This window comes from Acetobacterium sp. K1/6 (assembly GCF_034438075.1).
In the GTDB taxonomy this organism is placed as follows: domain Bacteria; phylum Bacillota; class Clostridia; order Eubacteriales; family Eubacteriaceae; genus Acetobacterium; species Acetobacterium carbinolicum.
Genome location: NZ_JAXQGA010000013.1, coordinates 1 through 57,671 on the forward strand (window position 1 = coordinate 1; position 57,671 = coordinate 57,671).

Here is a 57,671-nt window from a genome sequence, read left to right on the forward strand (position 1 = left end):
GAAATCATGAAAATGCCCGGGTTACCAAAAGTACCTGCCGCAGAAAAAATTGATGTTGATGAAAACGGCGTAATTGCAGGTTTATTCTAGAGATAACTGGAATCAGAAAAATTGAGGGATCCTTCGGGATTCCTCTTAATTGATTACTTAAAACAGTCAAGTGTGAACGATTAATCAATCGTAGTAAAAATTTAAGAATAAAAACTTGAAAGAGGAGAAAAACATGAATAACTTTTTTAGTCCTGTCGAAATCTGTGATAACATGGTTAAAGGTTGTAATAATAAAGCCAAATTGCCAATCGGAAAAATGATTGTTCTTGGTATTTTTGCTGGCGTTTTTATTGGATTTGGGGCTTATGGCTTTACTATAATTCTTGCCGGAGCGGGCACCGGTTTTGAAGCTACCATTGCCAAACTCATCGGAGCCGGCGTATTCCCGGTTGGGCTGATGCTGGTGGTCATCTGTGGGGCTGAGTTATTTACCGGAAACAACCTGATGACCTTATCGGTTTTCAAAAAAGAAATTACTCTGGGCGCGATGTTACGTAATTGGGGTGTCGTTTGGGCGGCCAACCTGGTTGGATCGGTTTTGCTGGCTTTTTTATTATCACAAAGTGGTCTCTATGGTGAAGCCATGAGCGCTAAAGCTATTGGTATTGCTGAAGCAAAGGTAGCGATTCCCTTTATGCCGGTAATTATCCGAGCAATTTTTTGTAACATGCTGGTATGTCTGGCAGTCTGGATGCAATCCGGCGCTAAAGATATCATTGGTAAGATTTTTGCCATCTGGTTTCCTATTATGCTTTTTGTACTATCTGGATTCGAACATAGTGTTGCCAACATGTTTTTTATTCCAATGGGAATTTTTTGTGGTGCGGATGTAACCTGGGCACAAGCTTTTCTGAATAATATTATTCCGGTCACTTTTGGTAACATTATCGGTGGCGCAATTATCATTCCTGTTAGTTATCATTTTACTTATGCTAAAAAAGCACAATAGCCAATAAAGATATCTGCAATGAAAAACAAACCCCAGTTAACTGGGGTTTGTTTTTTTGCCTTAGTATTGCTTTTCTTTGATGAGTCCTTTGCGATAGGCAGTGATTAGCATCTCCAAGTCGTTAACCTGAGACATAATAGCTTTTCCGGTATCCGTATCGCGAACCCGTTTTCGCTCGGTGGTTTTTTCCACGACCATCAAGGTGGATTTGATGTCGACCCCATCTGAAATCGCCTTTTCCACGGATTCAAAGGGATCGTGGCTGATCAGAATCAACCCATAGGAATTGTAGGTCAAGGTGTATCCGGCAATACCAGTGGTTTTCTGATAAGCTCGGGCAAAGCCGCCGTCAATGACCAACTGCTTGCCTTTGGCCCGGATCGGGCTTTCCCCGGAGGTGGCCTTTACTGGAATATGACCGTTGATCAGGTGTCCCTGATCGGGGTCAACTCCGAATTCCACCAGAATTTTTCGGGCCAGTTCCTCATTATCATCGATCAGCAGGTAGAAGGGGGCGTGGTATTCTTTGTGGGGCACCTTGTCGTCAATAAAATAACGCTCGAAGGTGGCCATCTTGTCTTTTCCGAATAGTGGGGAATCTTGATGGCACCACAAAAACCAGAGAAAATCAGTTCGGGTCGGGTTTTCGTCTTTATCAGTTTTGCCAAAGTAAGCCTCCCGGGCCATCTGATCGAATTTATCCATCAGACTTTTGCCGGAGTAGAGCTTTCCATCAATTTCTTTTTCTTTGAAACTGCCATCTTCGTTTAACAACACACAGGCATGAAAGAGCAGGTTGTCATTAAAAACCTTGTACATGTTGCCTTTGGCATACATAAAACGGATATGTTTTTGGAGCTTTTCACTATGGAGAAAAGCGTAAACCAGGCGATCCATCACCAGGGTTTCTTCTTCTGACAGGACACAAGGATCAGCCGGATTGAGGGTGGGGAAGTTGATGTCATTAAGAGGGTAAACAGTTCCCTCGACATTCACGGTGCCATTGTCAAAATCAATGTGGCGGAGCAGTTGTCGCTTTTCCATATGGTACTCGGGGTGATTATCGATCATACATTCTTCCAACTTGAACTGGATCATGGCAATGGCTTTGTGCATCTTGGCCATCAACGCCGTTTCCTGGTCGGAGACGGTGTGATTGTCGGAAATTTTAGGCGCGAATTTGGCACAGGGGTCGTCATTATAGACCCGGTTAGCAAAGGAAGCCAGGGGCAATAAATTGATACCATAGCCGTTTTCCAGTACATCCATGTTGGCATAACGTAGGGCGATTCGCACTGCATTAGCAATACAGGCGGCATTGCCAGCAGCAGCACCCATCCAGAGAATATCATGGTTGCCCCACTGCATGTCCAGGGAGTGATGACGCATTAGCGTGTCCATGACCTCATCGGGACCGGCGCCCCGGTCATAAATATCACCGATAATATGCAGGTGATCAATGGTCAACCGTTTGATAACCCCGGAAATCTCGACAATAAAGTGCTGGGCGCGTTCCAGTTTAACCAGGCTTTCAATGATCTCCTGATAATATTCCCGTTTGTTAAACCGGTGTTCATCTTCTTGAAGCAGTTCTTCCATAATATAGGCAAAATCTTTAGGCAGAGCTTTTCGTACCTTGGAACGGGTGTATTTTGAGGCCGCTGCCCGGCAGACCTTAACCAGTCGGTAAATAGTCAGCTTATACCAGTTATCCAGGGATTCCCGGCTTCGTTCCTTCTTAATCAGATCAATTTTTTCTTCAGGATAATAAATAAGGGTGGATAATTCTTCCAATTCTTCAAAGGCTATGGTGTTCCCCAGTTCCTGGTGGACCTTGCGTTTGATGGCACCAGAAGCATTTTGCATCACATGGTTAAAGGCTTCATGTTCACCGTGAATATCGGTTAGAAAATGCTCGGTTCCTTTAGGGAGATTTAGAATCGCTTTTAAATTGACCACCTCACCCACGGCGCTGGTTATGTTGGGAAAGCTTTGGGAAAGGAGTTCCAGATATTTTTGATTTTCTTGGAGTTGTGTTTTTGTATAACTGTTCATCTCGACCTCTATTTCTAAATTCGAATTAAAAATGTAAATGTTTTCGTCCTGATTATACACTTGAAAGCATTAAAAAGCCATTAAAAAATATCTTTTGCAGGTAAAGACAAAAGACCAATTAAGTGATAAAATAAAAGAATAGACAAACATACCTGATCTGGTTAAAAGACCGGGCAAATGACTAAAAATATTAGTTTTAAACGAGCAGGTGAAATAGATGGAGACAAAAATTATTGCTGCAGTTGAGGCAATTGACGAAAAACGGGCAATCACATTGGTGGCAGCCGAGCTTGAAATCGGAAAAGACAAGAAAGACATTGCAACTCAGTTGAATTTTGCCCTGCAACGGGTGGCAGTCCGTTACGAAGAAGGGGAATATTATATTGCCGACCTGATTATGGCTGGTGAGTTAGTGTCTAACTTGCTCAGTATGATGGGCATGGACAGCACCCAATTAATCGATGGCAAAAGCCTGGGGAAAATTGTAGTGGGAACGGTTTTTGACGATATCCATGATGTCGGCAAGAACATTTTTATCAGTATGTTACGGGCCGAGGGGTTTGAGGTTATTGATATAGGGACAGATGTCTCCACTGAACGGTTTATCGCAGTCATTAAAAAAGAAAAACCAGCCATTCTGGGAATCAGTGGGATTCTTACCTCGGTGGTGGAGAACATCAAAGAAGTCATTGACGAAATTGTTGCCCAGGGGCTTCGTGATGAAGTGAAAATTATTCTGGGAGGGGCATTGGCAGGAACGGACTATGCGAAATATGTAGGCGCCGACGATTACTCCAGCGATGCCATCGAAGGAGTAAACATCTGCAAGCAATGGCTTTTGAAATGAATGGTGATGGGCAATGAGAAAAATTCTGTATCTTGATATCGTTAATGACATCAAAGGGAAAATTGAAAAAGGCATCCTGAAACCTGGAGATTTGCTGCCATCTGAAAATGAGATGTCTGAGCAGTTTGATGTCAGTCGGACTACTTTGCGTAAAAGTCTGGCGTTGCTGGTCAACGAAAAATATATTTACACCATCCCTGGTAAAGGCAACTATGTGTGTGAACCAACGGCCAATCAGTACCAGTTTTATTTTGACGAAATTGATAGCTTAAAAGGGGAAGTCGAAGAGGTCAAGCTGGTGAGCGTGGGGGTTATCACCCCCGGCCGTAAACTGATGCGGGAGCTTAAAATCGGCTCGTTTGAAAAGGTTATTAAAATTCAAAAGGCAGTAAAAATAAAAAATGAAACGATTCAGTATTCAACCATCTTTTTGCCTTATCAGAAAGGGAATCCAATTGTTGAAGACGTTATTAATTTTGCCAATTTTCATGGTTTTATGGAAAAGGGAAAGCTCCAGTTTCAGCATAAGAAGATTTTAAACATCGATATCGTCCATCCGCCGCTGGAAGTAAGAGAAAATCTGCAGATTGATCATGACGACTGTTGCTTTTTAGTATCTCAGAATATTATTTCGATGGAAGACAATATGCCCATCAGCTACAATGAATTTTATATCAAACGAAATTACTTTAACCTCACTGCGGAAACAACTTTTTAAAAAAGGCTTTACTTTTTGAAAAGATTCATGTAAAATGATCAAGCAGCAAAAGTGATCTCGTAGCTCAGCTGGCAGAGCACTACCTTGACATGGTAGGGGTCGATGGTTCAAGTCCATTCGGGATCACCATTTATTAAGTATTGAAGCCTCTTTCGGAGGCTTTTTATTTTACTCTTTTTTAAGAATTCACGCACGTTTCCCGCAATCATTTTTACACTGTCTACAAATATCAGCAGATGATGTCGGTATATCAGGAACACATTAATAAGAACCGGTATTAGGTTTAATAGGGGGATTAAGAGTTAAGTCTTTTGACTGCCCTGTTTTTGTAACATTTTATATTGAATTTTGATTGACTTCCTGATATATGTACGTTATAATGTACATAAAATCGGGGGTGAGGAGAGATGACAACGATCAACGCTACAAATTTACGTAAGAATTTGTTTGAGTATTTAAATGCGGCTGTTGAGTATAATGATGTGATCAACGTCAATACGAAAAACGGGAATGCTATTATTCTGAGCGAAGAAGACTATAACAGTATGCAGGAAACACTCTATTTGCTTAGTGTTCCGGGCATGAAAGGGCGTTTGGATGAAGGGATTAAGTTGACAGTCGAGGATTGTGAGGATTTTGAGTGGTAGCGAGTTACAAGATAATGATTTCAAAAACAGCAAAAAAAGATAAAGACAAAATTAAAGAAGAGCCTGCGATCAAGAAGAAAGTCGAACAGTTGCTGAGGGTTTTAGAGAGCAACCCCTACCAAAACCCACCATCCTATGAAAAATTAAGTGGTGAGTATAGACATCTTTATTCTCGGCGAATTAATCGGCAGCATCGGCTGGTCTATAAGGTGGATGAAGAGCAAAAGGTTGTGATTGTCAGCATGTGGACACATTATGAGTTTTAATTATTTAGTCACCGTCCGTTTATTGGTATCAACGATAAAGAAAATATGATAAGAATCATAAGGTTTTAGCCTGATTTCATAACCTCTATATTCAAAACTGATTCCTCGATAGCCAAAGGGGAAGGTTTCCAGACGCTCCGTCATTTGATAATATCGGTTCAAAAAATCATTGCAGCTTTATGTTTTTTTAGCGTGTTAACCATATAGTCTGCCAATTGTAAAATATCATTTTCGGCTTCAGGCGTTTGTAATATCCTATACTTCATGGATTTTCAGTTTTTCCCTGATCCGTGCGATTGATTCATTCAAAGAAATGGCCTGTCCTTGTTCCATTTGATCAATACTTATATCAAGTTCTTTGAATAAGTGTTTTTCCTGTTCAATTAAATTAATTTCCAGTTCTTTTGCCAATGGTGACATTTGAAACATCTCCTTTCCATCGGTTAATATTATTATATCCATATTGGTGAGGATATACAATCACTTTATACGATTGCTAAGAATGACTAAAATAAGATCAATAAGACATGATTTTTCCCGCGGATTTCCCGCAAATTAGATAGCTTCCGAACTTTTTGAATGTATGCAAATGGCTTTTATTTAGTTATAATCTAAATTTAACCGATTGTCATAATCGATTCTAATTAAGTCAGCTTTTTACCACATTGATTGCAGTACTGGGAATCCTTGGCATGTTTTGAATTGCCGCAGATTGGACATTTTTGATCTGTCAGAGGTTCTTTCTTGTTTGAAGCATTAGAAAGCTCACTGGTAATAATACCGGTGGGTACAGCGATGATGCCATAACCCACCAGCATCAGGGCACTGGCAAGAAATTTGCCCATCTCGGTTTGAGGAGAAATATCCCCGTACCCAACGGTTGAGATGGTTACAATGGCCCAATACATGGATTCAGGAATGCTGACAAAGCCATGCTCAGGGCCTTCGATGATATACATCAATGCTCCTACAATAATGACAATAAACAAAAGGGTAAAGAGAAAGACGCTAATCTTTGTTTTGCTGGCACGAAGAGCTTTTAACAAGGCACCCGATTCATCAACATAGCGACCCATTTTAAAGACGCTAAAGAGTCTAAATAGACGAAGGATGCGAACAATAGGGAGAAAACTGCCAAACGAAACAAAAAAACTGAGATAAATAGGCGCAATGGCAATAAAATCCACAATGCCATAAAAACTTAAAAGATAGTCCCGTTTTTTTGGTGTTACAATCAGTCGCAGGACATATTCAAGGGTAAAAATAAGCAGAAAAAAATTCAGCAACAGTGAAATGACAGTCCCCATAACAACGTGGATGGGTGCGACACTGTCAATGATAATTAAAAAACAACTGATCGAAATGGAGCCGATCAAGGCGATATCAAAGGCACGGCCCAGGGGTGTATCAATGCCGTTGATGATCTGATTCAGCTTTTGCTTCCAGTCTTTAGGGTATGTTACCATTAGAGCCTCCCATATAATCGTTTCCAATGAATCTGCTTCAGGTGATATGATTTAATTATAGCATATGTGTTCCAAGAGTGTACGCCAGCGTATTGCAAGGCAGCAAGTTGCGTCAGCAAAAAAATATTATAGAAAACCAAAATCCCCAGTGGGAGCTGGGGATTTTAATCAGGTATTGTAAGGGATAAATGAGGTAAGATCAACTTCACTTAAATCATGGGCTGGGGATATTTGTCAGATCATCCATATTCATGGATGAAAAATCGGTAAACACAACATCCGCTGGTGGGGTAAACTGGCTGTCTGAAATATTATCGGCCGAAATGTCGGTAACTACAGAACTCATGGTGACAGTGCCATTGCTAATAATCTCAGTTTTCAACGGTACTCCAAAGTGGGTGGAAAACCACATGCGCATATCGATCGTGCCATTCTGACCGTCATTTTCGGTGGTTTCGATATAGATCACTTTCTCGCCATCCAGGGTTTCTACCCGGGCGATCATGTTGTCAGGAAAAACATCGGTAAGTTCATCAATACTGGTAATTCCTTCATCCATGTTTAAATTTCCTAAATCGGAGGTCATCTCCTGATCCTTGAAAGAGAACCCGGTGGTTTGGCCTTCGGTATACTGGTAGGTTATCCCTTGAGCGGCATTATAGATGGTAATCTGATTGCCGACTTCTGGTAATTCCATTTCCATCCGGTAGTTATCTCCTTTGGTATAGGTGGTAGAGGAGGTATCTAGGCTGTCAGTAACGGTAGTTTTAGTAGTTATTTTAAGGGAATCCGGATAAGTGAAATTCAAACTTTTCAGGAGTTCCGCACCACTGAGAGCTTCATTCAAGGTAGTTGTTTCTTCTCCGTTTGTTTGGCTTTCATCGGTTTTAGCAGCATCATTATTGCCACAGCCTGCGAGCATGAATATCGCCAGCACTACAAAAAACATCAGTAAGCACTTGCTTTTTTTCATTTGACTAACCCATCCTTTCGTTTAATTCGACTAGAATATTAGAAATTAGTGAGGTCCTGCTGTGTCGCTCGAAGCGACAACCAAATCCTAATATTTCTACTCTTTTGTTTACCCTGGAAAGAGCGGGATAATCACATAAACAGATAATTACGAAGAACAACAGCTAGGTATCTGTTTGATGAAATTTATACCATTTTGCTGGGACAGGTAAACTCGGTCTTAACCAGGTACAATTACTAGCAAGAACCTTTTTTAATTAGTCTGATTAGCAGAATTCATTATAACGCGGTCGATTCCCACCATCGCGATTCTTGTTTTAAAAAAGGCCGGACAGAAAAAATTTCTGTCCGGCCTTTTAAGACATAATCGCTAATATAGTGAGGGAAGAGAGCGTCAAAAGAGGAGCACCTGGCTCTTATTCAGGGGTTGGTTCAGGGGATTCAACGGTGGTTTCGCCAAGGTCTTCTTCAAGAACGACATCGTCTTCATCCACTAGAATCTCAGAAAGTATTTCGAAAAAGAATCCTTTTGCCGAGGCAAGGGACTCATTATGGGCGAACATAGCTAATTTGTGGTAATCGACAAAGCCATCTTCATCCGCATAAGGTTGCAGACGTTGAAGAAAAAATTCTTCGGTAACGGCATCTTCAAATTTTTCCTGTACCGTGTTAAAGACTGTAATTAATTCGCTTTTCTTCATGGTATTACCTTCTTTTGCGTTATTTCAGCCACATTGAGCTGATAAATTAATTATAAAAGCGCAAGCTGAAATAAACAAGGTTTATTTGTAAAATCAGCAAGAAACTTCAAGATGAAGGGTATTAAAAAGAATGGATTTTTCATGCCTATTTATAGTATACTGATAAATAAATAAGAATGATTAAAATTATCTATCAAAGTCGAAAGGAAGTGAGGAAAGTAAATGGAATTTTTATTGGCGTATCCGCCAGTTTTACTGGCATTATTTGCCGGGTTGTTTACCTGGTTTGTAACTGCCCTGGGGGCATCTCTGGTATTCTTTTTTAAAGAAATTAATATCAAGGTGTTAAATGCTATGCTTGGTTTTGCGGCTGGCGTTATGATCGCTGCCAGTTTCTGGTCGTTGCTGGCACCGGCCATTGAGATGGCCGAGGGCGGCCAAATGCCGGCATATGTGATGGTGTCATTAGGTTTCCTGAGTGGCGGATTTTTTCTGTGGATTGTGGATAAGATCTTACCTCACGTCCATCCAGGTACGAATCACCGGGAGGGTATCAAAACCTCCTGGCAACGGAGTGTGCTATTGGTTTTAGCCATCACCTTTCATAATATTCCTGAAGGTTTGGCAGTGGGGGTCGCCTTTGGCGGTTTGGCTTCCGGTTCATCGGCGATGACCCTGGCCGGTGCCGTGTCGCTGGCAGTGGGGATTGGTCTTCAGAATTTTCCTGAAGGAGCAGCAGTATCGATTCCCTTAAGGCGTGAGAATATGAGCCGAAGAAAAGCCTTTTTAATGGGTCAGTTTTCAGGGATGGTGGAGCCTATTGCAGCGGTGATTGGTGCTGCGGCAGTGGTCCTGGTTGCGCCGATGCTGCCTTTTGCGCTCGCTTTTGCAGCTGGTGCCATGATTTATGTTGTGGCGGAAGAACTGATTCCCGAAGCCAGGTTGGGCCACGAAGGGGATATTGCCACCATCGGTGTCATGTTCGGTTTTACCTTAATGATGATTTTAGATGTTGCTCTAGGGTAAAAAAATAAGGATGTCTACATGTAGACATCCTTAAATTTATAAAATATGGGTAGACATGCTTTCGGCAAAGAGGGCGATTCCTCCAACGATGAGATAAACCCCGGCGATGATGCCAAAGCCCAGAAGCATAACAAAGGGGTTGAAAATCAGGAAAATGGATAAGAAAATGTTAATGATTCCTGAAGCCAGTAACCAGCCAGTTCCAGTGGCACCTTGCTTTTTCATTACGGAAGAGGCAGCGATCTGATTCATTCCGGTGGATAAAGCAATAAAGGCAAGCATAAACGCGAGTGTACTGGCCCGGGATAATGGGTCTGAGAAAATCAGCAGAACCCCCAGCAATACGGCCATGATACCCGAGGTCAGACTCCAGCCATTTTTAATCGTACTTTTGGCAAATACAATGATGTGAAAAATACCGAAAATAAGCAGACCGGCAATAAAAAACCACATAATCATTTGGGCTGCGAACATCGGTGCAAAAAAGATCAGGCCGCCGAGGACGATCATCAGAAGGGCAACAATAATCCCCAATGTTTTGGACATTTTTAGAAAATCATTCATCTTTTGTTCCTTTCAAAATTAAATTTAGAGTTAATGAGTTCAAGGGTATTTTACAATATTAAGATAGAATAATCAAGTTAATTATAAGAAATGTAGAATTTTGGGAATCACGAAAAATAAATGAGAAAATTTGATTCATAAAAAGATATTAAATGGCAATAAAATTATAAGGAGACAAAAAATGTTAATGATTGGACCCCACCTGTCTATTGCAGGTGGATTTAAAAAAGCGGGTGAAGAAGCCGTGAAAATTGAGGCCAATACCTTTCAGTTCTTTACCCGAAACCCCCGGGGTGGAAAGGCCAAGGCCCTTGACTCCGATGATGTGGCCGGACTTCGGCAGATAATGGATAATCATGGGTTTGGCCCTTTACTGGCCCATGCACCCTATACGCTTAATATGTGTTCGGCTAAACAAGAAACCCGAGAATTTGCTCGGATGGTTTTTAAAGAAGACCTGATGCGTTTGGAAGAACTGCCCTGTGAACTCTATAATTTTCACCCTGGTAGCCACACTAGCCAAGGGGTTGCGGCGGGGATTGCCTGGATTACTAAAATTCTTAATGAGGAAATGTGGCCAGAGCAGAAAGCCACGGTGCTTTTAGAAACCATGTCAGGAAAAGGGACTGAAATTGGCAGTCGCTTTGAAGAATTAAAAATGATCATTGATCAGGTGGCCTTAACCAATAAGATCGGAGTTTGTCTGGATACCTGCCATGTTTATTCCGGTGGCTATGATCTGGTGGGAAATCTGGATGGCGTGCTCGAAGCCTTTGATCGGATCATTGGCCTTAATTATTTGAAGTGTATCCATTTAAATGATAGCATGATGCCCTTTGGCAGCAATAAGGACCGCCATGAAAAAATCGGTTTTGGGACCCTGGGGATTGATACGTTTAAGCGGATTGTAACCCATCCCCAACTGAAAGATTTACCTTTTTTTCTGGAAACGCCTCAGGAGGATACCGGGGATTATCAAAAGGAAATTGAATTAGTGCGATCCTTTTGATTGTCTTGAGATCATTTTATTACAACACCAAAAAAGCAGCGATGGACATCCATCGCTGCTTTTTTGCGCTATAATTAAACGGCCAGATGCTTTATTAAATCAACAAAGACAACACATAACCCAATAGCATATCCTCATTGACATCCCAGGGATCAGCCATAATCGCAGCATCTTCTGTTGTTATTTCCGGATGTCGGGCCGCATAGGTTTCGAAATAGTCCAGATAGTCAGATTTGATGGTTTCCATATGATACCTCTCTTAATAGCTTCCGTGATCGATTACATATTGATGAACTGCCTGGAGTTTTTCCAGATCTAATCCCTTTCCACGGAGAATTGATTTACCAGTGGTAAAAATATAACCGCCTCCGGGAGCCCCATCGTCGAGCATCTTTTTCGCAATGTCAAGGCACGCTTCGGTAGACTGGGATTTCAAGGCTTCAATAGGGTAGTTGCCCATGATGCACATGGTCTTACCCACCTTTTCTTTAATGGTCTTCATTTCGCCATATTCAAAAATTCCCACCACACCCGGGTTTAAGCTCCCCAGATAGTCATACAATTTTGACCAGTTTCCTTCAATAAACAAGATTACTGTATAGCCCATGCCAGTAAGGGTATTGACCAGACGGGAGAAGCTGGGCCAGTAAAAACGCTCAAACTGCTTGGGATTTAAAAATGAAGGCATATGCAAAGGCATGAAGATAGCCGGGATTTTTTTTGGCGGTCCGGAATAGCCAGTGACCCCCCAACGAAGTATCAGCGGGTACAGGGCTTCGCAGGCTTGCTCCACCAGTTCGGGACAACGATGCATATCCACTGAGATCCCCATAAAACTGCGAAGCTGGTCTGCCAGAAAATCAAAAGGTGCTTCGATCATATTGTCCGTAATAATTGAGACTCCCACCGTGGTACTGCAGTGAGCATCAATTTCCCGGAGGAGTTTTGTGTGGCGCATATAACTAAGGGCACCTTTAGCTAGATTGAGTCCACCCAACCCGCCGGGCTGATCAAAGGCTTTATATTGCCGGGGGAGGACCTTATCCACCAGGGTCTTGAAGGGATCCTTAATCAGTTCGTGGTATTCGCTGGCCAGCATACCACAGACCTCGGGATGTTGCATAAACCCGTCTTTGTTCGGAACGAAATTCTGGGAACCAATGGTTGTATACATCCCCGGGCAACGTAAGAAAGTTGAAGAAGCCGCATCTACCTTCATATCCTGGTAGTAAATAGGCAGACATTCTCTAACAATTTCCAGGTTCCAGGTGGCCGATTTGAGATGACGACCACAATAATCCACCGCCACCTCGGGGCCGTTTAAGGCAAAAATGGGGACCCGGTCTGGTTTTTCCAGTTTAATTGCTTTTTCAATACGAATCAATCGTTGATCCAATAATCGTTTGGCATCACTCATTTATATCGACCTTTATCCTTTGAACTAAAATCCTCTAAAATATTATATGTGTTCAAATTATCATTATTTTTGACAATTGTCAACAATTTAAAAGTTGAAAATAGTGCTTGATTGCAGAAAAAAAATATGCTACTATAGTGTCAATAAGTGAGCAAGTGTTCACATATTAAGGAGAAAAGATGGATAAAGTTTTGAAAAACGATCATACCGAAGAAACCTTGTTTGAGGTTGCCGAATTTTTTAAGGTGCTGGGCGATCCCACCCGGATAAAAATTGTGAGCGCGCTGTTTGAAAATGGCGAGTTGTGTGTGAATGATATTGTCAGCCTGGTGGATGTCAGTCGGACAGCGGTATCGCATCAATTGCGGATCTTAAAAGATAAACGGATCATCAGTTATAGAAAAGACGGGCAAATGAAATTTTATCACCTGGATGACGCCCATGTGGAAGTGATTGTGTTATTAACAATTACCCATTTAAGTCATCACTAGGTATATTGAAAAGAGGTTAGCAGCGTGAAAGTATTTTTAGAAGGACTCAACTGTGCGAATTGTGCAGGAAAAATTGAAAAGCTGGTTGGCAAAATGCCAAATGTCAGGGAAGCGAGTATATCTCTGGCGACGGGATCATTGGTTATAGAGGAGGATGAAGGGTTCGCACGGGAAGAAACTTATGATGCTGTTGTGAAACTGGTCCACTCCCTGGAACCGCATGTGGTGGTTTCCCAAAATCGGAAACCGCTGGTAGTGCCCGAGCCCTGTAGCTGTGATGGAGATGACCATGGACACCGTCATGGTCACCATCAGGCGGAAGAATCCCAGTCTTTGGGACATTCGCATACAGGGGCTCTGGGAGATATGGATAAACGGCAGAAGTATGAACTCACCACTGCGATTGGATTATTTCTGTTAGGTTTTGTACTGCAGGCGTTTCTCCCGGCCGATCTGGAAATGGTCAGTATTGGCGTTTTTCTGGGTGCCTACTTGCTGGCTGGTTATCGGGTTATTTTGCTGGCTTTTAGAAATATCGGACATGGTCAGATTTTTGATGAAAACTTTCTGATGACCATTGCCACATTTGGGGCTCTGGTCTTAACCGAGTGGCCGGAAGCCGCTGGCGTTATGATCTTTTTCGGTATTGGTGAATTTTTTCAGGATCGGGCCGTGGATAATGCCCGGCGGTCCATCGCCGAAACGATTAGCTTTAATGCCGTCACTGCCAATCGGGTTGGACCCGAGGGTGAGGTTGTCATTGATGCGAAACAAGTCAAGGTGGGGGATGTTCTGGTAATCAAGCCGGGTGAAAAAATCCCTGCCGATGGAATCATTATGCAAGGGGTTTCTCATTTGGATACCTCCCCCCTCACCGGCGAATCCTACCCCCGCAAAGTAAAAAAGGGTGATGAGATTCTTAGTGGAATGATTAACGGCAATGCGGTGCTAAAAGTTCTGGTTACCAAAGACTATGAAAATTCCACCGCCATGAAAATTATGCAGCTGATTGAAGAAGCCAGCGATAAAAAAGGTAAGACTGAAAAATTCATTACCCGCTTCTCACGTTACTATACCCCCATTGTGGTTTTTTCAGCCGTTGCCATGGCTATCATTCCGCCACTTATTATTCCCGGAGCGTCATGGGAAACCTGGTTCTATCAGAGTCTGATCTTTCTGGTGGTCTCTTGCCCCTGTGCCCTGGTGTTATCGATACCGATCAGTTATTTCGGGGGCATTGGCCGGGCATCCAAGGAAGGCGTTTTGATAAAAGGTGGAAATTATCTGGATGTTCTTTATCAGAGTAATGTGTTTGTGTTTGACAAAACCGGAACCCTGACTCAGGGCGAATTCAAGGTGATCAAAACCGTGTTAGCGACAGGATTTACAAAAACTGAGCTGTTGGTGGCTGCTGCAGCCGGGGAACACTATTCCAACCATCCCATCGGCAAGGCCATCACGGCTTATGCCCAGCAGGATGTCGATGAAACCCGGTTAAAAAATTACGCTGAAATTCCCGGAAAAGGAACCCAGGTGCAGGTAGATGATCAGGTGATCCTGGCTGGAAACAGAAATCTGCTGCGAGATCATCAGATTGAGATTGCCGACAGCGATGAAGAGGGAACCCTTGTCTATATCGCCATTAATGGCAAACTGGCCGGTTACCTCGTATTAGGGGATCAGATCAAGGATAATGCCTTATCGGCTTTACAGGGGTTAAAACGACTTGGCGTAAAAAAAACAGTGATGCTCAGTGGCGACAATGCTGGCGTTGCCAACCAGGTTGGGAAAAAACTGATGCTGGACGAGGTGATCGGCGATTGTTTGCCTCAGGACAAGGTGGCCGCATTTGAAAAAATAAAGGTCGAAAACAAGGATGGTAAAACCATTTTCGTGGGTGACGGTATGAATGATGCACCGGTTCTGGCCATGGCTGACGCCGGTATCGCAATGGGAGCTTTGGGCTCCGATGCCGCCATTGAAGCTGCGGATATCATTCTGATGAAGGATGATCCGATGGACATTACCAAAGCAGTGGATATTGCCAAATACACCAGACGGATTATGATTCAGAATATTGTGATGGCACTTGGCATTAAAATCACCGTGCTTACGCTGACCTTCTTTGGCATGGGTGAAATGTATCTGGCTATTTTTGCCGATGTAGGTGCTGCGATTTTAACCATTCTAAATACGACCCGGATTTTAAAATATCGGGGATTCTGGCAGAAGAACAGATAAATAAGGCCAAATTAAAAAAAATAGTCGTTAAAAATTGAACAAAAAGGGTTGAGTGCAGTTGACCTTTTTTGTTCTTTTTTAGATTAAGAAACTTAAAGAACCGGTTTTCTCAGATTAAGTACAATAAAGTATCGTCAAATTATTAAAAAAGCCGAAAAGAAAAAATAGTAGAATAATTTAGTTATGTAAAGAGCGGTACAAAGCGCCGTCGAATCTGCTTGAAATAGTGAATAACAAGGGTATTCGGCAGTGTCAGCATGACAGCGACTGACAAAATACTAAATGTAAAAAAAACAAGATGTTAAAAAAGTATCAATGACAAATGACTCCTTTTCGAATATAATTGGAATTACTCAAAGAAAGGGGAAAAAAAATGGTTAATTTAACAATTGATGGGAAGGCGATCAGTGCCGAACTTGGAACAACAATTTTAAAAGCAGCGAGTTCCATTGGCATTGAAATTCCAACCCTGTGTAGTTTTAAAGATTTCAGTCCGGATGGAACCTGTCGGATGTGTTTGGTTGAGGTAGTCGGTTCAAAGGAATTAGAAAAAGCCTGTTCAACTCCAGTTGCTGAAGGTATGGTGGTTTATACCGACACATTTGTAGTAAGAAACGAGCGACGTCAGGCACTAAAAGCATTGATGGTCGATCATAAATTTGATTGCATGGCTTGTTATAAATATGAGACATGTTTCTTTGTGGAAAACAATGCAAATTTAATCGACTTTGATACATACAAGGCGGTGGGAACAGAAGGGTATGCCGATCGACAAATTGATGATTCTAATCCGTTTTATTTTTATGATCCAGGTAAGTGCGTCCTATGTGGCCGCTGTATAAAAGCATGTGATCATTTACAATGCAGTCATATTTTAGCGGGATTCGATCCTGAAAAGGATAATATTATTAAAACATTCGGTGACTTGCCAAGAGGTAATACCGATTGTGTCAGTTGTGGAAATTGCATTGCTGTCTGTCCAACCGGGGCGCTGGCACCTAAAAAGTTTAAGCCGTTTGGCTACACCAAACATGTTCAAACAGTCTGTCCCTATTGTGGTGTCGGATGTACCTTGAATTTAAAAGTAGTTGATAATAAAATTACCGATGTATTCAGCACCGAGGGAAATGTAAACGATAATTTGCTCTGTGTAAAAGGTCGTTTTGCTTATGATTTTGTTAGCAGTCCCGATCGATTGACAACGCCGTTGATTCGAAAAGATGGCGTTTTGCAAGAAGCAAGCTGGGAAGAGGCAATTTCATTAGTAGCTCAAAAGCTTAAAGAAGCGAAGCAAGAAGGTCCACAGGCAGTGGCCGGATTGTCATCGGCACGTTGCACCAATGAAGATAATTATGTTTTCCAGAAGTTTATCAGAACGGTAGGAGAGTCAAATAACGTCGATCATTGTGCCCGCTTGTGTCATGCTTCCACAGTTGCTGGCTTGGCTAAGTCCTTTGGTAGTGGTGCCATGACCAACAGTATCGAAGAAATCGACGTTATGGACGTGATACTTGTCTCAGGTTCAAATACAACCGAGACACACCCTGTTATCGGTGCAAAAATAAAACAACGAAAAGCTCAGGGAGCAGCTTTGATTGTTGCTGAACCACGAAAGATTGAACTGGCGAATTATGCCGATGTTTATTTACAGATCAAACCAGGAACAAATGTTGCCTTATTTAATGGACTGATGCGGGCCATTTTGGATGCCGGTCTTGAAGATAAAACCTTTATTAATGAACGAACTGAAGGTTTTGAGGCATTTTTAGAATTTATGGATACGCTCACGGTCGAAAAATGCGCTGAAATATGTGGCGTTGATCCAGAGGAAATGCGAAAAGCAGGCGTTCTTTATGCAACAAAGGATCGTGGTGGAATTTTTTATTCCATGGGTGTTACGCAGTTTAGTACCGGCACGGACGGGGTTATGTCGACTGCCAATCTGGCTATGCTGACCGGAAAAATTGGTCGCGAAGGTTGCGGCGTAAATCCGCTTCGCGGTCAGAACAATGTTCAGGGAGCTTGTGATATGGGAGCCCTGCCAGGTGATTTGCCAGGTTATCAAAAAACAGCAAACCCTGAAGCGGTTGAAAAGTTTGAAAAGGCCTGGGACGCAAAACTGCCGCAAAACACAGGCAAAACCTTGACCGAAATTATTGACGGCGTAGGGGATAAAACGATTAAGTTTTTATATGTTATGGGTGAAAATCCGATGGTTTCAGATCCCAACACCAATCATGTCAAGGAATCTCTGGAAAATGCCAATTTCATCGTCGTTCAGGATATTTTCCTGACTGAGACCACTGAATATGCGGATGTTGTCTTACCAGCCCATGTTTATGCTGAAAAAGATGGAACATTTACAAATACAGAGCGACGTATTCAGTTGTTGAGAAAGGCCGTTGATGCCCCGGGCGTTGCTAAAAATGACTGGGAAATTATTGGGATGATAGCAAAAGAAATGGGTGCTAAGGGCTTTGATTTTAGCAGTGCTTCAGAAATTATGGAAGAAATTGCGTCAGTAACCCCAAGTTATACCGGAGTATCGCATGAACGCCTAAGTAATGGTGATCGTATTCAATGGCCGTGTTTGAGTAAGGATTCTGAAGGTGCAAAATTCCTTCATGCCGGAAAATTCACAAGAGGACTGGGTGCGTTTATGATTGCTGATTATATCCCGCCAGAAGATCAGGCTGATGACGAATACCCATTGATATTAATGACGGGCCGAATTCTTGAACACTACCACACAAGAACCATGACAAAACGAACACCAGGAATTGAAGCGATTGCAGGCGATGCATTTGTTGAAATCAATCCGGCAAAAGCTTTGGAATATGGAATTGCAGAAGGTGATATGATTCATGTTACCTCACCTCGGGGAAGTGTTTCTGCCAAAACGCGTTTTAATGATGGGATCATGGAGAACAATCTATTTATGCCTTTCCATTATGGTGATGGTGGAGCAAACTGCTTAACTGGTGGTGCGGTCGATCCCATTGCGAAAATTCCACCATTGAAAGTGTCAAAAGTTCGAATCACAAAATAGAAAAAGTATTAAATAAAGCTAAAATTTTTGCAATACTGAAGGGGTGCGAAAGCTCCCCTTTTTTAGGTTATTAATTTTCGCGGCAGGAATCAAAAGATTCAATAAGATGACAGGGTGCCAATTTGCACAGGAGGATGGTCGTGGAACGAATAAAAACTGCAGCAATCCTTGCTGGCGGACTCAGCCGGCGAATGGGATATGATAAGAAAAAATTGCGTGTGGGCGGGGAAAATATCTTACAACTGATTGTCAATCAACTGTCTGCGGACTTTGAGGATATCATTGTGATTGGCTGTACCCAGGACGATATTCCGGGTATTAAAGGTTTAAGGGGTGTCTATCCCGATGCACTGGAATTATCGGCGTCGTTAGTAGGAATTTATACAGCGCTGTTACAGTCAAAGTCTGAATATCTTTATGTCACGGCTTGTGATATGCCATTTTACAACAGTGATTATGTATCCTATATGAAAAAAATAATTGCCGAAAATCCAGACATCTCGGGTTGTGTGACGCGTTTTGAAGAATGGATTGAACCGTTTAATGCCTTTTATAAGGTGGATTTACTACCGTCAATAAAAACATTTTTAGACACCGGAAGAAAGAGCATCTACAAATGTTTTGAAAAGGAAAAGCTATATTATATCGATGAGTCAATGGGGCGGCTTTACAGCCCGGAATGGGAAATGTTTTGTAATCTAAACACGCCGAGAGAATTAAAAGACCATCTCAGAAATAAAAAAAGTGTTAGACGAGGTTAAATTAGTACAATCGATGTGTCGAGAAGTTAAGGTTTAGGATGGATAAGGTTTGGTCGGCACTTAAATAAAACAACAATAAATTGATAGCGTTTACTTGACAATGAGTCCGTTAAGGTGTATCATATGAATACGAACATGTACACACATGTCACACAAGTTTTTTATGAGATGATTTTTTTTCAAAGGAAGGGTATTAAAATGCTGGATTTAAAGGTTTTAACGCAGGCAGTTGGAGATTTAGAAGAAGAAGATGTAATGGAATTATTAAGTGATTTCGTAGCGACAAATCCTTCAGAAGCTGAAGCACAAGAAGCAGTTGCGGCTTGTCAAGGTGGTATGGCAATTGTAGGCGATCTTTTTGAAAAAGGTGAATATTTTGTCGGCGATCTGATCTTTGCCGGAGAATTATTAACCGAAGCAATCAATGTTTTAAAGCCCGTTCTAGGAAGTGAAGATTCGGCTGTAGCGGGCACCATCATTGTCGGAACAGTTCATGGCGATTTACATGATATCGGGAAAAATATTTTTAAAAGTATGTCTGAAGCGGCTGGTTTTGAAGTGATTGATTTGGGAATCGATGTGGCACCAGAGATCTTTGTTGAAAAAGCCAAAGACTGCAAACCGGCAATCATCGGAATGAGCGGGGTCTTAACATTGGCCATTGACTCCATGAAAGAAACCGTGGATGCACTAAAAGCAGCGGGTGTTAATGTTAAAGTGATTATTGGCGGAAATCCGGTCACGAAAGAATCCTGTGAGTATGTAGGTGCTGACCAGTTTACGACTAATGCCGCTGAAGGTGTAAAAATCTGTCAGGGTTGGGTGTAACTCCGATAGGAATGTCGGTACAACCTAAAAATAAATAGATTATTAAGGATAAGTAGAAGAGCAATAGCTCGGCTTTTTATCCTTTTTTTATATCAAAAAGACAGCCGCTTTTATCCTAAAGCAGTAGATTTGTAGATAATTGTATATACAGGTCGATATAAGTATGGTATAATTTCGACAAACGATTTCAAGAGAATCGGAAAATGTTGAAGGTGGAAAACGTCTAATAATTTTTGATCCCGGCAGAAATTAGCGAAGCCATAAAAAGGGTTTCTAAAAGAACCGGACCACAGCGCCACGATTGAAAATGTTTGTTTTGGGCATTTGTTCAGGTGCTTTTATTGGTTTTTGCACTTCAATTTTGAAGAGCAAAGGCCGCTAAACTTTAAATCGTAAAAATATAAGATTTATTTTAATTATACTATTATCAAAAAAAACAATTTAGGTTATAATTAAAAGAATTGTAGAAATTGCAGATCTGTAATTCCAGGTGTGATCATTAAGATAAGGCATGGCGACCGAACATGGCAGTGATATTAAATCTACACCTTTGAGGGAGTGAAACTTAAATTATGAAACATAGCATTGTAAGATCCATTGAAGGATTATATGAAGATCGAACCCTGGAGCTCGTTCGAATTGCTCTTCGAAAAGGGTTTAAACCGATTGATATTTTTGATTGGCTGCAAACCGGAATGGAGCGGGTGGGTAAGCTATATGAAACCAGTGACTATTTTATCGCTGATTTAATTTTTGCCGGGATTATTTTTCAGGAAGTGATGGAACTGGAAGAGCTGAAGGAAGTTACGAAGGTAACGCCTAAAAATAAAATCGGCAGATTGCTACTTTTTTCAGTATCTGGGGATTGCCATGATATCGGTAAAAATATTTTTGGGTCATTTGCCAGAACCGCGGGATTTGAACTCATTGATTTAGGAACCGATGCTTCCCTTTATCAGGTCATCGCCGCCATTGAAACCGCCAAGCCCGATATTATCGGAATGAGCGGGATGCAACAAGAAACCATTTACGAAATGCGAGCGGTTGTTTGCGAATTGGTCAACCGGGGAATCCGTGATAATTATCGCGTGATTATCGGCGGTGCCGTCATTGATGAAAAAGCAGCACAGATTGTCGGCGCAGATTTTGCAACCAAAGATGTAATGACCGGTGTCGAAAAATGCAAATTGTGGATGATCGAAAAAAACGGGCAAAAAAAATAATGATAAATAGACCAAGGTGGTAGAAAAATGGGATCCCCCGAATATTTAAAAATAGTTGATGCAATAAAACATAGAATAACCAGTGAAGAAATAAAACCGGGTGATGCCATACAATCAGAAAATCTTCTTTGCGAAGAGTTTAATGTCAGTCGAATGACAGTCAGAAAAGGGCTAGCTGTTCTTGTCAATGAGGGTTATATCTACTCCATTCCGGGTAAAGGCAACTATGTTTGTGAGCCTAATCTGGATTCGTATACACTTCATTTTGACGAAATGATGACAACTGAAAAAAAAGGCGAGGAAATCCGGCTGATTGAAGTAAATGTGGTGAAACCCAGTTATGAAGTGGGTTTCAATCTGGAAATTCCGGAAAATAAACACGTCATTGTGGTGAAACGGGTCTTTGTCAGCGATGGGGTGGTTAAGGCCTTTGATGTCAAATATATTCCTTATTATCGGGGTATTCCGATTGTCGAAAAAGAGATTCGTTATGCTACATTTCCCGAGATGGTAGCAAAAAAGAACTCCATTTTTGCGATGAGTAAAAAGCTCAAAATTCGAGCAATGGCCGCAAAAGGAGAAGTCAGTCAGGTGCTTGATATCATGGACGGTGATCCGGTTTTAGTGGTGGAACAAAAGTTACTGGATGAAAAAGATCACCCCATTGGATGGGGACTTATGTACTTTACGGGTGATGATTCCGGGTTGGAGGCAGTTGCCTCCTTCGATTAGTTATGAATAACTGAGGTATAGAATGAAAAAGAGTATCTTATTAATTGCATGTGGGATGATTCAGGATGAGATGAGCTTAGCGATGAAGAATACCGACATTAATTATGATACCATTTGGATGAGTGCAGAACTTCATAACAACCCGGATGTGCTAAACTTAGAACTACAAAAAGAGATCGATAACCATCAGGACTACGATATGATCCTTTTGGGTTACGGAAACTGCGGAAAAGCACTGATTGGATTGCAAAGTGACCACGCCAGGCTGGCCTTGTTACGCGCTGAAGATTGCATTCAAATGCTGCTCCACAATAAAGATAAACTCAAATCCATCCGGGGGGAAACCTATTTTATTACCAAAGGGTGGATGATGGGGAAAAAATCTTTAAAAGAAGAATATCATTATGCCATTAATAAGTATGGTCCTAAACGGGCAGAAGTGATTATGGAAATTATGTTTAAGAATTATAAAACCCTAATGATGATTGATTCCGGTGCTTATAATCTGGAGAATTGGACGCACTGCGCCAGACATTTAAGCCAGGTTCTGAAATTGGATTTTATTATCACCCAGGGGGATGTGGGACTGCTGGAAATGTTTCTTTCCCTTAACTGGGATCATCGGGTGGCGGTGATTGAAGCAGGAACTAAAGTTACCAAGGATGATTTTGGGGTGGAATGTATGGTGGCATCCTGTGCAAATACATTTAAAATGTGAAAAATGCACAGGGCTCAAAATGACGTTTATTTTCGCGGGAGATACTAAAAAAGTATCTCTTTTTTTATTGAATCTTAATAGAGAAAATAATAGCAGTCAAACACAAATATAGACAGATAAATTGGGAAACGGTATAATAACAAAAGGGTTTTAAATCAGTTTTTAAAAGAGAGGAAAAGCAATGAAACTGGAACAACTGTTAAATGAACTAAAAATAATTGAGATTAGAAACAATCAGCCTGATTGTGATATAAAAAAAATTTGCTACAATTCCCGGGAAGCCGTGGCAGATAGCCTGTTTGTAGCGATACCCGGCTATGTAACAAACGGCCATCAGTACATTGGCAATGCCATTAGTCAGGGCGCTCGTGCCGTGGTCCACCAGGACGATCTGACTGACTATCAACCAGATATCGTGTACATAAAAGTAAAAGATTCCCGCTATGCCCTGGGAATCTTGGGGAGCTGTTTTTATGAAAAACCTTCGGAATCCATGGTGGTCACTGGCATTACCGGAACCAATGGGAAAACTTCCTTGACCTATATGCTTAAACATATTTTTGAAACGCAGGGAAAAAAATGTGGTTTGATTGGGACCATTAATAATCTGATCGGGGATCAGGTAATTGACAATCGGGGACGAACCACCCCGGAATCCCTGGAAGTTCAGGAGATTATTAAAGAAATGAAGGATCGGGGCTGTTCTCACTTATTTATGGAAGTCTCTTCCCATGGTCTGGCCCTCGATCGGGTCAATGGAGTCGATTTTGATTATGGCATTTTCACCAATCTGACCCAGGATCATTTAGATTATCATAAAACCTTTGAGAATTATTTTGCGGCCAAAGCGAAACTTTTTTTTCAGGTAAAAAAAGCCAATATCATCAATGGCGATGACACCTGGGGCCGTAAGTTGTGTGAATTGTTGGGTGAAAAATCAGCACTACCGGTGATCACCTACGGCTTAAATCCGGCTCATGATTATTTTGCCAGAGACCTGATCTTTGGACCCAAAGGAACGAAATTTACGCTCGTTACACCAGATTCAGAAGAGCAATTATTTTTAAATATCCCCGGTGAGTTTATGGTTTATAACGCCATGGCCGCCATTATTGCCGCAGTGGCGGAAGGGGTGCCAATGGGAGTGATCCGGAAAGCACTGGCAACAATGCCGGGAGTAGAAGGCCGGATGGAAATTCTGGAAGTTGAGGCCCCCTTTGATGTCATTATCGATTATGCCCACTCTCCGGATTCTCTGGAAAAACTGCTCCAGTCGGTACGAAAAATATTTAAGGGGCGGATTGTCCTGGTCTTTGGCTGTAATGGCGATCGGGACAAGGAAAAACGGCCGATCATGGGCCGGATCGCCGGCGCAAATGCCGATATGGTCGTGGTAACTTCGGACAATCCAGCCAGCGAAAATCCTATGGACATCATCGGCGCTGTGGTTGCGGGCGTCCGTGAGAAAACTGATCAATACGCTACTGTGGAACACCGCCATGAAGGCGTCTATTATGGGGCATCGCTATGTCAGCCGGGAGATGTACTGGTGTTGGCTGGAAAAGGCCATGAAAAGCAGGAAATCATGAAAGATGAAACGCTTTATTATAATGAATGGGACACGGCCAGAGAAGCCGTCGCCCGGTTAAAACTGAAAGCTTAACAAAAAAAAGCACCCATCGGGTGCTTTTTAGGTTGTCGGCGAGCTACCGTACCGACCAATTTTAAGCTGTGGTTCGCTGCGGGATCGGACAGGCGCTGCCATGTCCGCCCCGATGCGTACAATCAGATTAATAATTGTCGGTACTGCGTTAGCATTATGTTTAGAGTTATCGGGAGCTTTTTATCATTTTAGGGTTAAAACGATCGGGCAATGATCGGAGCCCATTACCGTGTCTAAGATGTCGGTGCACGCAACCTGGGGCATGAAGCGTTCAGAAACAAAGAAAGAATCAATCCGCCATCCGGCGTTGTTGGCCCGGGCATTGAAGCGGTAGGACCACCAGCTGTATTTGATTGTTTCGGGGTGTTGCACCCGCCAACTGTCAACCATGCCGATGCTAAGGAAATCATCAATCCAGGCTCGTTCTTCGGGCAGGAAGCCAGAGCGCTTGGAATTTTCCTTGGGATTTTTCAAATCGACTTCCCGATGGGCAATGTTGATATCACCACAGACGATGACGTTTTTGCCGGCGGCCAGGAGTTCTTTTATATCATCTTGAAGACAGCGGTTGAAATCCATCTTGAAAGCAAGCCGCTGCTCATCTTTCTGGCCATTGGGGAAATAGACATTATAAAGGATAAAATCCGGGTATTCCATAATAATGGTGCGGCCCTCGTTGTTAAAAGCAGCGTCAGATAAACCGGTGCGGATGGCCAGCGGCTTTGTTTTGTAATAAACCGCGGTACCGCTGTAACCTTTTTTTTCACCGGAGTGAAAATAGGCAAAATAGCCGGGGATGTTAAGCAAATTGTCTTCTAGCTGATGGTCGTGAGCTTTCGTTTCCTGAATGCAAAGAATATCAGGATTGGTTTCTAAAATAAAGGTTAGAAACCCTTTTTTTTCTACCGCCCGAATGCCGTTAACGTTCCACGAGATAATTTTCATATGTTACCTTCCTATTTTATTAAATTTAATTATTAAACCGGTTATTTTCAAACCAGGGCCATCAAATTACTCCCCTTTTTCCAGACTTTCAAGGGTTTCCAGACGATCCATGATTTCTAATAATTCTTCTTCCAGAATCGCTTTTTCTTCTGCCAGTTCCTGCAGGACGGTGTAGTCCTTAGTTATTTCCGTCAGCTTCTGGGTGACAAAATCCAGCCGCTGATCTTTGCTTTCCAGATCCTGCAGGAGGGTTTCCTGCTCCCGTTTTTCCTTGTAGGTCAGACCGGGCTTGCGGGTTTTAGGTTTTTCAAGCGGGGGCTGTTCGGGTTTTTTAACCGTTTGATTCGGGGCGTCTTCCCGGTTACCCAGTCCGCTTAGCGGATGTTTACTGATATAATCCGAATAATTGCCGGTTTGGGTAGTAATATGACCGTGACCGTCAAAGGAAAAAATCTGTTCGCAGGTGCGATCAAGAAAATAACGGTCATGAGAAACGGTCAGCATTGATCCTTGAAACTCGTCCAGGTAGGCTTCCAGAATGGTCAGGGTGTCAATATCCAGATCATTGGTAGGTTCATCAAAAAGCAGCACATTGGGAGCCATCATTAAGATCCCCAACAGGTAGAGCCGCCGTCGTTCGCCGCCGGAAAGCTCGGATATATAAACCCATTGGCTGTTTTTATCAAAAAGAAATAGTTCCATCATCTGAGCTGCGGTGACAATTTCGCCCCGGGAATTTTCCATCACTTCGGCTTTCTGCCGAATATAATCAATAGCCCGCAGACTTAGATCCATATCTTCAGATTCCTGAGAAAAATAACCGAGTTTGACGGTGTCGCCCAGAATGATGGTGCCACGATCGGGCTGTAGTTTTCCGGATAACAAATTAAGTAAGGTGGATTTGCCATAACCGTTTTTCCCGATGATTCCAATCCGTTCGCTGGGCCCCAGGATCATCGAAAAATCGTCGATGATTTTTCCAGCACCAAAAGATTTACTCAAATGCTCGATTTCAATGACCTTTTTACCAAGACGGGAAAAACCGACCGAGATTTCCATCTGGTTCTCAGAAAGATCAGTGGCCCGTTCTTTGATTTCTTCAAAGCGTTGAATTCTGGCTTTTTGTTTGGTGGTGCGGGCTCGGGCACCGCGGCGGATCCAGGCCAGTTCGCGACGATAGAGGTTTTGACGTTTCTCTTCAATCGCGGTTTGGGCTTCCCGACGGTTGGCTTTCTGTTCTAAAAAGTCGGAATAATTTCCGGTGTATTCATAAAGGTTGCCCATATCGAGTTCGATGGTTTTGGTTACGACCCGATCCAGAAAATAGCGGTCATGGGTGACCATCAGCAGCGCCCCTCTACGGTTTAGTAGATAGTTTTCAAGCCAGGCAATAGTATCATTGTCGAGATGATTGGTGGGCTCATCGAGAATCAGCAGATCACAGGGTGTCAGCAGGGCTGAGGCCATCGCCACCCGCTTGCGCTGTCCCCCGGAAAGCTGACCAATTTGTTTATGATAGTCATGAATGCCCAGTTGTGAGAGGATCGTTTCGACCTGGGATTTCAGATTCCAGAGATTTTCGTCATCGATGCGTTGGGATAAAGACATCAGCCGCTTTTGGAGCGACACCTCCTCCGGCGAGATATCCAATGCGGCCAGGGTAGACTCATAATCCCGGACCAGGTTCATTTCCGGCGAATTAGCTGAAAAAACCTGAGAAAGCACGGTGGTATCGGGGTCAAGATCGGGGTCCTGGGAAAGAATTTCAACCCGCTGGGATCCGAAAAATTTAACCTCCCCGGCATCCGGGCTATCGAGGTTTCCAATAATTCGCAACATTGAGGTTTTTCCCGATCCATTGACGCCAATCACCCCGATTTTATCGGTGTCGGCAATGGAAAATGAGATATGGTTAAATAGGGTTTTAACCCCATATGTTTTTTTAAGATTTTCAATACTGGCAATATTCATTGACTTGTCCTTTGTGTTTTCATTTTGCTAATAGTTTAACATAAATGGGAAGGAATCATGGAAAAACTTTACAAAAAGTCCTGAAAATAGTATTATGTAGTAACAAATTAAGGTGGGGTGTACAAAATGATGTTGGGTAAAACCATTTTTATAGCAAAAAGTGCAGATGTTGTAGGAAAAGTAAAACTTGGGGATTTTATCTCAGTATGGTTCCAAGCGGTCATTCGGGGTGATGTCGATAGCATCACCATTGGTGATCGGACCAATATTCAGGATGGTACGGTGGTTCACGTGGCCTCGGGTTATCCCACTGTCATCGGGGCAGGGGTTAGCATCGGCCATAATGCCACGATTCACGGCTGCGAAATTGGTGATAATGTCTTAGTCGGTATGGGTGCCATCATTTTAAATGGCGCAAAAATTGGTGACAACTCGATTGTTGGAGCCGGTTCACTGGTGACCCAGGGAAAGGTATTCCCGCCCAATTCTTTAATTATGGGCAGCCCGGCGAAAGTTGTCAGAGCCCTGAAACCCGAAGAAATTCAGAGCATCCGGGACAACGCCGAAGAATACCTCGATACGATGAAGGGCTATATGTAAACTGCCTGCAAACACGGTGCAACTAAAAAAGACCCAAGGGTCTGAGGTTATAAAAAAAATAACCCAGTACCGACAATTGTTACATCATGTTGTGCGCATCGGAGCGGACACGGCAGAGCCTGTCCGATTCCGCGGCGAACAACAGATTAACAATTGGTCGGTACGGTAGTTTATCACTAACCTCAAAGACCCCAGGGTCTTTGAGGTTGCTAAAACTTGACGGGGTTAAGGCGAAAGCGTTCCAGTGGTTTGTAGAGAATGGTGACTAGCACAATTCCCACCAGGCCTTGCAGTACACTAAAGGGCAGGTTCACCAAAGGGCCGGCAACGTTGCCGTACATGATTACTTCAGAAACGAAATAAACAGCAGTCATGGCAATGACGGCGGGAAAAGCGAAGAACAGCAAATTCTTTTCGGGAAAACGTTTCATCAGGTAACCGAAAATAAAGGCCATTGAGCCTTTGGCAATAAAGGTGGGCAGCACATAGGCCCCGTAGCCCCCGAAATAGTCAGCACTGGCCGATCCGATTCCAGCGGCAATCAGGCCGCCCCAGGGACCTAAAATAAAAGCGGATAAAAGAACTGCACCATCACCGGGATGAATATAGCCCGTGGGAAGAGGGATCTTCACAAGGGATGTCATCACAAAAGTGAGTGCCATCATTAATGCCGTGTAGGTGATTTTTTTGGTTTGGTCATTCATCTTTAAGTACCTCAATTCTAAAAAAATACTAAGCCAACGATAAACAGTCGACTTAGTATAAAATTATCTCATAGTTGTTTTAAAAAACAAGGGCTTGAATTCGTCGATTTTTTGAAAAATCTGAACCCATCAGACCTGTTCAATAAAGATATTAACGGCACTGTTCCCCGGGAGATCCGTTTTGTCCGGGTTGTTGGGTGAAATTGAAATGCTGATCGTATAACCGCTGACGGTTCCCTTGAGGTTGGTTGTTGCTGAAACCACTTCCTCAGAATAATCCGGGGCACTCGTTAGCAAGTTCTGATAGAAAACAAGGATTTCGTCGGTGGAATAGTCAGAAACATAAGACGTTTTCCAGCCCGGCTGTCCGGATACACCGGTAATCTGATGAGACTGAGAAAGACTGGTTACACCATAGAGAGGTACCATTTGGCTGGGATAATTGCCAGCGAGAAGACCGGCTTCATCAACATAAATTTCTTCATTATTTTCCTCAATAACGGTTTGCATTTCTTCAGGTACGACGATGGCGGTTGTTGCTGTTGTGTCTGGTTCGTTGTTCTTTATAGGTTCCGGCTGCTTAGTTGTTGTCGTGGTATTGGTTTCTTTAGTCGCTGTTTCTTCATCGTTTATCAGCTTTGGCATCAGCAGGGCGGCACCAGTGATAAGAACGCCAATGAGTAAAAGCGAAAGAAGGACATAACGTATTTTCATAAATAACTCCTTTTTAAATGCAATTGGCAGGCAATCGAGAAACGATAACGAAAGCTAACGGGCTTTCTTAATTACCTGATTACCGATTGAGTGCTTATTAGCATTATAACCGAGATTCTTAAATTTTAGAATAAAGATTTCAAAAAACTTGATTTTATTAAGGATATTGGATAGAATATAAAAGAAATCTTTTACGCTTTTATCGATATAAATAGAAATGAAGAATATAAATGTGAAGATAAGGACGCTGTGGGGAATGCTTTAACAGAGAGATAATCATTTTGGTGAAAGATTATTAAAAGACACCTCAGAGAGATCACCTTTGAACAGAATTTTTGAAGACTGGTTAACCGTTGGTTAAATCAGAGTAGGAAATTCCGGGGAACCGTTAAATTCATAGAGTGGGCAGTTTTCTGCCAACTTGGGTGGTACCGCGATTTTTCGTCCCTTGGATTTTTCAGGGGGCGTTTTTTGTATTTGTTGATTAGCACCGTTTAGCACATTTACGCGCGAGCTTTTATTTTATCAAAGCAACGAGATAAGCGCATAGTTTGGGTATTTAATTCAAAACATGCGCTTACAACACCGTCAACTTAAATCATTTAATTCAAGGAAAGAGACTTTATGGAGGTAGAAATTTGGCACAGTTCAAAACATTAATAGAAGGAAAAATCGGCGAAAGAGAAGACGTGATCTCTAAGCAATGGGAAGCCATGAATCTTTTGCAGAAAACCATTGATAATCGGGAAGGACAAGAAAATTTTGTCTTTTATGAAGGGCCCCCAACTGCAAATGGTCGGCCCGGGATTCATCACGTGCTGGCCCGAACCCTAAAAGATACGGTCTGTAAATACAAGGTCATGGATGGTTATCGGGTCATTCGTAAAGGCGGTTGGGACACTCATGGCCTACCGGTGGAAATCGAAGTGGAAAAACAGTTGGGTCTTTCCAGCAAACTGGAAATTGAAGCTTACGGCATCGATAAGTTCAACGAAAAATGTAAGGAATCGGTCTTTAATTATGAAAGCCAATGGAAAGAAATGAGCCGCAAAATGGGTTATTTCATCGATATGGAAGATCCTTACATTACGTTGGATAATAATTATATTGAAACCGTCTGGTGGATTCTGGATAAGTTCAATAAAGAAGGCTTTCTTTATGAAGGTCACAAGATCATGCCTTATTGTCCCCGTTGCGGTACCGGTCTGGCATCGCACGAGGTTGCCCAGGGTTATCAGGAAATAAAAAGTAATACCGTTGTGGCCGCATTTAAACGAAGCGATGCCAACGAATACTTTTTGGTGTGGACCACCACCCCCTGGACATTGGCGGCCAATGTCGCCCTGGCCGTTCATCCCGATGCCGACTACATTAAAGCCCGCAGCAATGATGAAGTTTATATCTGCGCCAAGGTTTTAGCACCCAAGTTATTGGGTGAAGACTACGAGATTCTGGAAGAAATGAAGGGCTCGGCGCTGGAATACGTTGAGTATGAACAGCTGATGCCGTTCGTGGTTCCCGATAAAAAAGCCTTTTTTGTCACCTGTGCCGATTATGTCACCACCGAAGACGGTACCGGGATTGTTCATATCGCTCCCGCCTTTGGGGAAGATGACTACAAGGTTGGTCGTCAGTACAACCTGCCGGTGTTGCAGCCAGTGGCCGAGGACGGAAAATACACCGACACCCCCTGGAAGGGACAATTTGTCATCGATGCCGATCTGGATATTATTAAATGGCTGAAGGCTGAAGGAAAACTGTTTAAAAAAGAAAAAGTCACCCATAACTATCCCCATTGCTGGCGCTGTAAAACCCCTTTGCTCTATTATGCCAAACCAAGCTGGTATCTGGAAATGACCAAGATTAAGGACCGTTTGATTGAAAACAATAATGGCGTCGAATGGTACCCGGATTTTGTTGGCGAAAAACGCTTCGGTAACTGGCTGGAAAACCTTAACGACTGGGCGATTTCCCGCAGCCGCTACTGGGGTACACCGCTGCCAGTCTGGCGCTGTGAGGAATGCGGTAAGCTGGAAACCGTCGGTTCCCGCAAAGAATTAGTCGAGCGGGCTGTTGAAAACATCGATGAAAGCATTGAGCTGCACCGCCCTTACGTCGACGATGTCCATTTCACCTGTCCCGATTGTGGCAAAACAATGACCCGGGTCAAAGATGTCATTGACTGCTGGTTTGATTCCGGCTCGATGCCCTTTGCCCAGTATCACTACCCCTTTGAAAATAAAGAGTTGTGGGAAGAACAATTCCCGGCTGATTTCATTTGTGAAGGGATTGACCAGACCCGCGGCTGGTTTTATTCATTACTGGCAATTTCCTCCTTTGTAACCGGAAAAGCACCCTATAAAAAAGTATTGGTCAATGACCTGATTCTTGATGCTGAAGGACAGAAAATGTCGAAAACAAAGGGCAATAGTGTTGATCCCTTAGAAATGTTTGCTGAATACGGGGCTGATGCGCTGCGTTGGTATCTGCTTTATGTATCACCAGCCTGGACTCCGACCCGTTTTGATGTTAAGGGAATCAAAGAGGTGCAAAGCAAGTTCTTTAACACCCTGAAAAATACCTATCATTTCTTTGCCCTTTATGCCAACACCGATAACATTGACCCAAGAGCGTTTTTTGTGCCCTATGCCAAGCGTCCGGAAATCGATGCCTGGATTCTGTCTAAATATAACCGACTGGTTAAAGAAGTTAGGGAAGAAATGGAAGTCTTTGATTTAACCAAAGCAGTCAAAAAAATCCAGAACTTTGTCAATGAAGATTTATCTAACTGGTACATCCGCCGCAATCGCCGCCGCTTCTGGGGAACCGAACTGACGGAAGATAAAAAAGCGGTTTACAACACCACCTGGGAAGTATTAGAAGGCGTGGTTCGCCTTTGTGCCCCCTTTGCGCCTTATATCACCGAAGAACTGTACCAAAAACTGACTGATGGTATCTCTGTCCACCTGGCCGATTATCCCACCGCCAATGAAGAGCTGATACAGGATGCCATTGAAGAACCGATGGATCTGGTCAGAGAACTGGTCAGCCTTGGTCGGGGGGCCCGCGAAGAAGCCCAGATCAAGGTGCGACAACCCTTGTCTAAAATTATTGTGGATGGTAAATACCGGGAAACGCTGGGCGATTTATGTGTCCTGATCGAAGAAGAATTAAATATTAAACAGGTCGTCTTTGAAGAAAATTTGGGTGATTTTATGAACTATGCCCTAAAACCGGACTTTAAGGTGGCCGGCCCGGTGCTCGGCAAAAATGTCAAGCTGTTGGGCAAGGCACTGGCATCGGCACCCGCCAGTGAGGTGGTAGCCAAGCTTGAAGCCGATGGCAGCTTTGTAATTGAGCTGGATGGACAAAGCCTTGAACTGCGCAAAGATTTCATTGACATTCGAATTTCCGCTAAAGAAGGCTTTAATGTGCAGATGTTTAACAACAAGTTTATCATTCTCGATACCAGCTTAAATCAGGATTTGCTCGATGAAGGCTGTGCCCGGGAATTTGTCTCTCGCATTCAACAACTACGAAAGTCAAGCGGCTACGAAGTCATGGACCGCATCGACATTAGCTATAGCAGTGATGCACAAATGGATCGGGCCATTGAGATCTTTACTGATTTTATTAAAACCGAAACCCTGGCGGATACGATCACCATCAAAGCCGGTGTGGGGGAAGTGTTTAGTCTGAACGGACATGATACAAGGATTGAGCTTATAAAGAAATAAATAAATGACGGTGCGCTGGTACCGTCGTTTTTTTATGAAAATGGAGAGAAGAAAAACAAAAAAAAGAAATGTTTAGCAAATGTTAAAAAATTACTAAAAAAACTAATGGTTGTCTCCGTTTTGACCGATATATATTGAAATGCGAATGTTGAATATTGGTGTTTAGTAAGTATTGTCACTTAAGCAAGTTCGCTTCGTATTTTTATCTGATCATGATGACCTGGTAGATTTAGCGTGGAAGGAGGTGACCAAATGAGAATTAACCATAATATCATGGCAATCAATAATTATCGTCAATTAACAAATAATAGTAATAATGTCAGCAAGTCTCTGGAAAAATTATCTTCCGGGCAGAGTATCAACCGGGCCGGGGATAATGCGGCGGGACTGGCTATTTCTGAAAAAATGAGGGGACAGATCCGAGGGCTGGATCAGGCTGGCAATAATGCCAGAGATGCCATCTCACTAATCCAAACCGCTGAAGGGGCTTTGAGCGAAACGCACTCCCTAATCCAGCGGATGCGGGAGCTGTCGGTGCAGGCGGCCAATGATGTCAATGCTGTGGAAGACCGGGAAGCCATTCAAAACGAGATTAATCAACTGACCAAGGAAGTTGACCGGATAGGCAATGACACCGAATTTAATACCATGAAGCTGCTCAATCAGGGCAATGCCTCGGTCAGTGCGTCAGATCAGCTGAATCTGGTTTCCAGTCTTAAAAAGTGGTGGCTAGAAGAAGCGGAAGATCTCGTAACGAGTAGCTATGGCTTAACGGCCAGTGGGATTAATATGAGTGTGGAAATTATTAATGATCCGTCCAGCAGCTATGCGGCCTATGTTCAAGGCAGTTTTACCTCGGACCCCGCTAATATGGTAGGAACCCCTGGTATTACTGGGCAAGGATCAAATCTGTCGTTAAAGATTAATTTGGCTTATTCCCAACCCACCGATACTATCGATGGGGGGACGGCACCCCAATATGTGGATCGGGTGATTGCCCATGAGATTACTCATGCGGTGATGATGTCGACGATGAATTTTGGAGATTTACCAATCTGGTTTAATGAGGGGATCGCGGAGTTTACCCATGGTGGCGACGAGCGGCTTAAATCGGGCATTGCATTATTGGGCAGTATAGAAAATGTGGTGTCAAATATCGGCGACGGCTCTTATGGGGCCTGGGATGGAAATTCCAATGACTATGCATCAGCCTATTTAGCGACGCGGTATCTGGATAAGCAGATACGCCTTAATGGTGGGGCAACCGGCATTAGAGAAGTAACCACTTATCTGGCTGCAAATCCGACGCATAATCTTGATCAGGCTTTGGCATCGGTAAAGGCGACACATGCTGGACTGAGTTTTGACAGCACCTCGACTTGGATCGCTCAGTTTAAAGCAAATGTAACAACGGGCAGTTTGGGTGCGACAACCGGTGTTGTATTAGATGCCGGAAATGAAGTCGATACCGGTTCAGCCACCGGTTCAGATGCTGCTGCCGGTACCGCAAAAACGGCCGAATCGATCATGCCGGAAACAGGCGGAGCCAGTGCATCAGAAGTCAATCAACCGATGAGCGGTTTTAACATTACCTGGCCGGATCTGGCATCTTCAGTTGGCAAGTCATTTGCTATTCAAATCGGTGCCAATACGGGGCAATCCATGGAGTTGCTCACGAGCGATATGCGGGCAGCGGCACTGGGCATTTCCAGTTTAAAGGTGGATAGTTATACATTGGCAAACAATGCCATTAGTTCTTGTGATTCGGCGATTTCCCGAGTTTCTGCCGAGCGTTCCCGATTGGGTGCCTACCAGAACCGATTGGAGCATACCACCAGAAATCTGGAATCAGCATCAGAAAACTTAAGCTCATCAGAATCCCGGATCCGGGATGTGGATATGGCCAAGGAAATGATGAATTTTACCAAAAACAATATCCTGCAGCAAGCGGCCCAGGCAATGCTATCTCAGGCTAATCAGCAACCACAGAGTGTCTTGCAGCTATTAGCCTAAAGTAGCTGATTAGCTTAAAATAAGGAGGCGGAAAAATTGGGTAGACAGTTTATGGCCAGGTGCAATCAGTGCCAAACCGAGTTTGAAGTCCGGGAAGGTGGTGGACTGGATTTTTATCTGCTCCACTGCGATACCTGTGGCGAAGAAAAAGTTATCCGCCAGGAAGAAGTACTGGAAAAAATAAAAAAGCAGGATCCAGCGTTTTCTTTTAATGAAAAGGTGGAAGCCATAGCTGGACGATGTCACGATGGCCATTATCGGATTAAGGCAAAAGCCCGCTGTCCGAATTGTCAATCTGACGACTACAGCGCCGTGACAGACGCCAATGGAGAGATCAGAATGACCTTCTATGATTAAGGTTCAATATTAATAACCCCAGGTTTAAGACGGTTTAATGTCTAAAATCTGGGGTTTTATTGGTTTAGTCATGATAAAGATTATTTTTCTTCAAACTGCGGATAATACCCTAAGAATTGAAAATATTCCGCCTTTTCTTCGATGATCGGCAACAGGTTCACCAGGGTGTTTTGGGAAATATTGCCGGTGAAGTCGATAAAAAACAGGTATTCCCAATTCTCTTTTAAAAGTGGGCGAGATTCGATCTTACAGAGATTTAGAGAGAAAACCGAAAAAATCCCGATGATTTCATAAAGTGATCCGGGACGGTGGGGCAGCCGAAAGGCAATACTGACCCGGGTAGGATTTTTAAAGAGTTCAATCTTCCGGGAAATAACGACAAACCGAGTTACATTGGTTTGGGAAAAGTTGATGTTTTCAGCCAGTACTTCCAGATCATAGATTTCTGCGGCCCGTTTGCTGGCAATAGCGGCCATGGTGGGGTCGCTTTTTTCAGCAACATAAGCCGCAGCAATGGCGGTATTGTAATAGGGAATGCACTTCCAGCGGGTATAATCATTTAGAAATTCCTGGGATTGTGAAAATCCCTGGGGATGGGAATAAACCTCGGCAATGGTCTCAAAGCTGGCTCCCTTTGGCGCCAGCAGACAGTGTCGGGCTTTGATCTCTTCTTCGCCGACGATATAATACTGATAACGGGACAGCAGGTCATAAACAGCGGCAATGGACCCGGTGGATGAGTTTTCAATCGGGAGTACTCCGTAATCGATTGACCCCTGACTCAAGGCTACAAAAACATCCTCAAAGGTTTTAAAGGGAAACAGCTCGCAGTGCTGCTTAAAAAAAGCCAGGCTGGCTTCTTCGCCATAAGAACCCCGGGTTCCGGCATAAGCTACCCGAGGTTCTTTCTTGATGGTTTGAGGATAGACCAAAAAGGCTTGTTTTAACGCATTTAAGGCATTAGCTTCATGATTTGTTTTAGTAGCCAATATTTTCTCCGATCAGGATAACCTTAATTCGATCAGGGATTCGGCTGTGTCTTGTGACCACGATATTGGCGCACATACAGTCATCACTATGACAGTGGGCACAGTTGCCGGTATCATAACAAGGCGTTTTGGCATTGTGACGGATGGCATTCACTGGTGCAGCAATATTTTGGGCCCGATAAATCCCGGCCTCGGTATTGGCAACCACCTTGTTGATCCCGGCAATAACAATTACCTGTTCCGGACCAAAGCACATCAGTGCTACCCGGTTGCTCATCCCATCCACATTGACCAGTTCCCCGTTCATAGTAATGGCGTTGGTACCGGTCAGAAACGTGTGGGCGAGTACTCCCTGGGCAACCACTTCTCTTTTTTCCTGCGGCGTCTTAGCCAGACTGCGGTCAATATATTGGTAATTGCCATTTTTAACCGCATCAAGCAGACCAATTTCCTTAATCGATTCAGACCCGCCATGGGTCACACTGACGCTGCTAGGAATCATCGATAAAGCCAGTTCTAGGCCTTCATGGGCGGTTTTGCAAAAATAGCCCTTAAAATTTCGTTTTTCAAGTTTTTTAATTAAAGATTTACTGAGATTCAGATAATTATCTTCCTTGTAACCCAAAATGATACCTCCAGAGAAAATTAATAATCTTATTATAATCCAAAGTTGTTAAAAAAACAAAATTTATTAAAAAAATGGGGTATAATAATAAAAAATATGTAATATCACAGGAGGACAACATGCATAAGTATAAGGGCGTTATCTTTGATTTAGACGGTACCCTGGTCAATTCGCTGGAAGATTTGATTGATTCGGTCAACGGGATTTTGAAGTACAATCGATTTCCGGTTCACTCCTATGACGAGGGAAAAAAATTAATTGGCAGAGGCTTAAGAAATCTGACCCGGGATGCCATACCGGAAAAATATCGGAGTGATGATGTTTTTGTTGATGAATTAACAGAAATGCTAAAAGCGGAGTATGCTTCAAACTACATAAAAAAAACCAGGCCCTATCCGGGAATTACAAAACTGCTGGATTATTTAAAATTCCATGAAATCCCATTTAGCGTTTGCACCAACAAACCAGATGCGGCAGCAAAAGCGTTGGTAAGTGCTTTGTTCAAAGACTACGATTTTGTCGATGTGGTCGGTTTTACAAAAGATGAACTGAGAAAACCAAATCCGGAAACAACCTTAAGATTAGCTGAAAAAATGGGTGTAAAACCCCATGAGTGTCTATTTGTCGGGGATTCCACCGTTGATTATGAAACCGCCTTAAGAGCAGAAATGCTGCCGGTTTTATGTACCTGGGGATTTGAGTCCTTTGAAGTGTTGACCAAGTTGGATGATGCCATTTGGCTACATAACCCGATGCGGATTGTGGAAGCCCTGCGCTATGGGAAGGAAATGTATTCGCTTTTTAACGAAACCCCAGAACCTAACCCCAATGCTCATAAGAAAAAACACGGATGAGCTGGTGGGATTAGAAGTAAAATGAGCAAAGACTTGAAAACGCCAGAACTGTAAACGATAAACAAGCTGTAAACGAAAATCAAAATTACATATTGACAAAAAAACCAGGTCTTGTTATAATAAAAAATTTTACTTTTGATCAAAACTGTGGTATACTAACAAAGAGAAAACCACAGAGAGGTGAAGTTCATGCCAAAAGCAACCATTATGGACATTAGACGCGAGGTGGAAAATTGTCTTGGTAAACGAGTCAAACTTGAAGCACATAAAAGCAAGAAAAAACTCTACCAAAAAGAAGGGGTAATTGAAAGCACTTATCCCAGTATTTTTACCGTTCGAGTTCAAGAAGATAAAAGAAAAGAACAGAAATTGTCTTTTAGTTATTCTGATCTTTTAACTCAAAGTGTAAAAATTGTATTACTAGATGAGAATGAAACGGATGGCGCACTGTTAGTTTCATAACGACAACATAAAATAACCACATTAAGAGAAGAACTCAGGTTCTTCTTTTTTTTATGTCAATGCTCACAGGTTTCTAGGTTGAAGCGAACAAAGAACTTAGTTCTTCTCGAAGTGGTTTTCTTTAAATTATGTCGTTAAACGGACTTCCTGAGCGCGGGTTCGCAATAAGTTAAATTCTTTTCGAACCATAAAAGCTGTCCAGACAACAATCACGACGTCAATGGCAAAAGAGCCGTAATAGATACCAGCGACACCGACGATTCCCGGTAAAAATAACATGACTGGAACATAAAAAACCAATTGTCTGGCGATTCCGATTAAGGCGGCTGGTTTTCCCTTGCCGATTGAAGGGAATAGGGTCATCGCCATAAAGATAATCGACAATGGTGGTAGGATGGCCATGTAAATTCTGAAATAACCAAGTAGCGTAACTTCAAACACCTGATCGGCAAGCATCAGTCCCAAGATTGACTCAGGGGAGATCATAGAAATAATCCAAAATGGAAGTGTCAGTAACATCGCAGATAGCGCAAAAATTTTATAGGAACTGATCACCCGATCATATTGACCGGCACCATAATTGATCCCGATAACCGGCTGTAAAGCCCGCATTAATCCAAAAATAGGGGTCATCAGGAAGGTGAAAATACGATATACGACCCCATAAAAGGCTATATCGGCAGTGGTACCATATTTAGCCAATGCGTTAAAAACTAATACAGCCTGAATAAGGCTCATAAAACTCATAATCAGGGAAGGCAGACCCAGGCGGATGATGGTTGTTCCAATCTCTTTATCCCAGCTTAAGGACAGCATTTTTGTTTTGAAAGTTGAAAAACCCTTGCCAAAGTAAAACCAGCCAATTAACGTATAAACAAGCATCCCGATGTTGGTGCCCCAGGCAGCGCCGACCACACCGAAATTGAATACGCCCATCAGGATATAATTGGCGATAACATTAATAACTAATCCGGCACCCATCATAACAGCGGCTGATTTCATTTTGCCCTCGGCACGAACAATCATATTGCCTGCTAAACCGTAAATCCAGAAAAATGCGCCCCAGATTGTTGCTCTGAAATAAGCGTCACCAAAGACAAGGGATTCGCCGCTGCCACCCATGAAGGTAAGGAGCTGTTTTGAAAAGATCAGGGTGATGACCATATAGAGTATCGTTATTAGCAGTGCGAGTAAGTTGACATTACCCATGAGCTTTTCCTGGACTTGCTTGTCCTGTTTGCCTAAAGCAATGCTGAGGACAGAACCGGCGCCGACGCCAACAAGGGAGCCAAAAGCGACACTGATTTGCGCAAGTGGATAGGCCACTGAAACCCCAGCCAGAGCGACTTCGCCGACAAATTGGCCGACAAAGATTGCGTCCAGGATAGAATTCAAGCCATAAAGAACCATCGCGATGATGGCCGGCCAGGAAACATTAAACATGACCTTCCACAGGTTGTCGGCTAAGATTGACTGCTTTTGTCGTTCTTTACTATTTACAACTGTTTCTTTCATTGCAACTCCTTTTTAGTTAGAAATGTCTAACACGAAAATGTTTTTTTGAGGTTCACAAGGAACCTCGGTTTTATAAATATAATATTGATTTCCATCCGGCAGTAAAAAAAATCCGGATGTTTTCAATATAATTGTCGGCCGCTGATTTAGGCATGTCATGAACAACGATTTCGAAAACGGCAGCAAAGTAGGCACTCGAGAGTATATGCAACATTTCGGGTGAGGCCCGTCCAGAGATCAGGGCGTCACAACCGGTGTCCCGGATAAAATCCAGGGTGGCTGCGACTTCAGTTTCAACCAGGCTGTTTATGAAATCGTCATAAGCAGTGCCTTCAGCACAACTGATTAGCAGTTTAAAAGCATCAAAATGATCATAGATATAGGTGATGAGCTCTTTCTGATGGGGTGAAGAGTCATCATAAGCAACTCGCATTTTAACGTCCCGGGGGAGTTGTTCAAATGCTTTGTGTACGGCGATAAACTGTTCTTTAAACCCTTTAACAGCAGGATCAACCAGCGCTTCAAATAAAGCTTTTTTATCGGGAAAATAGCCGTAAAAGGCTCCAGTTGTCACACCGGCAGATTTTACTATATTCCTCAGAGAAGCATCTTTAAAACCTTTGTCTAAGAATTCTTTCTTGCCTTCAGCCATGATTCTGTCCAGAGTGGATTGTTTCTTTTCGCACATACCGGATACCTCCCCGTAATATAACAGTGTTATATTACGGGATTTATTTTACTATTAAATTTTTGCGGTGTCAATAACTATTTGAAAAATAGAAAAACGTAGTTCGTTAAGAATAGGTGGATTTTTTTATCACCGATGATATAATGAGTGGTATTGAAAAAGGAGTAAATAGATGGTTAAAAATATAAGAATAGAATCTGAAATTGGAAAGCTGAAAAAGGTCCTGGTTCACCGACCGGGAAAGGAACTAGAACGGATTGTTCCCGATTCCCTTAAGGAATTATTGTTTGAGGATATCCCCTGGCTGGCACGGATGCAGGAGGAGCACGATGCCTTTGCCACGATCCTTAGAAAACGTGGGGCCGAGGTGCTTTATGTCGAGGACTTATTAAAAGATATTTTAAAAAATACCGCGGTTCGGGAGAATATCATCGCTGAAGTCATCGACAAGAATCCCTCATCGGGAAACTACATTGATGGATTCTTAAATGAATACCTGATGTCCTTAGACAGCAATGCCCTGGGCGATGCCCTAATTGCCGGGGTGCTGCAAAAAGAACTTGACCATATCGATCGGCACCGGGTGCTGACTGATTATTTAAAAGGCCCGGAACCCTATGCTTTTTATTTAAATCCCGTGCCAAATTTGTATTTTATGCGCGATCCAGCTGTGGCTATTCATGATGGCATGTGCATTTCTGCCATGGCCACCCGGACTAGAAAACGTGAGAGTCGCTATTTAGCGGCTATTTATGAACATCATCCGATCTTTAAAAGTTGTGCAAATAAAACCTTTTACCAGGATACCAACTTCTTTTCAGTGGAAGGTGGCGATGTCCTGATTTTAAGCCCCACTGCAGTGGCGGTGGGGTGTAGTGAACGAACTGAGGTTCAGGGGGTTGAAGAACTGGCTAAAAACCTATTTAAGGCAGAGTTGGGCATAAAAAAGGTGTTGGCAGTAAAAATCCCTCGCAACCGGGCCTTTATGCATTTGGATACCGTCTTTACGATGGTAGACGTTGACAAGTTTATTGTCTACCCGGGGATACTTGAACAGGTGGAAACGGTCATTATGACCCCTGGCAAAGCGGATTATCTGCATTATGAACGAAAAGACAGTTTGATTGAGGCACTTAAGTCAGTGCTCGATTTGCCGGCCATTAGTCTCATTGAAAGTGGCGGCGGCAACCCGGTTGCCGCCGCCCGGGAACAATGGAATGACAGTACCAACACGCTGGCAATTGCCCCGGGTGTCATTGTTGCTTATACCCGAAATGAGCGCTCCAATGAGGTGCTCAGTCAAAATGGTATTGAAGTGATTGGTATTGAAGCATCTGAACTGGTACGGGGTCGGGGCGGTCCTCGCTGTATGACGATGCCCCTTTATCGGGACGCGTTTTAAACAAATCCGATCGTTATAGCAGTTGGTTTTATAGAATTGATTGTAGATGAACGATGTTACCTTGTGAAAGTAAAGATTATCAGTTAAAATAGATGAAAGAAGAGATAAACGGAGGAAGCGTTATGAATTTAAAAGGTCGTCATTTATTGACATTAAAAGATTTTACCCCAGCTGAAATACAGTATCTCATTGATTATTCAGCTAAACTAAAAGCAAAGAAAAAATCAGGCGAGGTGGGCACCCTGCTAAAAGGTAAGAACATTGTTCTTATTTTTGAAAAAACTTCAACAAGAACCCGTTGCGCCTTTGAAGTGGCGGCTTTTGATGAAGGAGCTAATGTCACCTTTTTGACCAATAGTCAAATGGGCAAAAAAGAATCGATTGAGGATACCGCCATCGTTTTGGGACGTTTTTATGATGGTATTGAGTTTCGCGGCTTTGAACAAAAGACAGTGGAAACGCTGGCCGAATATTCCGGAGTGCCAGTTTGGAATGGCTTAACCGATTTAGATCATCCCACTCAAATTTTGGCCGATATGCTGACCATCCAGGAAAATTTCGGATCGCTTAAAGGAAAACGACTGGCTTATGTGGGAGATGCCAGGAATAATATGGGCAACGCTCTAATGATCGGTTGTGCCAAACTGGGAATGCATTTTGTGGCGGTGGCCCCTGAATCCCTGTTCCCGGAAGAAGCACTGGTGTCTGAAATGAAAGCACTTTGCAAAACAACCGGGGGAACCATTACCCTGACTGCCGATATTAAAGCCGGAGTTAAAGGTGCTGATGCCATCTATACTGATGTCTGGGTATCCATGGGTGAAGAAGATCAGATGGCTAAACGGATCAAGCTGTTATCACCATACCAGGTGAACATGGAAATGATTAAGGCGACTGGTAATAATGAGGTGATCTTTCTTCATTGTTTACCAGCCTTCCATGATCAGGAGACATCCGTCGCCCGGGAAGTTAAGGAAAAATTCGGGCTAACTGAAATGGAAGTTACTGATGAGGTCTTCCGCAGTAAGCATTCCAAGGTCTTTGATGAGGCTGAAAATCGGATGCATACGATCAAGGCTGTGATGGTGTCGTCTCTGGTTGGCTAAAATGCCCGATTACGTTGTTGGATCAATTTATTCAAATCCTTGCGTATTATTGATACGCGGCGGGCTTTAATAAATTAATCCGCCGAGTACTCGAGGTTTCGCTCAACCAGAACAGCATAGCCTAAACGGCCCGGATCTTAGTACATGATTCATACCAGGAGATTAACAATAAATGGAGATTAAAGATATTAGAAAATTGCAAAATGGCTCCGATGTTCGGGGGGTGGCACTTGAAGGGATTGCCGGCGAAGCCGTTAATTTCACCCAGGACATGGCCATGAAAATAGCCTTTTCGTTTGCCACCTGGCTGGAAAAAAAATCAGGCAAAGCACCGCTGACCTTTGCGGTCGGAAGAGACAGCCGGCTGTCCGGAACCCACCTGGCGCAGGCCGTGGCTTTGGGTCTGGTCAGCAAGGGCAACAAGGTCTATCAATGCGGGATTGCCACCACCCCGGCGATGTTTATGACGACCATCGATCCGGTTATCGAGGCCGATGGGGCGATAATGGTAACCGCCAGTCATTTGCCTTTTAACCGAAATGGACTTAAGTTTTTCACCCGCGATGGCGGCCTTGACAAAGCCGATATCAGCGAGATTCTGGCACTGGCCGAAACGATTGAAACATCCTTCACGCCCGGCGGACAGGCACAGGACTATGATTTTTTACCGTCCTATTCTAAAAATATTGTCGCGTTTATCCGCGAAAAAACAAAAACGGAGCAACCGCTTGCCGGAGCCCGGATTGTGGTTGATGCCGGTAACGGAGCCGGCGGATTTTTTGTTGACCAGGTGTTAAAACCGCTGGGTGCCGATACCAGCGGCAGCCAGTATCTGGAGCCCGACGGCCATTTCCCCAACCACGTGCCCAACCCGGAAGATGCCGTGGCCATTGCCCATATCTCCAAGGCGGTATTGGACAACCAGGCCGATCTGGGGATCATCTTTGATACCGATGTGGATCGGGCGGCGATTATTGATGAAAAAGGGAATGCTATTAACCGCAATGGCTTTATTGCTTTTATTGCCAGTCTGCTTTTAGCGGATTATCCGGGGTCAACCATCGTTACGGATTCGATTACCTCCACCGGGTTAACAGAGTATATTGAGAGTCTTGGCGGGAAACATCATCGTTTTAAACGCGGTTATAAAAATGTCATCAACGAAGCGATCCGGTTAAATGAAGAAGGTATCGAAACCCATTTAGCCATGGAAACCAGCGGCCACGGCGCTATTAAAGAAAACTATTTTCTCGACGATGGCGCTTATCTGGTCACCATGGCGCTGATTAAGTTTGCCGAACTCCACCAGGCTGGCAAACCGATTAGCTCGTTTCTGGCAGGACTGAAAGAGCCGGTCGAAGCCGAAGAGATACGCTATAAAATAGCCACTGAGAATTTTAAAGATTATGGACAAAAGGTGCTGGCCGATTTTGAAAGATTTGCCGCCAGCCAACCCGGTTGGACCGTGGTAGCGCCTAATTATGAAGGGGTCCGGGTAAGCTGTGATGGAACGGCCGGTAACGGCTGGTGTCTACTGCGAATGTCTCTTCACGATCCGATTATGCCCCTTAATATCGAATCCGATACGGTCGGGGGCTGTGTGATCATTGAGACGGTTTTGAAAGAATACCTGCAAAAATTTGAAGCCTTAGTTTAATAAAAAAATAGCACTAAAAAACAGGATGGGTTTAACATCCTGTTTTTTTGTTTTAATCCGTTAATGTTAGGAATCGCTGGAGCTGAGGTATTTTGACGATCGGAAACAATCGGATTAACGATTGCCGCGGATCGATCACGGTTTAAACGACCGGGTATTCATAGATGTATTGGTGTAAAATATTGTCGTAAATATTGCCACCGGGGAAAACATCATACATGAAGATGGTAGTCTTTTGACCGTCAATTTCATCGTAGCCATAATACCTATAGCAGCTCTGCTCGAATTTTCCTTGAAACTCGATGATTTCGGGAACATCGGCTTCAGATGCGATTAGATAGTCATCAAGATACTGCCTAGCTTCGTCTTCAGTGGCCAGATAGCAGATCGTTTCATCACCTTCGGCTTGATATAAGTAGAATTGTTTAAAATCATTAAATAGACTTCCTTTAGGAGAGACAATGTAAGGTTGTTCCTGAATAGGACTATTAACAGCAGTTAATTTAAATCCTTTGTTACAATACCCTGTATATTTATATTCTTCATCTACACGCATCCCTAATTGAGCCAGCAATTGTTTTAAATAGGTAATCGCCTCATGCGGGCTTTGAATCAATTTTTTATAAAACGGTTCATCTTGATCCACTGTGCCACTGGGGGCACTTGAACCGGCCGGCAGGATCTGAATTTTGATGCCTTCAAGGCGATAGCCAAATCCTTCGGTGCCGGCACTTTCGCCGTTTTTAGTCCAGGCAAGCCAACCCATATTCTGAGCATGAACCTGATACCAGATATCAAATTGATCAGCAGTATCGCCAGTCAGTTTAATTTGAATGGCTTCTAACCGTAAGCTTTCGCCGGTGGTTCCGCTTGTTTCGCCGTTCTTTTTCCAGTTGGTGTTATCGCCTTGATCTTCCCAACCATAATTCTGGATATGGGTTTGATAAGCGACGTCAAGATTTGCGACCTGATTTTCAAGTTCGATTTGTATGCCTTCTAACCGTAAGTTTTCGCCGGTTGTCCCACTGAGAACGCCATCGGAAACAAATTCTTGCCAGCCTTTATTTTCAACGTGGGTCCGATAGCGGACATTGGGAGTCGTTTCAGCCCACACAGTTGTCGGAACCATCCCGACACTCAACAATAAGGCTAACATCCCGACAAAACATTTGCGAATACTTTTTTTCATTTTTTTCTCGCTTTCTTATTAGTCTTATATAAAGTATACGCTTACAGTTCAACACATTCAAGATAATTTATATTTTCTCAATTACAGAGGATATAGTCCTTTTTGATTTTAATATTGATCCGCGGCTTTTTTCAAAGGCTGTTCGGATCCCAGCAACTGAAACCCCCTGTTGTGAAAAGGCCTTGACCAGCGAAATGCCCCGGACATATTCAATCACCGCGCCGACCATTTCCTCCTGGGAGCTGGCGTGGACCGTTGAATTGCGTTTGCTGCGCTGCCCCATCCAGATCAGTGCGAGGTCGGAAAGGGCAATACCGGACAGGGCAATCAGCCCAATCGGCAGGCTGTAAAAGCTCAACGCCAGGATAAAGACCAGAACCATCAGATACCCTACTAGAAAGGCCATCATCGGCAATAAAGAAAGATAGCATTTCAGTGACACCGCCATCATCCAGAGGGTAAATTTTCTTAATATCGCCATCATCCAGGTGGAGAACGTGGGTGCAAGCCGCCAGAATCAGTTCGGGATCATGGGTGATAACAAACTGAGTTTTCCCCAGATCCGAAAGTTGCTGGATATTAGTTGCCACCTGCTGCATATGTTTTAAATCCAAACCGCTGGTGGGTTCATCAAAAAGGATAAAGGGACGGCAGGAAGCGACAGCACAGGCAATCGCAACCCGTTGCTTTTGTCCGCCTGAAAGAGACATCGGGTGCAGGTCTTTGAGCTCAGACAGATCAAGGCTCTCCAGGATTTTTAGGGCTTCGGCTTCGTTTTCTTCGTTCATGGAAATCAGCAGCTCATCCAGAACACTTTCGGAAAACAGCTGATGGTTGACATCCTGCATCACCATAAAGCAGTTTTTTAGACGATCCCGAGACTTTAGATCACAGCCGCTGATGTTAAGGGTACCGGAACACTTATTTTCGAGTCCGCATAGGCATCGGGCAAAGGTGGTTTTCCCGCAGCCGTTTTCGCCAATTACTGCAATAACAGCACCCTTGGGCAGACAGGCGTTGGCAATTTTCAGGCATGGATCACAATGGCGATAGGCATAATTAAAATCACAGATCGAAAAAGTGCTCTTAAAAGCGGGACGAACAGCCAAGGGTGTCCCATACAATGATTTAAGCTTTAGAATCCGCAGCCCCATCCGCTCCAGTTCGGCTTTGGGCAAAAGTGAAAAGGACGTGCCGGGATAGATTTTGATAATCCGCCCCTTATCCATCAAAACAACGCGATCGGCCAGCTCCTGCAAATAGTGAAGTCGGTGTTCAGCGATGACGATGGTTTTCCCCTGGGATTTCCATAGCGCAATTAAGGATTGGAGTTCCCGGGTAGCTTTCGCGTCCAGATTGGAAGAGGGTTCATCAAGTACGATTATTTCAGGCTCCAGGGCCGCCACCGAGCCACAGGCGATCTTTTGTTTCTGACCACCGGACAAGGCAAAAATACTCCGCTCCAGCAACATATCAAGACATAAATCCCGGGAAACATCGTCAATTCGGCGACCGATTTCATCAGCTGCTAAGCCCATATTTTCACAGCCAAAAGCCAACTCACTGGTAGTATCGACATTAAAAAACTGACTTCGGGGATTTTGAAAAACGGAACCAACCAGCTCAGCAGTATCATAGAGGGGAATTTGTGAAACATTCTTGCCGTTTACTAAAACCTCGCCGGAAAGCTGGCCGCTGTAAAAGTGGGGAATCAGACCGTTGATCAAACGGGTCAAGGTGGTTTTGCCACAACCGGAGCCGCCACACAGTAAAATGACTTCCCCCCGATTGATGGTTAAATTAAGATCATGAAGGCAACCACCGCCCTCGCTGTTTTCATAGGTGAAATTGATTTGGCTTAATTGGATCATGGTAATCTCCTTTATAAAAGAATCCAGGCAAAAAACAAAGTCAGGGTTACGGCAATTAAAATCCAGTCGATGAGACCAAACCCGACCCGGCAGATATTGGTTCGTTTAATCGGCTTCCCCAGTCCCCGGGTCAGGGCAGCGGCAGACAGTTCTTCACCAATTTTTACGGTGCACATCAGTACGGGAACAACCCGGTACTCCAACATGGCACCAATATTTTTGCCGTCAAAACGAATTCCCCGCATCCGCATGGCGTCAGAAATGGCGGCATTTTCTTCAGCCACAGTGGGAAAAAAGCGAAGCATCACCGAAAAAGGAATAATGATCTGGGGCGGTAGATGCATGCGTTCCATGGCCGCTACGAATTCGCTGATCTTGGTGGTGGTAACCAGATAATAGCCCATCACTAATGGTGGAATCAACCGGGACAGCAGGCCGGAACCAATGACCAAAACGAGATTTAAAAGCCCCTGGGTCTGAGTGACCAGAAAGATCTCAGCACTCATGGCCAGGGCAATAAAAATAAAATAAAAAATAGCTGGCCGATACTGACGCTCAGCAAGGAGTAGAAACAGCGGAAACAACGCTAAAAGTGGCCGTATGACAGCGGATAAGCCGCTGTAGCCACCGCCGATGAGGACAATATTGACAACCAGAAGCATCAGAATTTTTGTTCTGGGGTCCAGCCAGAAATGACTGCGTCGCTCATTGGCAAAGGTTGATGGATTCATCAGGCAATACCGGCCCGTTTAAAATGTTTTTTCAGGATCGCTTTGCCCAGATAGGCCCCAGCTAATGCGCCCAGGGCGATGAACACGATCATCAGAAAGAAAACCCAGGTTGGGGTAATGGCCATCAGCGTATCAGTGTAGTAATCCCCATAACCTTCGCGAATGGTTACAAAATAACTGTCCCGCATAAAAAATATCGGAATGAATAGAGCGATTAACCACTCACTAAAAACCACGTAACCGATGCGGATCTTCCCCCAATCGGTAAAATTGCCGGATTTGAGTATCACATCGGCGATTAGTGAGAAAGCCACCCCAAAGGGAACACCAATCCAGGGATGGCCGGTGAGCATCATCAGCAGACTTAGGATAGTACCCATAATGGTGACCATCCCGAATTTATTAACTCGGGTCAGAAAAAGCATAAAGGGTATCCCGGCAACCATCGGGCAAAGAAAGGGGATCGCCAGCATTAAAACGGGAATATAACCGACCATACCGGTGACAAAGAAAACTACAAAATAAATTGCTGTAAAAATACCGACATTAATTAAATCCTTGGCTTGCAGTTTGTTGTTCATAAAAACCTCCTGAAGTAAAGCACATAATAGTTAGACAAAGCTAACTGAATCTGCCAAAATAAACCGCCTGCTGGCGGTTATTTAAATAGATTCAATGAAAGCATAGCAATTTATCATGATTATTTCCACTCTGATTCGTTAATAAGGCTCCAAAAAGACAAAAATTTCAATGGCAGATAAGAGTTATTAAATTTTTTGATGTCAATTAAATGAAAAGCTTGTGATTCTTCTTAGAAAAGTGTTATACTTATATAACAATAATGGAGGGACTGAAATGGGGTTTCTATTTGAGAATTTAAAACACTATCATAGCAATATAAAAATAGTAGCGATAAACGAACACTGTACCGTTTATGAATTTTTTGCAGAAAACGGAAAGGGAACCATGACAAGCTATGAGGTCTTTCCGGGAATTGAGCTGACCTATAATGACTTTAAGATGGGGGAGTGTTTTGACAATCGGTATCCCAAAAAAAATGTCATGGAAATCAATCATTGTAATCAGGGACGTTTTGAAACGGAATTGCAGGATGGATCCTTTGTTTATTTGAAAGAGGGAGATTTTTCCGTCAATATGTTAGGAAGGCGGACAAAAAATTCCAGTTTTCCGCTGGAGCATTATTACGGCATTTCGGTGGTGATTGATTTAGAAGCGGCCAAAACACTTTCGAATCATTTGATGGAGGATATCGAAATCGATCTTTATGCGTTGCGGGAGCGGCTCTGTTTCGGGGATCATTGTTTTATTATGCGGGCTACGACAGCGATTAATCATATTTTTTCGGAGCTTTACACCGTTCCGAATGAAATTAAACGGGGGTATTTTAAATTAAAAATTTTGGAGCTGTTTTTGTTTCTTAGCACCGTTGATGTCAGTCAGAATTTTGAGGTGCCGCAATATTTAAGTCGTGTTCAGGTGGAGTGTGTTAAACAGATCAAGCACTATCTGGTTAGTCATCTGGATCAGCAATTTACCTTAAATGAGCTTTCGCGCCAATTTGGTATTTCATTAACGGCCATGAAAACCTGTTTTAAAGGGGTCTATGGCACAACCATTTTTTCTTTTGTCCGGGGCTATCGCATGCAGATTGCCGCCCAGATGCTCTTAGAAGGAAAAGAAAATGTCACTGAAATTGCCGGGCGAGTGGGTTACAGTAATGCCAGCAAATTCGCTGCCGCCTTTAAAAAGGAGTTGGCCGTATCACCAATGCAATATAAAAAAAATTGTCTAATTGGAGTCGGAAGCATCCGGTTGGAGTAGAGAAGGGGAGATAGAATGCATATAATCAGCCTTGTTAGGAATTCCTAACAAGGCTGTACTTTTTGGAAAAAGAAAGGATAAACGTATGCACACAGAAAAAAAGAAGTTTATTTTAAAAAGGTTTACTCCCTATATGGGAAGAAAGAAAGTGCTTTTGCCCGTATCGCTGATCTTGTCAGGCTTATCAGCGGTGCTTAATATTGTACCTTTTGTGTTTGTCTGGTTCATTACCCGGGAGCTGTTGTTAAATCCGCAGATGACCCAGCTGAGCAATATCGATTTTTATGCCTGGCTGGCATTGGGGTGCGCCATATTGGGCGTGGTTATTTATTTTTTGTCGTTGTTAAGCTCTCATCTGGCGGCTTTTCATGTCGAAATCGGAATGCAGAAGCTGGGTATGGAAAGAATTATGGCCATGCCGCTGGGCTTTTTTGATCAGCATTCCAGTGGGAAAATCAGAAAGATTGTCAATGATGGTGCCGCCACAACCCACGGCTTTTTAGCCCATCAATTGCCGGACATTGCTGGCAGCGTGGTTTCTCCTATTGTACTGATCGTACTGATTTTTACGGTCGACTGGCGGATGGGTTTGGCTTCGATGATTCCGATTATAATTGGTTTTATCACTATGAGCTTTATGATGAGCGATAAGGGCAAGGAATTTCAGAAGCGCTATTATGATGCCCTGGAAGAAATGAGCTCGGAGTCGGTGGAATACATTCGCGGCATTCCGGTAGTGAAAACCTTTGGTCAAAGCATTTTTTCGTTTAAGCGGTTTTATGACAGTATTGTTAAATATAAAGAGATGGTAGCGGCCTACACCCGACTCTGGCAAAAACCGATGTCGTTTTATACCGTGGTGATGCAGTCGGCCGTTTTTTTTCTGATCCCGATGGCAATTTTGCTCATTGGCAGAGGGGATAGCCTGCCGATGGTGTTGGCAGATTTTATTTTTTATTTATTGCTCACGCCGATATTTTCGATGCTGCTAATGAAATCCATGCACTTTCAGCAAAACACCATGATTGCCGAACAGGCCATCGATCGGTTTGATCACCTGATTCAATATCCGGCAATGGCGGAGGCAAAAAAAACCGAACGCATCGAAGAATACAGTCTGGAATTTAAAGACGTGGTGTTTTCCTATCAAGGGGCCGATAAAAAAGCCATTGATAAAATCAGTTTTAAATTAAAACCAGGAGAAACCATGGCTTTAGTTGGGGCCTCTGGTGGCGGAAAAACCACGATTGCCCGGCTGGCAGCCCGGTTTTGGGATGTCGATGCGGGGGAAGTGCTAGTCGGCGGAATTAATGTCAAAGCGATTCCCAAAAACGAACTAATGGATAAGATTGCTCTGGTTTTCCAGAACACCAAGCTTTTTAAGACCACATTAAAAGAAAACATTGTCTTCGGGAAAGAAGGCGTTAGTGCCGAAACAATTAACCGCGCCATTGATTTATCGCAGTCGCGGGAAATCATTGATCACCTTCCCGGGGGTATGAATACCGTGATCGGGGCAAAAGGGACCTACCTTTCCGGCGGTGAGCAACAACGGATTGCGATTGCCCGGGCCATGGTCAAGGATGCGCCAATTGTGCTGCTCGATGAAGCCACTGCCTTTGCCGATCCGGAAAATGAGCATTTAATCCAGAAAGCCCTTAAAGCCCTGAGCAAGGGAAAAACAACACTGATGATCGCTCACCGCCTGACCAGCGTTCAAAATGTGGATCGGATTCTAGTGATTGACAATGGTCGAATCGTCGAGCAGGGCAGTCATCAGGACTTGCTGGAGCGAGGCGGTTGTTACCGAAGAATGTGGGATGAATATCAACAAACCGTGGCGTGGAAAATTGACGCCCGCAGTGCAAACAATGGAGGTCAAGATGATCAAATACTTTCAAAATAAATATGCCATGTCGGAAAAAGGGGCTAGCGATCTTTTTAAGGCCATAATCTGGACAATTGTTATGGAATTTTCCTTTATGGCACCGGTGGTTCTTGGCTTTATCTTTTTAGATGAATACATGCAGGTGCTGTTATCACCAGCGACTTCACCGCAAAACAGTTTAATGTATTATGTGATCATGGCGGTGGTATTTTTCCTGGTGATGTTTGCGATCGCTTATTTTCAGTATCGCTCAGCCTACACCAAGATCTATGAGGAAAGTGCCAAAAGCCGGATCAATCTGGCCGAAACCTTACGGAAGTTGCCGCTGGCTTTTTTTGGGAAAAAGGACATTGCCGATTTAAGTTCAACCATCATGGAAGATGCAACCCAGATTGAAACCCTTTTTTCCCATGCGGTTCCCCAGATTTATGCCTCTGTGATCACAATTATGGTGATGGGGATCATGATGTTTTTCTATAATTGGCAGTTATCCCTGGCGGTTTTCTGGGTTGTGCCGGTGGCGGCGCTGGTTTTTTATCTGTCCAGAAAGTACCAGAGTACGGTGCACACCGAGCTTTATCAGAGCAAAAGAGTGATTTCAGACAAGATGCAGGAAGGGCTCGATTCCGCTCAGGAAATAAAATCCTACAATCAGGAAGCTACTTTTTCAAAAGAACTGGGTGGATTGCTTGATCAACTTGAAAATGACATGATTAAAAGCGAGCTGCTAACCGGGGCGGCCATTAATCTTTCCTATGTGTTGCTTAAATTGGGGCTTCCCAGTGTGATGTTATACGGGGCCGCGCTTTTGGCTCAAGGTACGATTAACGTTTTTGCTTATCTGGCCTTTATGGTCATTACCGCCCGCATTTATAACCCGATTATGGAAGTGATGAATAACCTGGCCCTGCTTTTATATTTAAATGTCCGTATCGACCGGATGAAGGAGATGGCCCAGATGCCCAAGCAGGAAGGAATCACCGCATTTAATCCGCAACACTATCATGTCGAGTTTAAGAATGTGGGTTTTTCTTACCAGGATGATATAGAAACCTTGAAAGATATCAGTTTTACTGCCCGCCAGGGAGAAGTCACCGCTCTGGTGGGACCCTCCGGCGGCGGAAAAAGCACCATTGCCAAGCTGGCGGCACGCTTCTGGGATATTGAAAAAGGGGCCATTACCCTGGGTGGCAATGATATTTCCCAGGTTGATCCGGAGGCCCTGCTTAATCATTATTCGATCGTTTTTCAGGATGTTACCCTGTTTAATTCCAGTGTTCTGGAGAACATTCGCCTGGGAAAAAAAGATGCCTCTGATGTGGAAGTTTTTAAAGCAGCCCAACTGGCCCAATGCGACGAGTTTGTCAAGCAACTGCCTCAGGGTTATGATACCCGGATCGGGGAAAATGGCGAAAAACTGTCCGGCGGCGAACGCCAGCGGATCTCGATTGCCCGGGCGATTTTAAAAGATGCACCGATTATTCTGCTCGATGAGGCAACCGCGTCCCTGGACGCTGAAAATGAAAGCAAGATTCAAAGTGCCCTGGGCGAGCTGGTAAAAAACAAGACCGTGCTGATTATTGCCCATCGTATGCGAACTGTTTTAGGGGCCGATAAAATTGTGGTCATCAAGGATGGCATGATTGCCGAAACTGGAAGTCCTCAGGTACTTAAAGAGAAAAAGGGCATCTTTGCAACCATGCTGACGGCCCAATATGAGCGATAGTTTTATAAAAGAATCGATATCCATTGATTTAAATAGTTTATATAGGGGCGATTTGTGATCACCCCTACCGGGCACAACTGTTAATTTGTCAAATACTTTAGATTAGTTTATGACGAAAAAGCGCTGCATTTTAAAATGCAGCGCTTTTTCTAACGACTAGTTTGTATCAGAGAAGGGTGTTTCGGCAGCAATGGTTTTGACCCCCAAAATAAAGTAAAGCAGATGGCAGATCCAGACAATAACCAAAATAACCCGTCCAATGACGGTGCCACCCATTAGGATAAAACCCAGTAGCATGGTGAGTGTTACCATTGAAACAACACGTATTTTAGCTTTCTTTGTCATGCCCTGGCCTTTAACCAGGGTTTTTAGATTATTCTGGTATAGCTTTGTTTGAATGAACCAGTTATGAAGACATTCGGAACTTTGGGTAAAGCAAAAGGCGGACAGTAGTAAAAAGGGCGTGGTCGGCAAAATTGGCAGGATGGCACCGATAGCCCCAAGTGCCAGACTGATAAACCCCAGAATCAGATAGAATCCTTTTTTAATTTTCATTGATGTGCCTCCAAATTTAAAAATGATCAGCTCATTCTTCCATTTTCCATGGAAAAAATGGTTTCGGCAATCTTCAAGGTTGATTGCCGATGAGAAACAAGAACAATGGTTTTACCAGCACCCTCTTTTTTAAGCGATTGCAGGATGATGGCCTCATTGAGGCTATCCAGGTTACTGGTGGGTTCATCCAGTAGAAATAATGGAGCATCATGAAGAAAGATGCGGGCCAGTCCGAGGCGTTGTCGTTCGCCACCGGAAAGGGTTTCGCCCAGCTCCCCAACCGGGGTTTGATAGCCTTGAGGGAGGGACAGGATGAAATCATGAATCGATGCTTTTTTACAGGCTGCTTCAATTTCTGACGGTGTCGCATCTTGTTTGGCAATCCTTAAGTTATTTGCAATGGTTTCCTGGAACAGATGGGTTTCCTGGGTCATGAAACCTTCCAGATCCCGCAGATTTGAGGTATTGATAGTATTGATGTTCGTATTTGAAATTTTAACGGAGCCACTGTCAACTTCCCAGAAACGCATGAGGAGGCGAAGCAGGGTTGATTTGCCACTGCCACTTTTGCCGGTAATGCCAATAACTTTATTTGGTGGAAGCTCAAGATCGACCGAATTGAGAATAGCGGTATCAGTGTAGTAGGAAAAGCTGGCCGCTTCAATTTTCACCTCTGAAAAGGAGACCGCGGGTTGACCAGCGATTTCATTTGTCTCGGGTGCCTCTTCAAGCAGATCAAGGATGCGGTTGCCGGCAGCAAAGGTATTTTGCAGACCAGAACCCAGATTGGCAAGAGAAATTACCGGCCCAAAGGAGCTGCTTAAGGCCAGAAAGGCAATCAGCAGTCCATCAAAACCAATGGTTCCGCTTAGATACAACTGGGAAGCAAGCAACAGCATGGCAAAATCGGAGATCAGAATCAACAGGCTGGAGACTGATAAGGTTCGTCCGGAAAGTTGCTTCATCCGTTTTTCCTGGGATGAGAGCAGCGCACCCTGGCGGTCCATTTCCTTTAATCTTTCAGCACTGTTGTGGTACTGAATGGTTTCACTTAAGCCCCGGAGGCTTTCTAGGACATAAGCGCTTAATTGGCCGGCGGCGGTACGATAGGCCCGACCCTCATTTTTGGTGGAAGATGCGACCCAGAGCGGGATTAAAACACCAATAAAAAGGTGGGCCATGACGGTGAGAAGACCCAGTGAAAAGTGGATACTGCTAATAAAAAAACAGATAAAAAGACTGTAGCCCAGAGCGATGAGTACCGGTGAAATGGTATGGGCATAAAAGACTTCAAGGAGTTCCACATCGGCGGTGATCAGACTGATCAGATTACCCTTATCTTTGCCCTCCAATTTGGCCGGACATAGGCGCCGCAGGGCTTTAAAGACCTGTTCTCTTATTAGGGTCAGCAGTTTAAAAGCAATATAATGGTTGCACAGTTGTTCTCCATAACGGAAAAAGCCGCGTATTCCGGCAAAAAACCCGGCCAGCAATAAAGCCGTTGTAACTGAAATGAAAACGGGAAATTGGAGCAGCGCCGCAATGGCATAGCCACCCATGATGGTGATAAAGCTTGCGATAAGATGACCGGCGATACCCAGGATTACTGCCAACAGCATAAAGAAAAGCAGGGGCTTTACTAAAAAGAGCAGTTTAAAGGCAATTTTAAAATCACTTCGTTTTTTCACTGTTTAGTACACTCCTTTTCCCATTGTTCAAGAGGATGTTGGGTATGCCATAATTTTTTAAAATAGCCATTCTGGTTAATTAATTGTTGATGGGTACCTTGCTCAACGATTTTTCCCTGGGACATCACATAAATAGTATCGGCATTACGGGCATTCATCAGACGATGGGTGATCAGCAGAACGGTTTTACGCTGGGCCAATGATTCGATTTGTCTCATAATCAGGTTTTCACTTTCAACATCGATGCTGGCGGTAGCCTCATCAAAAACGTAAATAGGGCTATCATGGAGCAGAGCTCTAGCCAGGGCCAGGCGCTGGCATTGACCACCAGAAAGATTCGCTGCTTTTTCAAAAAGTAGCGTGTCCAGGCCATTTTCAGTTCTTAAAAAACCGGACAGGCCCACTTCATCCAAGGCTTTCCAGAGTTCGGCCTCTTTTTTATCAGGACTGGCAATCAGTAAGTTTTCCCGCACCGTGCCTTTAAAGAGATAAGCCAGAGGACCAACGAAGGTGATCGCATCCATCAGACAATCACGCTTAATTTGATGAAGTGGGATCCCACCAATTTTTAATTCCCCCGTATAATTTTGCAAACGTCCATTTAAAAGAGCGGCAATGGTCGACTTACCGGCACCACTTTCGCCGACAATAGCCGTAAATCTCCCTCTGGAGATGGTCAAATCAATGTGTTGTAAGGTATCAAGCTGTGTTGAATAGGAAAAACAGAGATTGTTAAAAACAATGGCACTCCAGCGATCAGGAAAATATTTTGTACCCCTTATCGGTTCGGGCAGATCAATCAGGGTGAAAATACGCTCGCTGGCGGCAATGCTATTCATTGCGATATGAAAGTAGCTTCCTAATTGGCGCATGGGAAGAAAAAAATCGGCTGACAGAAGCAGGAACAACAAACAACCGCTCAAGCTGATTTCGCCATTCTTAAAAGATAAAATGGCGAGAATAATCCCCAGTGCGGCACCCCCAAAGGCGATCAGATCCATAACGGTAATCGAAGAAAGCTGCATCCGTAAAACTTTCATGGTAATGATGCGAAAGGCTTCGGAGGATTTATTCATCTCCTGCTGTTTAAAGGAATCGGTCTGATAGATTTTTAAGGTCGTCAAGCCTTGTAAGTTTTCGAGAAAGGTGTTGCCTAAGTTGGTATATTTTTTCCAGTATTGACCCAAAAGCTTTTTGGCAAAGGTTTGAATCAGGGCAATGGAGATCGGGATTAATGGGACACAGAGAAGTAAAATTAGTGCCGATAAAAAACTCACCGAGGACAAGACTAGAAATAAGGTTAGTGGTGCGATCAGGCTGTAGAAAAATTGGGGCAGATAGGAACCAAAATAAGTTTCGAGTTGATCGACTCCTTCAACAGCAGTTTGGACGATTTCGGAAGTTGAAACATGCAAAGAATATCCCGGACCTAGAAGCACGAGTTTTTC

52 protein-coding genes, 1 tRNA gene and 1 other annotated feature (1 of these 54 running past the window's edge) are annotated in these 57,671 nt (G+C 43.5%); of the genes, 30 read left to right on the forward strand and 23 right to left on the reverse strand.

Annotated elements, in window-relative coordinates:
• Together U2P91_RS11995 and U2P91_RS12000 are read left to right on the forward strand one after the other, a co-directional pair.
• Positions 1-90: formate--tetrahydrofolate ligase (locus U2P91_RS11995; RefSeq protein ID WP_322519756.1), on the forward strand; the 90-nt coding region annotated here is incomplete at its 5' end.
• Positions 91-223: 133 nt separating this feature from the next.
• Positions 224-1,000, forward strand: a complete 777-nt coding sequence (locus tag U2P91_RS12000; RefSeq protein ID WP_111889032.1) for a formate/nitrite transporter family protein — start codon at positions 224-226, stop codon at positions 998-1,000.
• Between the two features lie 60 nt (positions 1,001-1,060).
• Here the strand turns inward: U2P91_RS12000 and U2P91_RS12005 are convergent, their stop codons facing one another.
• The gene (locus tag U2P91_RS12005) at positions 1,061-3,055 is read right to left on the reverse strand and encodes a fructose-1,6-bisphosphatase (RefSeq protein WP_111889033.1); all 1,995 of its coding nucleotides are present in this window, start codon (positions 3,053-3,055) and stop codon (positions 1,061-1,063) included.
• Positions 3,056-3,272: 217 nt separating this feature from the next.
• On the opposite strand from U2P91_RS12005, the gene U2P91_RS12010 reads away from it, so the two are divergent.
• From U2P91_RS12010 to U2P91_RS12030, 5 genes are all read left to right on the forward strand, one after another.
• Entirely contained in the window at positions 3,273-3,902 is a 630-nt protein-coding gene (locus U2P91_RS12010) for a cobalamin B12-binding domain-containing protein (protein WP_111889034.1), read from the forward strand.
• Between the two features lie 13 nt (positions 3,903-3,915).
• Positions 3,916-4,620, forward strand: coding sequence for a GntR family transcriptional regulator (locus U2P91_RS12015; RefSeq protein ID WP_111889035.1), 705 nt, complete (start codon positions 3,916-3,918; stop codon positions 4,618-4,620).
• 53 nt (positions 4,621-4,673) lie between these two features.
• A tRNA-Val gene (locus U2P91_RS12020) sits at positions 4,674-4,749 on the forward strand.
• Between the two features lie 278 nt (positions 4,750-5,027).
• Entirely contained in the window at positions 5,028-5,267 is a 240-nt protein-coding gene (locus tag U2P91_RS12025) for a type II toxin-antitoxin system Phd/YefM family antitoxin (RefSeq protein ID WP_111889036.1), read from the forward strand.
• A gap of 14 nt (positions 5,268-5,281) precedes the next feature.
• Positions 5,282-5,533 carry a Txe/YoeB family addiction module toxin gene (locus tag U2P91_RS12030; protein ID WP_204355421.1) on the forward strand — a complete coding sequence of 84 codons (252 nt, stop codon included), beginning with the start codon at positions 5,282-5,284 and terminating at the stop codon, positions 5,531-5,533.
• A 255-nt stretch (positions 5,534-5,788) separates the two neighbouring features.
• On the opposite strand, the gene U2P91_RS12035 is transcribed toward U2P91_RS12030, so the two are convergent.
• The 4 genes from U2P91_RS12035 to U2P91_RS12050 form a co-directional block, all read right to left on the reverse strand.
• The gene (locus U2P91_RS12035; protein ID WP_162624542.1) at positions 5,789-5,953 is read right to left on the reverse strand and encodes a hypothetical protein; all 165 of its coding nucleotides are present in this window, start codon (positions 5,951-5,953) and stop codon (positions 5,789-5,791) included.
• A gap of 224 nt (positions 5,954-6,177) precedes the next feature.
• A complete protein-coding gene (locus tag U2P91_RS12040) occupies positions 6,178-6,999 on the reverse strand; it encodes an ion transporter (protein ID WP_111889038.1) in 822 nt (273 codons plus the stop codon).
• 214 nt (positions 7,000-7,213) lie between these two features.
• Positions 7,214-7,972, reverse strand: a complete 759-nt coding sequence (locus U2P91_RS12045) for a hypothetical protein (RefSeq protein WP_111889039.1) — start codon at positions 7,970-7,972, stop codon at positions 7,214-7,216.
• A gap of 415 nt (positions 7,973-8,387) precedes the next feature.
• Positions 8,388-8,672 carry a hypothetical protein gene (locus tag U2P91_RS12050; RefSeq protein WP_111889040.1) on the reverse strand — a complete coding sequence of 95 codons (285 nt, stop codon included), beginning with the start codon at positions 8,670-8,672 and terminating at the stop codon, positions 8,388-8,390.
• Between the two features lie 222 nt (positions 8,673-8,894).
• On the opposite strand from U2P91_RS12050, the gene U2P91_RS12055 reads away from it, so the two are divergent.
• Positions 8,895-9,698, forward strand: a complete 804-nt coding sequence (locus U2P91_RS12055; RefSeq protein ID WP_111889041.1) for a ZIP family metal transporter — start codon at positions 8,895-8,897, stop codon at positions 9,696-9,698.
• Between the two features lie 36 nt (positions 9,699-9,734).
• Here the strand turns inward: U2P91_RS12055 and U2P91_RS12060 are convergent, their stop codons facing one another.
• Positions 9,735-10,262, reverse strand: a complete 528-nt coding sequence (locus U2P91_RS12060) for an HdeD family acid-resistance protein (RefSeq protein WP_111889042.1) — start codon at positions 10,260-10,262, stop codon at positions 9,735-9,737.
• A 181-nt stretch (positions 10,263-10,443) separates the two neighbouring features.
• Here U2P91_RS12060 and U2P91_RS12065 point away from each other — a divergent pair, with 181 nt between their 5' ends.
• Positions 10,444-11,271: a deoxyribonuclease IV gene (locus U2P91_RS12065; protein ID WP_111889043.1), complete on the forward strand. Its 828-nt coding sequence runs from the start codon at positions 10,444-10,446 to the stop codon at positions 11,269-11,271.
• Positions 11,272-11,365: 94 nt separating this feature from the next.
• Here U2P91_RS12065 and U2P91_RS12070 read toward each other — a convergent pair whose 3' ends face one another.
• Together U2P91_RS12070 and U2P91_RS12075 are read right to left on the reverse strand one after the other, a co-directional pair.
• Positions 11,366-11,518, reverse strand: a complete 153-nt coding sequence (locus U2P91_RS12070) for a hypothetical protein (RefSeq protein ID WP_162624543.1) — start codon at positions 11,516-11,518, stop codon at positions 11,366-11,368.
• Positions 11,519-11,530: 12 nt separating this feature from the next.
• Positions 11,531-12,688: a uroporphyrinogen decarboxylase family protein gene (locus tag U2P91_RS12075; protein ID WP_111889044.1), complete on the reverse strand. Its 1,158-nt coding sequence runs from the start codon at positions 12,686-12,688 to the stop codon at positions 11,531-11,533.
• 179 nt (positions 12,689-12,867) lie between these two features.
• Between U2P91_RS12075 and U2P91_RS12080 the strand changes: the two genes are divergently transcribed.
• The 9 genes from U2P91_RS12080 (at position 12,868) to U2P91_RS12120 (ending at position 24,394) form a co-directional block, all read left to right on the forward strand.
• Positions 12,868-13,179, forward strand: a complete 312-nt coding sequence (locus tag U2P91_RS12080) for an ArsR/SmtB family transcription factor (protein WP_111889045.1) — start codon at positions 12,868-12,870, stop codon at positions 13,177-13,179.
• Between the two features lie 24 nt (positions 13,180-13,203).
• Positions 13,204-15,420, forward strand: coding sequence for a heavy metal translocating P-type ATPase (locus U2P91_RS12085; protein ID WP_111889046.1), 2,217 nt, complete (start codon positions 13,204-13,206; stop codon positions 15,418-15,420).
• A gap of 373 nt (positions 15,421-15,793) precedes the next feature.
• Positions 15,794-18,469, forward strand: coding sequence for a formate dehydrogenase subunit alpha (gene fdhF, locus U2P91_RS12090; RefSeq protein ID WP_111889047.1), 2,676 nt, complete (start codon positions 15,794-15,796; stop codon positions 18,467-18,469).
• A gap of 140 nt (positions 18,470-18,609) precedes the next feature.
• Positions 18,610-19,230, forward strand: coding sequence for a molybdenum cofactor guanylyltransferase (locus U2P91_RS12095; protein ID WP_162624544.1), 621 nt, complete (start codon positions 18,610-18,612; stop codon positions 19,228-19,230).
• Between the two features lie 198 nt (positions 19,231-19,428).
• A complete protein-coding gene (locus U2P91_RS12100; protein ID WP_111889049.1) occupies positions 19,429-20,058 on the forward strand; it encodes a cobalamin B12-binding domain-containing protein in 630 nt (209 codons plus the stop codon).
• 572 nt (positions 20,059-20,630) lie between these two features.
• Positions 20,631-21,281: a cobalamin B12-binding domain-containing protein gene (locus tag U2P91_RS12105; protein ID WP_111889050.1), complete on the forward strand. Its 651-nt coding sequence runs from the start codon at positions 20,631-20,633 to the stop codon at positions 21,279-21,281.
• 27 nt (positions 21,282-21,308) lie between these two features.
• Positions 21,309-22,013, forward strand: a complete 705-nt coding sequence (locus U2P91_RS12110; protein WP_111889051.1) for a GntR family transcriptional regulator — start codon at positions 21,309-21,311, stop codon at positions 22,011-22,013.
• A gap of 22 nt (positions 22,014-22,035) precedes the next feature.
• Positions 22,036-22,731: a DUF1638 domain-containing protein gene (locus tag U2P91_RS12115; protein WP_111889052.1), complete on the forward strand. Its 696-nt coding sequence runs from the start codon at positions 22,036-22,038 to the stop codon at positions 22,729-22,731.
• 181 nt (positions 22,732-22,912) lie between these two features.
• Entirely contained in the window at positions 22,913-24,394 is a 1,482-nt protein-coding gene (locus U2P91_RS12120; protein ID WP_111889053.1) for a UDP-N-acetylmuramoyl-L-alanyl-D-glutamate--2,6-diaminopimelate ligase, read from the forward strand.
• Positions 24,395-24,577: 183 nt separating this feature from the next.
• Here U2P91_RS12120 and U2P91_RS12125 read toward each other — a convergent pair whose 3' ends face one another.
• Both U2P91_RS12125 and U2P91_RS12130 read right to left on the reverse strand, forming a co-directional pair.
• Positions 24,578-25,339 (reverse strand): exodeoxyribonuclease III, encoded by a 762-nt coding sequence (locus U2P91_RS12125; RefSeq protein WP_111889054.1) that lies wholly within the window; start codon positions 25,337-25,339, stop codon positions 24,578-24,580.
• 66 nt (positions 25,340-25,405) lie between these two features.
• A complete protein-coding gene (locus U2P91_RS12130; protein WP_111889055.1) occupies positions 25,406-27,310 on the reverse strand; it encodes an ABC-F family ATP-binding cassette domain-containing protein in 1,905 nt (634 codons plus the stop codon).
• A 126-nt stretch (positions 27,311-27,436) separates the two neighbouring features.
• On the opposite strand from U2P91_RS12130, the gene U2P91_RS12135 reads away from it, so the two are divergent.
• Positions 27,437-27,910, forward strand: coding sequence for a gamma carbonic anhydrase family protein (locus U2P91_RS12135; RefSeq protein WP_111889056.1), 474 nt, complete (start codon positions 27,437-27,439; stop codon positions 27,908-27,910).
• Positions 27,911-28,119: 209 nt separating this feature from the next.
• On the opposite strand, the gene U2P91_RS12140 is transcribed toward U2P91_RS12135, so the two are convergent.
• Positions 28,120-28,614 carry an ECF transporter S component gene (locus U2P91_RS12140; RefSeq protein WP_111889057.1) on the reverse strand — a complete coding sequence of 165 codons (495 nt, stop codon included), beginning with the start codon at positions 28,612-28,614 and terminating at the stop codon, positions 28,120-28,122.
• Between the two features lie 129 nt (positions 28,615-28,743).
• Positions 28,744-29,328 carry a hypothetical protein gene (locus U2P91_RS12145; protein ID WP_111889058.1) on the reverse strand — a complete coding sequence of 195 codons (585 nt, stop codon included), beginning with the start codon at positions 29,326-29,328 and terminating at the stop codon, positions 28,744-28,746.
• Positions 29,329-29,554: 226 nt separating this feature from the next.
• Positions 29,555-29,780 (forward strand) — a binding site (T-box leader).
• A 186-nt stretch (positions 29,781-29,966) separates the two neighbouring features.
• Here U2P91_RS12145 and ileS point away from each other — a divergent pair.
• From ileS to U2P91_RS12160, 3 genes are all read left to right on the forward strand, one after another.
• On the forward strand, positions 29,967-33,065 hold the full coding sequence (gene ileS, locus U2P91_RS12150; protein WP_111889059.1) for an isoleucine--tRNA ligase: 3,099 nt from the start codon (positions 29,967-29,969) through the stop codon (positions 33,063-33,065).
• Positions 33,066-33,317: 252 nt separating this feature from the next.
• On the forward strand, positions 33,318-35,078 hold the full coding sequence (locus U2P91_RS12155) for a flagellinolysin (protein ID WP_162624545.1): 1,761 nt from the start codon (positions 33,318-33,320) through the stop codon (positions 35,076-35,078).
• Between the two features lie 36 nt (positions 35,079-35,114).
• Complete coding sequence (locus U2P91_RS12160) at positions 35,115-35,435, forward strand: hypothetical protein (protein WP_111889060.1); 321 nt, start codon at positions 35,115-35,117, stop codon at positions 35,433-35,435.
• Positions 35,436-35,515: 80 nt separating this feature from the next.
• Here U2P91_RS12160 and pheA read toward each other — a convergent pair whose 3' ends face one another.
• Complete coding sequence (gene pheA / locus U2P91_RS12165) at positions 35,516-36,424, reverse strand: prephenate dehydratase (protein ID WP_111889061.1); 909 nt, start codon at positions 36,422-36,424, stop codon at positions 35,516-35,518.
• Complete coding sequence (locus U2P91_RS12170; RefSeq protein WP_111889062.1) at positions 36,414-37,049, reverse strand: lactate utilization protein; 636 nt, start codon at positions 37,047-37,049, stop codon at positions 36,414-36,416. Before U2P91_RS12170 ends, pheA begins: the two co-directional genes overlap by 11 nt.
• Before the next feature lie 119 nt (positions 37,050-37,168).
• On the opposite strand from U2P91_RS12170, the gene U2P91_RS12175 reads away from it, so the two are divergent.
• Entirely contained in the window at positions 37,169-37,903 is a 735-nt protein-coding gene (locus tag U2P91_RS12175) for an HAD family hydrolase (protein ID WP_111889063.1), read from the forward strand.
• 189 nt (positions 37,904-38,092) lie between these two features.
• Entirely contained in the window at positions 38,093-38,365 is a 273-nt protein-coding gene (locus tag U2P91_RS12180; RefSeq protein ID WP_111889064.1) for a Veg family protein, read from the forward strand.
• 126 nt (positions 38,366-38,491) lie between these two features.
• On the opposite strand, the gene U2P91_RS12185 is transcribed toward U2P91_RS12180, so the two are convergent.
• Together U2P91_RS12185 and U2P91_RS12190 are read right to left on the reverse strand one after the other, a co-directional pair.
• The gene (locus tag U2P91_RS12185) at positions 38,492-39,880 is read right to left on the reverse strand and encodes an MATE family efflux transporter (RefSeq protein ID WP_111889065.1); all 1,389 of its coding nucleotides are present in this window, start codon (positions 39,878-39,880) and stop codon (positions 38,492-38,494) included.
• A gap of 70 nt (positions 39,881-39,950) precedes the next feature.
• Positions 39,951-40,568, reverse strand: coding sequence for a TetR/AcrR family transcriptional regulator (locus U2P91_RS12190; protein WP_111889066.1), 618 nt, complete (start codon positions 40,566-40,568; stop codon positions 39,951-39,953).
• Between the two features lie 172 nt (positions 40,569-40,740).
• Here U2P91_RS12190 and U2P91_RS12195 point away from each other — a divergent pair, with 172 nt between their 5' ends.
• From U2P91_RS12195 to U2P91_RS12205, 3 genes are all read left to right on the forward strand, one after another.
• Positions 40,741-41,970 carry an arginine deiminase gene (locus tag U2P91_RS12195; protein ID WP_111889067.1) on the forward strand — a complete coding sequence of 410 codons (1,230 nt, stop codon included), beginning with the start codon at positions 40,741-40,743 and terminating at the stop codon, positions 41,968-41,970.
• Positions 41,971-42,092: 122 nt separating this feature from the next.
• Positions 42,093-43,076, forward strand: coding sequence for an ornithine carbamoyltransferase (gene argF, locus U2P91_RS12200; RefSeq protein ID WP_111889068.1), 984 nt, complete (start codon positions 42,093-42,095; stop codon positions 43,074-43,076).
• A gap of 172 nt (positions 43,077-43,248) precedes the next feature.
• Positions 43,249-44,733 carry a phosphomannomutase/phosphoglucomutase gene (locus U2P91_RS12205; protein ID WP_111889069.1) on the forward strand — a complete coding sequence of 495 codons (1,485 nt, stop codon included), beginning with the start codon at positions 43,249-43,251 and terminating at the stop codon, positions 44,731-44,733.
• Between the two features lie 142 nt (positions 44,734-44,875).
• On the opposite strand, the gene U2P91_RS12210 is transcribed toward U2P91_RS12205, so the two are convergent.
• The 4 genes from U2P91_RS12210 to U2P91_RS12225 form a co-directional block, all read right to left on the reverse strand.
• Positions 44,876-45,922: an Ig domain-containing protein gene (locus tag U2P91_RS12210; protein ID WP_111889070.1), complete on the reverse strand. Its 1,047-nt coding sequence runs from the start codon at positions 45,920-45,922 to the stop codon at positions 44,876-44,878.
• A gap of 209 nt (positions 45,923-46,131) precedes the next feature.
• On the reverse strand, positions 46,132-47,793 hold the full coding sequence (locus tag U2P91_RS12215) for an ABC transporter ATP-binding protein (protein WP_111889071.1): 1,662 nt from the start codon (positions 47,791-47,793) through the stop codon (positions 46,132-46,134).
• Positions 47,794-47,804: 11 nt separating this feature from the next.
• On the reverse strand, positions 47,805-48,524 hold the full coding sequence (locus U2P91_RS12220) for an energy-coupling factor transporter transmembrane component T (protein WP_322519720.1): 720 nt from the start codon (positions 48,522-48,524) through the stop codon (positions 47,805-47,807).
• The gene (locus U2P91_RS12225; RefSeq protein WP_111889072.1) at positions 48,524-49,105 is read right to left on the reverse strand and encodes an MptD family putative ECF transporter S component; all 582 of its coding nucleotides are present in this window, start codon (positions 49,103-49,105) and stop codon (positions 48,524-48,526) included. The genes U2P91_RS12220 and U2P91_RS12225 overlap by 1 nt, the downstream gene beginning before the upstream one ends.
• Positions 49,106-49,379: 274 nt before the next feature.
• Between U2P91_RS12225 and U2P91_RS12230 the strand changes: the two genes are divergently transcribed.
• The 3 genes from U2P91_RS12230 (at position 49,380) to U2P91_RS12240 (ending at position 53,980) form a co-directional block, all read left to right on the forward strand.
• Entirely contained in the window at positions 49,380-50,366 is a 987-nt protein-coding gene (locus U2P91_RS12230) for a helix-turn-helix domain-containing protein (protein WP_111889073.1), read from the forward strand.
• 85 nt (positions 50,367-50,451) lie between these two features.
• Positions 50,452-52,272: an ABC transporter ATP-binding protein gene (locus U2P91_RS12235; protein WP_322519721.1), complete on the forward strand. Its 1,821-nt coding sequence runs from the start codon at positions 50,452-50,454 to the stop codon at positions 52,270-52,272.
• On the forward strand, positions 52,250-53,980 hold the full coding sequence (locus U2P91_RS12240) for an ABC transporter ATP-binding protein (protein ID WP_322519722.1): 1,731 nt from the start codon (positions 52,250-52,252) through the stop codon (positions 53,978-53,980). The genes U2P91_RS12235 and U2P91_RS12240 overlap by 23 nt, the downstream gene beginning before the upstream one ends.
• A gap of 156 nt (positions 53,981-54,136) precedes the next feature.
• On the opposite strand, the gene U2P91_RS12245 is transcribed toward U2P91_RS12240, so the two are convergent.
• The 3 genes in view from U2P91_RS12245 to U2P91_RS12255 are tightly spaced (at most 26 nt apart) and all read right to left on the reverse strand, a layout consistent with a single transcriptional unit that may run on beyond the window.
• Positions 54,137-54,535, reverse strand: a complete 399-nt coding sequence (locus U2P91_RS12245; RefSeq protein WP_322519723.1) for a YbaN family protein — start codon at positions 54,533-54,535, stop codon at positions 54,137-54,139.
• Positions 54,536-54,561: 26 nt separating this feature from the next.
• Positions 54,562-56,223, reverse strand: coding sequence for an ABC transporter ATP-binding protein (locus U2P91_RS12250; RefSeq protein ID WP_322519724.1), 1,662 nt, complete (start codon positions 56,221-56,223; stop codon positions 54,562-54,564).
• A protein-coding gene (locus U2P91_RS12255; RefSeq protein ID WP_322519725.1) for an ABC transporter ATP-binding protein/permease crosses the window boundary here: on the reverse strand, positions 56,220-57,671 show its 3' portion. The gene runs 291 nt beyond the window's last position; 1,452 of the gene's 1,743 nt are visible here — the last part of the coding sequence; its start codon lies off the right edge, out of view — the gene reads right to left on this strand; the stop codon is at positions 56,220-56,222. Before U2P91_RS12255 ends, U2P91_RS12250 begins: the two co-directional genes overlap by 4 nt.

Coding starts and splice junctions, on each gene's coding strand:
- U2P91_RS12000 (WP_111889032.1), top strand. CDS start 224: ATGAATAACTTTTTTAGTCCTGTCGAAATCTGTGATAACATGGTTAAA.
- U2P91_RS12005 (WP_111889033.1), bottom strand. CDS start 3,055: ATGAACAGTTATACAAAAACACAACTCCAAGAAAATCAAAAATATCTG.
- U2P91_RS12010 (WP_111889034.1), top strand. CDS start 3,273: ATGGAGACAAAAATTATTGCTGCAGTTGAGGCAATTGACGAAAAACGG.
- U2P91_RS12015 (WP_111889035.1), top strand. CDS start 3,916: ATGAGAAAAATTCTGTATCTTGATATCGTTAATGACATCAAAGGGAAA.
- U2P91_RS12025 (WP_111889036.1), top strand. CDS start 5,028: ATGACAACGATCAACGCTACAAATTTACGTAAGAATTTGTTTGAGTAT.
- U2P91_RS12030 (WP_204355421.1), top strand. CDS start 5,282: ATGATTTCAAAAACAGCAAAAAAAGATAAAGACAAAATTAAAGAAGAG.
- U2P91_RS12035 (WP_162624542.1), bottom strand. CDS start 5,953: ATGTCACCATTGGCAAAAGAACTGGAAATTAATTTAATTGAACAGGAA.
- U2P91_RS12040 (WP_111889038.1), bottom strand. CDS start 6,999: ATGGTAACATACCCTAAAGACTGGAAGCAAAAGCTGAATCAGATCATC.
- U2P91_RS12045 (WP_111889039.1), bottom strand. CDS start 7,972: ATGAAAAAAAGCAAGTGCTTACTGATGTTTTTTGTAGTGCTGGCGATA.
- U2P91_RS12050 (WP_111889040.1), bottom strand. CDS start 8,672: ATGAAGAAAAGCGAATTAATTACAGTCTTTAACACGGTACAGGAAAAA.
- U2P91_RS12055 (WP_111889041.1), top strand. CDS start 8,895: ATGGAATTTTTATTGGCGTATCCGCCAGTTTTACTGGCATTATTTGCC.
- U2P91_RS12060 (WP_111889042.1), bottom strand. CDS start 10,262: ATGAATGATTTTCTAAAAATGTCCAAAACATTGGGGATTATTGTTGCC.
- U2P91_RS12065 (WP_111889043.1), top strand. CDS start 10,444: ATGTTAATGATTGGACCCCACCTGTCTATTGCAGGTGGATTTAAAAAA.
- U2P91_RS12070 (WP_162624543.1), bottom strand. CDS start 11,518: ATGGAAACCATCAAATCTGACTATCTGGACTATTTCGAAACCTATGCG.
- U2P91_RS12075 (WP_111889044.1), bottom strand. CDS start 12,688: ATGAGTGATGCCAAACGATTATTGGATCAACGATTGATTCGTATTGAA.
- U2P91_RS12080 (WP_111889045.1), top strand. CDS start 12,868: ATGGATAAAGTTTTGAAAAACGATCATACCGAAGAAACCTTGTTTGAG.
- fdhF (WP_111889047.1), top strand. CDS start 15,794: ATGGTTAATTTAACAATTGATGGGAAGGCGATCAGTGCCGAACTTGGA.
- U2P91_RS12100 (WP_111889049.1), top strand. CDS start 19,429: ATGCTGGATTTAAAGGTTTTAACGCAGGCAGTTGGAGATTTAGAAGAA.
- U2P91_RS12105 (WP_111889050.1), top strand. CDS start 20,631: ATGAAACATAGCATTGTAAGATCCATTGAAGGATTATATGAAGATCGA.
- U2P91_RS12110 (WP_111889051.1), top strand. CDS start 21,309: ATGGGATCCCCCGAATATTTAAAAATAGTTGATGCAATAAAACATAGA.
- U2P91_RS12115 (WP_111889052.1), top strand. CDS start 22,036: ATGAAAAAGAGTATCTTATTAATTGCATGTGGGATGATTCAGGATGAG.
- U2P91_RS12120 (WP_111889053.1), top strand. CDS start 22,913: ATGAAACTGGAACAACTGTTAAATGAACTAAAAATAATTGAGATTAGA.
- U2P91_RS12125 (WP_111889054.1), bottom strand. CDS start 25,339: ATGAAAATTATCTCGTGGAACGTTAACGGCATTCGGGCGGTAGAAAAA.
- U2P91_RS12130 (WP_111889055.1), bottom strand. CDS start 27,310: ATGAATATTGCCAGTATTGAAAATCTTAAAAAAACATATGGGGTTAAA.
- U2P91_RS12135 (WP_111889056.1), top strand. CDS start 27,437: ATGATGTTGGGTAAAACCATTTTTATAGCAAAAAGTGCAGATGTTGTA.
- U2P91_RS12140 (WP_111889057.1), bottom strand. CDS start 28,614: ATGAATGACCAAACCAAAAAAATCACCTACACGGCATTAATGATGGCA.
- U2P91_RS12145 (WP_111889058.1), bottom strand. CDS start 29,328: ATGAAAATACGTTATGTCCTTCTTTCGCTTTTACTCATTGGCGTTCTT.
- U2P91_RS12155 (WP_162624545.1), top strand. CDS start 33,318: ATGAGAATTAACCATAATATCATGGCAATCAATAATTATCGTCAATTA.
- U2P91_RS12175 (WP_111889063.1), top strand. CDS start 37,169: ATGCATAAGTATAAGGGCGTTATCTTTGATTTAGACGGTACCCTGGTC.
- U2P91_RS12180 (WP_111889064.1), top strand. CDS start 38,093: ATGCCAAAAGCAACCATTATGGACATTAGACGCGAGGTGGAAAATTGT.
- U2P91_RS12185 (WP_111889065.1), bottom strand. CDS start 39,880: ATGAAAGAAACAGTTGTAAATAGTAAAGAACGACAAAAGCAGTCAATC.
- U2P91_RS12190 (WP_111889066.1), bottom strand. CDS start 40,568: ATGTGCGAAAAGAAACAATCCACTCTGGACAGAATCATGGCTGAAGGC.
- U2P91_RS12195 (WP_111889067.1), top strand. CDS start 40,741: ATGGTTAAAAATATAAGAATAGAATCTGAAATTGGAAAGCTGAAAAAG.
- argF (WP_111889068.1), top strand. CDS start 42,093: ATGAATTTAAAAGGTCGTCATTTATTGACATTAAAAGATTTTACCCCA.
- U2P91_RS12205 (WP_111889069.1), top strand. CDS start 43,249: ATGGAGATTAAAGATATTAGAAAATTGCAAAATGGCTCCGATGTTCGG.
- U2P91_RS12210 (WP_111889070.1), bottom strand. CDS start 45,922: ATGAAAAAAAGTATTCGCAAATGTTTTGTCGGGATGTTAGCCTTATTG.
- U2P91_RS12215 (WP_111889071.1), bottom strand. CDS start 47,793: ATGATCCAATTAAGCCAAATCAATTTCACCTATGAAAACAGCGAGGGC.
- U2P91_RS12220 (WP_322519720.1), bottom strand. CDS start 48,524: ATGAATCCATCAACCTTTGCCAATGAGCGACGCAGTCATTTCTGGCTG.
- U2P91_RS12225 (WP_111889072.1), bottom strand. CDS start 49,105: ATGAACAACAAACTGCAAGCCAAGGATTTAATTAATGTCGGTATTTTT.
- U2P91_RS12230 (WP_111889073.1), top strand. CDS start 49,380: ATGGGGTTTCTATTTGAGAATTTAAAACACTATCATAGCAATATAAAA.
- U2P91_RS12235 (WP_322519721.1), top strand. CDS start 50,452: ATGCACACAGAAAAAAAGAAGTTTATTTTAAAAAGGTTTACTCCCTAT.
- U2P91_RS12240 (WP_322519722.1), top strand. CDS start 52,250: ATGATCAAATACTTTCAAAATAAATATGCCATGTCGGAAAAAGGGGCT.
- U2P91_RS12245 (WP_322519723.1), bottom strand. CDS start 54,535: ATGAAAATTAAAAAAGGATTCTATCTGATTCTGGGGTTTATCAGTCTG.